Source organism: Candidatus Accumulibacter sp. ACC005, from assembly GCF_907163215.1.
In the GTDB taxonomy this organism is placed as follows: domain Bacteria; phylum Pseudomonadota; class Gammaproteobacteria; order Burkholderiales; family Rhodocyclaceae; genus Accumulibacter; species Accumulibacter regalis.
In genome coordinates, this window is record NZ_CAJQUB010000002.1 from 1 (window position 1) to 57,671 (window position 57,671).

The 57,671-nt window shown below is 61.7% G+C and carries 49 protein-coding genes and 2 pseudogenes; 15 read left to right on the forward strand and 36 right to left on the reverse strand.

The genetic code is table 11. The features are described from left to right. Positions 1-82: 82 nt before the first annotated feature. The 9 genes from QZ613_RS21030 to QZ613_RS02075 all read right to left on the reverse strand — a co-directional run bounded on the left by QZ613_RS21030 (position 83) and on the right by QZ613_RS02075 (position 8,848). Positions 83-454 (reverse strand): hypothetical protein, encoded by a 372-nt coding sequence (locus tag QZ613_RS21030; protein WP_366144411.1) that lies wholly within the window; start codon positions 452-454, stop codon positions 83-85. A gap of 531 nt (positions 455-985) precedes the next feature. Then, the gene (locus QZ613_RS21035; protein WP_366144412.1) at positions 986-1,498 is read right to left on the reverse strand and encodes a hypothetical protein; all 513 of its coding nucleotides are present in this window, start codon (positions 1,496-1,498) and stop codon (positions 986-988) included. Positions 1,499-1,832: 334 nt separating this feature from the next. After that, positions 1,833-2,204, reverse strand: a complete 372-nt coding sequence (locus QZ613_RS21040) for a hypothetical protein (RefSeq protein WP_366144413.1) — start codon at positions 2,202-2,204, stop codon at positions 1,833-1,835. A 43-nt stretch (positions 2,205-2,247) separates the two neighbouring features. After that, a complete protein-coding gene (locus QZ613_RS21045) occupies positions 2,248-2,628 on the reverse strand; it encodes a DUF1156 domain-containing protein (protein WP_366144414.1) in 381 nt (126 codons plus the stop codon). 79 nt (positions 2,629-2,707) lie between these two features. Further along, positions 2,708-3,466: an NYN domain-containing protein gene (locus QZ613_RS02055; protein WP_291981362.1), complete on the reverse strand. Its 759-nt coding sequence runs from the start codon at positions 3,464-3,466 to the stop codon at positions 2,708-2,710. Beyond that, the gene (locus tag QZ613_RS02060) at positions 3,463-4,062 is read right to left on the reverse strand and encodes an anti-phage-associated DUF3780 domain-containing protein (RefSeq protein WP_291981364.1); all 600 of its coding nucleotides are present in this window, start codon (positions 4,060-4,062) and stop codon (positions 3,463-3,465) included. Before QZ613_RS02060 ends, QZ613_RS02055 begins: the two co-directional genes overlap by 4 nt. Positions 4,063-4,094: 32 nt before the next feature. Next, positions 4,095-7,208 (reverse strand): anti-phage-associated DUF499 domain-containing protein, encoded by a 3,114-nt coding sequence (locus QZ613_RS02065; protein WP_291981366.1) that lies wholly within the window; start codon positions 7,206-7,208, stop codon positions 4,095-4,097. An 870-nt stretch (positions 7,209-8,078) separates the two neighbouring features. After that, positions 8,079-8,570, reverse strand: a complete 492-nt coding sequence (locus QZ613_RS02070; protein ID WP_291981368.1) for a FlhC family transcriptional regulator — start codon at positions 8,568-8,570, stop codon at positions 8,079-8,081. 5 nt (positions 8,571-8,575) lie between these two features. After that, positions 8,576-8,848, reverse strand: coding sequence for a hypothetical protein (locus tag QZ613_RS02075; protein WP_043569162.1), 273 nt, complete (start codon positions 8,846-8,848; stop codon positions 8,576-8,578). Between the two features lie 80 nt (positions 8,849-8,928). Here QZ613_RS02075 and QZ613_RS02080 point away from each other — a divergent pair, with 80 nt between their 5' ends. After that, a complete protein-coding gene (locus QZ613_RS02080; protein ID WP_291981370.1) occupies positions 8,929-9,573 on the forward strand; it encodes a LexA family transcriptional regulator in 645 nt (214 codons plus the stop codon). A 107-nt stretch (positions 9,574-9,680) separates the two neighbouring features. On the opposite strand, the gene radC is transcribed toward QZ613_RS02080, so the two are convergent. The 10 genes from radC to QZ613_RS21050 all read right to left on the reverse strand — a co-directional run bounded on the left by radC (position 9,681) and on the right by QZ613_RS21050 (position 22,059). Beyond that, a complete protein-coding gene (gene radC / locus QZ613_RS02085; RefSeq protein WP_291981371.1) occupies positions 9,681-10,280 on the reverse strand; it encodes a DNA repair protein RadC in 600 nt (199 codons plus the stop codon). A gap of 83 nt (positions 10,281-10,363) precedes the next feature. Continuing rightward, on the reverse strand, positions 10,364-11,170 hold the full coding sequence (locus tag QZ613_RS02090; RefSeq protein WP_291981372.1) for a DUF1738 domain-containing protein: 807 nt from the start codon (positions 11,168-11,170) through the stop codon (positions 10,364-10,366). Positions 11,171-11,270: 100 nt separating this feature from the next. Further along, positions 11,271-11,537 carry a hypothetical protein gene (locus QZ613_RS02095; RefSeq protein WP_291981373.1) on the reverse strand — a complete coding sequence of 89 codons (267 nt, stop codon included), beginning with the start codon at positions 11,535-11,537 and terminating at the stop codon, positions 11,271-11,273. A 13-nt stretch (positions 11,538-11,550) separates the two neighbouring features. Beyond that, positions 11,551-12,633, reverse strand: a complete 1,083-nt coding sequence (locus QZ613_RS02100) for a primase-helicase zinc-binding domain-containing protein (RefSeq protein ID WP_291981374.1) — start codon at positions 12,631-12,633, stop codon at positions 11,551-11,553. A gap of 702 nt (positions 12,634-13,335) precedes the next feature. Beyond that, positions 13,336-14,580, reverse strand: coding sequence for a hypothetical protein (locus QZ613_RS02105; protein ID WP_291981376.1), 1,245 nt, complete (start codon positions 14,578-14,580; stop codon positions 13,336-13,338). Positions 14,581-14,644: 64 nt separating this feature from the next. Continuing rightward, a complete protein-coding gene (locus tag QZ613_RS02110) occupies positions 14,645-17,728 on the reverse strand; it encodes a TrlF family AAA-like ATPase (RefSeq protein ID WP_291981378.1) in 3,084 nt (1,027 codons plus the stop codon). 611 nt (positions 17,729-18,339) lie between these two features. Beyond that, positions 18,340-18,558, reverse strand: a complete 219-nt coding sequence (locus QZ613_RS02115; RefSeq protein ID WP_291981380.1) for a hypothetical protein — start codon at positions 18,556-18,558, stop codon at positions 18,340-18,342. A gap of 132 nt (positions 18,559-18,690) precedes the next feature. Continuing rightward, positions 18,691-19,770, reverse strand: coding sequence for a recombinase RecT (locus tag QZ613_RS02120; RefSeq protein WP_291981382.1), 1,080 nt, complete (start codon positions 19,768-19,770; stop codon positions 18,691-18,693). A gap of 76 nt (positions 19,771-19,846) precedes the next feature. After that, positions 19,847-20,680, reverse strand: coding sequence for a PD-(D/E)XK nuclease-like domain-containing protein (locus tag QZ613_RS02125; RefSeq protein ID WP_291981383.1), 834 nt, complete (start codon positions 20,678-20,680; stop codon positions 19,847-19,849). A gap of 554 nt (positions 20,681-21,234) precedes the next feature. After that, positions 21,235-22,059 (reverse strand): single-stranded DNA-binding protein, encoded by an 825-nt coding sequence (locus tag QZ613_RS21050; RefSeq protein WP_366144416.1) that lies wholly within the window; start codon positions 22,057-22,059, stop codon positions 21,235-21,237. Positions 22,060-22,572: 513 nt separating this feature from the next. On the opposite strand from QZ613_RS21050, the gene QZ613_RS02130 reads away from it, so the two are divergent. From QZ613_RS02130 to QZ613_RS02140, 3 genes and pseudogenes are all read left to right on the forward strand, one after another. After that, complete coding sequence (locus QZ613_RS02130) at positions 22,573-22,926, forward strand: hypothetical protein (protein WP_291981385.1); 354 nt, start codon at positions 22,573-22,575, stop codon at positions 22,924-22,926. A 703-nt stretch (positions 22,927-23,629) separates the two neighbouring features. Continuing rightward, positions 23,630-24,278 (forward strand): annotated as a pseudogene (locus QZ613_RS02135) (IS3 family transposase); the annotation flags it as partial. A 56-nt stretch (positions 24,279-24,334) separates the two neighbouring features. Then, positions 24,335-26,023 carry an AMP-binding protein gene (locus QZ613_RS02140; protein ID WP_291865812.1) on the forward strand — a complete coding sequence of 563 codons (1,689 nt, stop codon included), beginning with the start codon at positions 24,335-24,337 and terminating at the stop codon, positions 26,021-26,023. 230 nt (positions 26,024-26,253) lie between these two features. On the opposite strand, the pseudogene QZ613_RS21055 reads toward QZ613_RS02140, so the two are convergent. The 5 genes and pseudogenes from QZ613_RS21055 to petA all read right to left on the reverse strand — a co-directional run. Then, positions 26,254-26,484: pseudogene (locus QZ613_RS21055) on the reverse strand (LysR substrate-binding domain-containing protein); the annotation flags it as partial. A 390-nt stretch (positions 26,485-26,874) separates the two neighbouring features. Further along, the gene (locus QZ613_RS02150) at positions 26,875-27,294 is read right to left on the reverse strand and encodes a DsrE family protein (RefSeq protein ID WP_291865809.1); all 420 of its coding nucleotides are present in this window, start codon (positions 27,292-27,294) and stop codon (positions 26,875-26,877) included. A gap of 257 nt (positions 27,295-27,551) precedes the next feature. Beyond that, positions 27,552-28,508: an MBL fold metallo-hydrolase gene (locus tag QZ613_RS02155; RefSeq protein ID WP_291981387.1), complete on the reverse strand. Its 957-nt coding sequence runs from the start codon at positions 28,506-28,508 to the stop codon at positions 27,552-27,554. Positions 28,509-28,513: 5 nt separating this feature from the next. Further along, positions 28,514-28,894, reverse strand: coding sequence for a NifB/NifX family molybdenum-iron cluster-binding protein (locus tag QZ613_RS02160; RefSeq protein ID WP_291981389.1), 381 nt, complete (start codon positions 28,892-28,894; stop codon positions 28,514-28,516). 83 nt (positions 28,895-28,977) lie between these two features. Beyond that, the gene (gene petA / locus QZ613_RS02165) at positions 28,978-29,598 is read right to left on the reverse strand and encodes a ubiquinol-cytochrome c reductase iron-sulfur subunit (protein ID WP_043564975.1); all 621 of its coding nucleotides are present in this window, start codon (positions 29,596-29,598) and stop codon (positions 28,978-28,980) included. A gap of 243 nt (positions 29,599-29,841) precedes the next feature. Here petA and QZ613_RS02170 point away from each other — a divergent pair, with 243 nt between their 5' ends. Further along, complete coding sequence (locus QZ613_RS02170) at positions 29,842-31,164, forward strand: sigma-54-dependent Fis family transcriptional regulator (RefSeq protein WP_291981391.1); 1,323 nt, start codon at positions 29,842-29,844, stop codon at positions 31,162-31,164. A gap of 308 nt (positions 31,165-31,472) precedes the next feature. On the opposite strand, the gene QZ613_RS02175 is transcribed toward QZ613_RS02170, so the two are convergent. Beyond that, complete coding sequence (locus QZ613_RS02175) at positions 31,473-33,761, reverse strand: nitric-oxide reductase large subunit (protein ID WP_043564976.1); 2,289 nt, start codon at positions 33,759-33,761, stop codon at positions 31,473-31,475. Positions 33,762-33,928: 167 nt separating this feature from the next. Continuing rightward, a complete protein-coding gene (locus QZ613_RS02180) occupies positions 33,929-34,378 on the reverse strand; it encodes an Rrf2 family transcriptional regulator (protein ID WP_043564977.1) in 450 nt (149 codons plus the stop codon). Between the two features lie 643 nt (positions 34,379-35,021). Between QZ613_RS02180 and QZ613_RS02185 the strand changes: the two genes are divergently transcribed. Next, positions 35,022-37,235 carry a SulP family inorganic anion transporter gene (locus QZ613_RS02185; RefSeq protein ID WP_291868688.1) on the forward strand — a complete coding sequence of 738 codons (2,214 nt, stop codon included), beginning with the start codon at positions 35,022-35,024 and terminating at the stop codon, positions 37,233-37,235. Between the two features lie 156 nt (positions 37,236-37,391). Here QZ613_RS02185 and QZ613_RS02190 read toward each other — a convergent pair whose 3' ends face one another. The 3 genes from QZ613_RS02190 to QZ613_RS02200 all read right to left on the reverse strand — a co-directional run bounded on the left by QZ613_RS02190 (position 37,392) and on the right by QZ613_RS02200 (position 41,475). After that, the gene (locus tag QZ613_RS02190; RefSeq protein ID WP_291868685.1) at positions 37,392-37,724 is read right to left on the reverse strand and encodes a cupin domain-containing protein; all 333 of its coding nucleotides are present in this window, start codon (positions 37,722-37,724) and stop codon (positions 37,392-37,394) included. Positions 37,725-38,179: 455 nt separating this feature from the next. Then, entirely contained in the window at positions 38,180-40,288 is a 2,109-nt protein-coding gene (gene ptsP / locus QZ613_RS02195) for a phosphoenolpyruvate--protein phosphotransferase (protein WP_291868682.1), read from the reverse strand. Between the two features lie 35 nt (positions 40,289-40,323). Further along, positions 40,324-41,475, reverse strand: coding sequence for an aminotransferase class I/II-fold pyridoxal phosphate-dependent enzyme (locus tag QZ613_RS02200; RefSeq protein ID WP_291868679.1), 1,152 nt, complete (start codon positions 41,473-41,475; stop codon positions 40,324-40,326). A gap of 172 nt (positions 41,476-41,647) precedes the next feature. Between QZ613_RS02200 and QZ613_RS02205 the strand changes: the two genes are divergently transcribed. Genes QZ613_RS02205 through QZ613_RS02215 form a run of 3 tightly spaced genes read left to right on the forward strand, consistent with a single transcriptional unit; the run spans position 41,648 to position 43,095 of the window. Next, positions 41,648-42,052 carry a MarR family winged helix-turn-helix transcriptional regulator gene (locus QZ613_RS02205; RefSeq protein WP_291868676.1) on the forward strand — a complete coding sequence of 135 codons (405 nt, stop codon included), beginning with the start codon at positions 41,648-41,650 and terminating at the stop codon, positions 42,050-42,052. A 51-nt stretch (positions 42,053-42,103) separates the two neighbouring features. After that, a complete protein-coding gene (locus QZ613_RS02210; protein ID WP_043564984.1) occupies positions 42,104-42,550 on the forward strand; it encodes a PAS domain S-box protein in 447 nt (148 codons plus the stop codon). After that, positions 42,547-43,095: a hemerythrin domain-containing protein gene (locus QZ613_RS02215; RefSeq protein WP_291868671.1), complete on the forward strand. Its 549-nt coding sequence runs from the start codon at positions 42,547-42,549 to the stop codon at positions 43,093-43,095. Before QZ613_RS02210 ends, QZ613_RS02215 begins: the two co-directional genes overlap by 4 nt. An 87-nt stretch (positions 43,096-43,182) precedes the next feature. Here QZ613_RS02215 and QZ613_RS02220 read toward each other — a convergent pair whose 3' ends face one another. The 4 genes from QZ613_RS02220 to QZ613_RS02235 are packed head-to-tail and all read right to left on the reverse strand — an operon-like array spanning position 43,183 to position 46,912. Continuing rightward, positions 43,183-43,887 (reverse strand): ABC transporter ATP-binding protein, encoded by a 705-nt coding sequence (locus QZ613_RS02220; RefSeq protein ID WP_291868669.1) that lies wholly within the window; start codon positions 43,885-43,887, stop codon positions 43,183-43,185. Continuing rightward, on the reverse strand, positions 43,888-45,081 hold the full coding sequence (locus QZ613_RS02225; protein WP_291868666.1) for an ABC transporter permease: 1,194 nt from the start codon (positions 45,079-45,081) through the stop codon (positions 43,888-43,890). Next, a complete protein-coding gene (locus QZ613_RS02230) occupies positions 45,078-46,280 on the reverse strand; it encodes an efflux RND transporter periplasmic adaptor subunit (protein WP_291868663.1) in 1,203 nt (400 codons plus the stop codon). The genes QZ613_RS02225 and QZ613_RS02230 overlap by 4 nt, the downstream gene beginning before the upstream one ends. Then, positions 46,277-46,912: a TetR/AcrR family transcriptional regulator gene (locus tag QZ613_RS02235; protein ID WP_043564986.1), complete on the reverse strand. Its 636-nt coding sequence runs from the start codon at positions 46,910-46,912 to the stop codon at positions 46,277-46,279. The genes QZ613_RS02230 and QZ613_RS02235 overlap by 4 nt, the downstream gene beginning before the upstream one ends. A 97-nt stretch (positions 46,913-47,009) precedes the next feature. Between QZ613_RS02235 and QZ613_RS02240 the strand changes: the two genes are divergently transcribed. From QZ613_RS02240 to QZ613_RS02250, 3 genes are all read left to right on the forward strand, one after another. Continuing rightward, positions 47,010-47,615, forward strand: a complete 606-nt coding sequence (locus QZ613_RS02240; RefSeq protein ID WP_291868660.1) for a hypothetical protein — start codon at positions 47,010-47,012, stop codon at positions 47,613-47,615. A 10-nt stretch (positions 47,616-47,625) separates the two neighbouring features. Beyond that, positions 47,626-48,099, forward strand: coding sequence for a hypothetical protein (locus QZ613_RS02245; protein WP_291868657.1), 474 nt, complete (start codon positions 47,626-47,628; stop codon positions 48,097-48,099). 224 nt (positions 48,100-48,323) lie between these two features. Next, the gene (locus QZ613_RS02250; protein WP_291868697.1) at positions 48,324-49,481 is read left to right on the forward strand and encodes a cytochrome P450; all 1,158 of its coding nucleotides are present in this window, start codon (positions 48,324-48,326) and stop codon (positions 49,479-49,481) included. 175 nt (positions 49,482-49,656) lie between these two features. On the opposite strand, the gene QZ613_RS02255 is transcribed toward QZ613_RS02250, so the two are convergent. Next, positions 49,657-50,262, reverse strand: coding sequence for a TetR/AcrR family transcriptional regulator (locus QZ613_RS02255; protein ID WP_043565016.1), 606 nt, complete (start codon positions 50,260-50,262; stop codon positions 49,657-49,659). Between the two features lie 171 nt (positions 50,263-50,433). On the opposite strand from QZ613_RS02255, the gene QZ613_RS02260 reads away from it, so the two are divergent. Continuing rightward, a complete protein-coding gene (locus QZ613_RS02260; protein WP_291868653.1) occupies positions 50,434-51,717 on the forward strand; it encodes an efflux RND transporter periplasmic adaptor subunit in 1,284 nt (427 codons plus the stop codon). Between the two features lie 11 nt (positions 51,718-51,728). Continuing rightward, on the forward strand, positions 51,729-54,890 hold the full coding sequence (locus tag QZ613_RS02265; protein WP_291981393.1) for an efflux RND transporter permease subunit: 3,162 nt from the start codon (positions 51,729-51,731) through the stop codon (positions 54,888-54,890). Positions 54,891-55,094: 204 nt separating this feature from the next. On the opposite strand, the gene QZ613_RS02270 is transcribed toward QZ613_RS02265, so the two are convergent. Together QZ613_RS02270 and QZ613_RS02275 are read right to left on the reverse strand one after the other, a co-directional pair. Next, a complete protein-coding gene (locus QZ613_RS02270; protein WP_291868694.1) occupies positions 55,095-55,910 on the reverse strand; it encodes a class III extradiol ring-cleavage dioxygenase in 816 nt (271 codons plus the stop codon). A gap of 40 nt (positions 55,911-55,950) precedes the next feature. Continuing rightward, entirely contained in the window at positions 55,951-56,412 is a 462-nt protein-coding gene (locus tag QZ613_RS02275) for a DoxX family protein (protein WP_291868647.1), read from the reverse strand. Positions 56,413-56,518: 106 nt separating this feature from the next. Between QZ613_RS02275 and QZ613_RS02280 the strand changes: the two genes are divergently transcribed. Then, positions 56,519-57,418 carry a LysR family transcriptional regulator gene (locus tag QZ613_RS02280; RefSeq protein WP_291868644.1) on the forward strand — a complete coding sequence of 300 codons (900 nt, stop codon included), beginning with the start codon at positions 56,519-56,521 and terminating at the stop codon, positions 57,416-57,418. Positions 57,419-57,671 lie beyond the last annotated feature (253 nt).

The following is a 57,671-nucleotide window of genomic DNA, read 5'->3' on the forward strand; positions in this document are numbered from 1 at the left end:
ATCGAGTCCGTCCGGAACCAGAAGGCCGTTGGCTGTCTCGGCTGCCTGTTCGACGATCTCATCGACGACGGTCGTTTCGCCCTTACGTCGGGGGGCGTAGGGCGAATGCGGTCACGTCCTCGCCACCAATGCTGGTGTATCCGGTTAGCACCTTGAGCGCTGCCGCATAGCCGGCCATTTGCAGGTCCGAGTCATTAAACACCGGTGAGCCCATCTTGGCCTCGGTCTCGGTATTCAGATGCAGCATTTGCTTGATCTGGGCGGCCCACTTCACGCTTGACCTCGGGGAGGATGCGCTGCTTGAAGCCGGGGCGGTCACCGGTTGAGCGCTTGCGCACATCAGGATCACTGTGCCTTGCACATAGCCTCCCTTCTTGAGTTCGGAAGTCGTTTCGGTGGCGATGTACCAGGCCCCGACTACCTGGAGCCCAGAGGCCCAGAAGATGCTCACCATGTCCGACCAGACCCCAGTGTCCTGATGGGTTGAACATTACACACTGCATGCCGTTGTCAGGCATATGCTCAGTCATGGCCTTATAGGCACCCACCATGGCGCTGCGGAAGTCATCGCCAGAGCCCTTTATGGCGAGGTCGCGGCGCGAGTCCCATGTCCATTCATTGAAGGGAGGCGGCGGGTTCTTTCTAAGCCAAGCGATGAAGAACTCCGTGATCTCGTGGTACATCACGGCATCTGCGTAAGGGGGGTCTGTTATCCAGTTCGTACATACTGTCTCCAGATCCCAGGATGGAATCGACTTTACATTTGAGCTTATACGCGGAACCTCCGATTCCGGATAATCTGGAAACGCGAACCGATGCAATGAATAAGAGCTACGGCACCCGTAATTATAAATCGTATTCAGGGCTTGGTTTGTAAAGACATTTTTCGGTCCCTCACGACCCTTGTCTGAACTATCCCAAGAACAAAGTCGAGAGTTCCAGCTGAGTGCCGAACTGAAGCCGAGTGCAAGAAGGTTTCCTTTAGCTACTCCAATTTTTTTATTAAGGCGAATTGGAGTAGCTGGCGCGGGTTAAAAAGATGGTGCCAGCATGACCAGCCTCGCGCAATTATGAGATCTCGTCCTTGATATCTGGGCGGACCTCCGACCTCAATCTCCATTTCAGGAATGTAACCCTCTTCCTGCCATGTGGCTATGTTCCTAGCCACTATGGATTCGACGATCTCTTCACGTTCGAAATCCTCGTTGATTACAGCCGAAAAGAATGTTTCTTTTCTCGAACTACCCAGAGATTCTTTCGTGATCCACTGAATGCAGTATAACCGTTCATGAAAGATGTCATCCGGATGCGGTATAAAATCTCGCTTGTCCCAGAGGCGCAAATGGTTGGCGGTATTGGCATCTGAGTTTTTATAATCACCGCGCAAGGTTTTTACTGGCGTGCGGTAAGTCTTACCGTCGAGATCGTAGACCAGATTCCCATCTCGCACCGTGCCAACATCAGCAGCCTCGATCTCCGCAGCCGTAACACCGGCCACAACTTCAATTTCGAAGCGCTTACTCCTGTGATCGGGGATCAGCCTTGCTATGACATTCCATGTTCTAGAGATAACCCAAGATCCACGACATTGGTATCATCCAGCCTGTTTCGGGGCAACGAGTTTCAAGACAATAAAGGTACGCCTTCGCCGATTTCCATGGCTATCATGCTCGATCCTGAGGTCCGTGATTTCCCGGTCCAGCGCCTCGGCCACCTCCCGCTGTGCCCGTTCGATTTCGGTACGTTTTTCTGGGGAAGCGCCATGATGTTAAACGCACCCCACGTCAACATGCAGGCAATCGGGTTCAGGTCCGACGCATAGACGTCGCAGCCTAGGCGCGCCGCCTCGAAGGAATGGAGCCGCCACCGCAGAAGGTGTCGCCAACGCGTGGCCGGTGACCGTAGCGCAACATGCCCAACTGCTCAATAAGTTCCTGGTGGGAATATGCAGCAACGCCTAGATGGCCAAGGTGGGTGTTCACGGTCGGCCAGATCGGCGCATAGAGGGTGGTCTGATCCATTTCCTCCGGGCGCTTGCAGAGACCTGCGCGTTCTTCATAGGTCCCGAGCGTTTCAAGCATCCTGCCGTAAAGCCTCAGCTTCATCTCGTCGGTGGCTGTCTTGCGCCACCTGATGGCGATACCATTGTTTTCAGGATCAAGTGGAAAGAGCCAATGATTAACTTCTCCCGGGCTCAGACCCATGGCCTCGATCTTGTAGGTGAAGTACTTCCACGGGTCCTGTAACTCAAGAGTTTTGGCAATCTGGATTGGCTTGAATGCGTTTCTTATCGAGTGCCCGCCGCGCCAGACTGCCCTCGTCGAAGGCCATCAGCTTCTCGAAGACCTCCAGGTCCTTTTCCGGATCATCGGTCTGCGGCAACAGGCTGCCCAGGAGGATAGCGCGCACCAAGATCAACGGCTTCCGGCCCTTCCAGTAGGAGCCGAGCGCCGTCAGCGTCTGGCCCGCGCCCGCCTTTCGCTCCCGCTGGGCCTCGAACGAGATCTTCTGAGCTGGAAAGACTGCCTCGATCAGGGCCGGAGCGTCCTTGAGGGCGAAGGGTTGGAGGGCTGCGCCTGCGGCGGACGTAGCAGGGGGTGGCGTCTGTTCAAGCGGGAGCAGCGGCATCGTGAGCTTCTACCTTCCAAGTACGTGGAAATCTTGTGACGGCACGTGGTTTCGTGCGACTTCGAACGTGTACACCGGCTCAGAAGACAAGGACCGTGTTCGTCCCCGTGCCGCGTTTGACCAGACCAGGCACGGAAGCCAGGAAACGTGCCCGCGCAGCCTTGTCGTAGCCCAGCTTCGACAAGGCTTGGCCCACATCCGTCGCCGCGTACCCACCACCACCGGGCGTTTGCGTGCACATGCCGCGTAGTTGTGCGAGCACCGATGTGACCGTGCCATCGGGCGCCTTAGCTGCCGGGCTTGCCGCTGGACCCGGGAGGTTAGCTGTGAGAGGTTTCGCGATAGCTGGGAGAAGCAGCGTGGTCAGATGTGGGTTGCGCGCCGTCGGAATCTCGCTGTCGACGTAGGCGATCAGGGTCCTGCAGCCATACGCCTTGGCCTGCTCAGCGGCACCGATCACCAGATCGTCCCGGGAAACAATCACCACCAGTTCGCGCTCACGCAGATGTCGCTCTAGCCCCGCGCCCAACGCCATCAGAAGGGCGACGTCCGCCCCCTGCTTGCGGTGCGGCACAGTCAGCGCGTGCACTAGGAGATCGGGGAACACAGAGACCAGGTCGTCGCGCCAGCAGTCAACCTGCTGACCGTGATTGTTCCCTGCAATGGTGGCACTGACGACCCGGGCGTCGAGATCCGACCGAAGTAAGCTCAGCACTGCCTTGGCGCACTGCGGAGACTGGTTGTCGGCGTCGACGTACAGGGCGACCAAGGCCGAACAGACCCCGACGACTTCGGGGGCTCCGAGTTGGGTGCTCTCATCAGGCAGGGCATTGTTCATGCGTCGAACAGTGGCAACGAAGAGGAGTTCTCTCCAACGGCGCGCTTGAGGGTGAGTGATTGGCGCAACTCGTTTTGGGCCACGTCGCCAAGCGCGTAGCGCAGTGCGATTCGCCAGCCCTTGTCCGCGTCGCCGATACCGCCGGTAGCGATGGCCGTCATGCCGAACAGCCACCACCGTTCCTCCGGGCGCAACGCGAGCCAGTTGCGCACGGCAATGCGTATTTTCTCAGGGTCCAGCCGCTCGATGGCCCAAACCAGGACGCAAAGCTCCTTGCCAAGCAGACGGTCGATCATCGTGTCGCCGACTTTCCAGGTGCCAGTGGCCAGGTTGTGCTCCTTGAGCCGCGCGTTGAAGGCACGCTGCACTTCTGCACGGATAGAGGTCCAGCGGTGTCGCTCCAGCACCACGCGGTCAATGCACTGTTCCCGGACGGTCTCGGCGGCGCCCATTCCCAAGTGCTCTCGGATAAGCACGGGCGCTGCGTTGCCGCGCGGAATGTGGACGACGAAATGATGCGGGTCGGAGGTCGCTGGCACACCGAAACCCAGAGTGCGGTGCGCGAAAGGAGCAGGCTTCGCTGTGGTTATGGACATGGTATGAGGTCGTCTGGCATCGCACCCGGCCGTCAAGCGAGATCCTGGATCACGTCACCGGCATTGATTCCGATGCCGGCCACTTCGGCGAATTCCTTGAGCGAAAAACCGTCGCCAAAGGAAACACCCCCCTTGATCAGGATCTGGACCGCGGCCTGTTCGTCCCCCAGGGCTTGGCGGAGTCCTCGGATAGCCGTTTCAATAGCGGCGGCGGTCAACCTGCGCTCGTTGAAGCGAACTTGAACGGCATTTTCGCCCTCGCCGAGAATGATCTGAACCCCACACAGCAAGGTGTCTGTTCGATCCTTGAAGCGCTGAATGAAGCCGAACACTTTGTCGGTTGTATCGATCGAGACGCGTTTGCTGTCGGCAAGGCGCGCGGGTTTCCGGTCGTCGATGACTACGCGGTTGTCGCCGTCGGAGGGTATCTGGATCTTGGCGCTTTTCTCCACCTCTCCTGCCCTAGCCGCGATCAGGATGGTGCAACCCTTGGCAGGCACCAGGAACGGCTGCGCATAGACGGTGCCCTCCTTGGGGTTGGTACCATCGAGCGCGTAGCGAATCTCCGCGGCGGGGGTGGCGCGAAGCTCGACCTTGCGGGCGTCCGCGACCTTGTGGACCTCGTGGCGGACAGTGATGTCCGCGGTCCAGCGGCTCGGTTCGCCGACCTGGTGCCTGCGTGCGCTGTCCACAGCGATGAAGTAAAGCGTCGCCTCGGTAGTGCGGTAGTCCTCCAGATCCTGGATCTGTTGATCCCGTTCGGAAACAGTGGCTGTGTTGGCGACGTAAACGACTGGACTGTCGCCGGCGTTGCGAGGGGTAAGCGACAGACTGGTCTCGCCGGTCTCGCGGTTAGTCCCGAGCGGAGTGATGTTCACAGAGGTCTTCTCTGCGGGAAATGGTCCCTTTTCGATGTGGCCCTCGGGGCTTTGGCGCCAGCGGCCTTGCTTGAGTGCCTCGTCACGAAGCATCTCCAGCCCGCGCGCGCCTGGCATCCACGGCCAAGTGGGGTCCGTCTTTGCACGCATGAGCAGATCGCGCCAGGGGACACGACGGTCCTTGGCGGGCCAAAGGTAGGTCTCGGCCATGGCCCAATAGTTTGGCAAATTCTCGGGCATATCGAGGGCGAGCTTGTTGTCGCAGCGCCCGCTGGCCAACAGCTTTTCGATCTGTGACTCGGCGGAATGTTCGCCCTCACCGAAACTCAGGCCATTGTCGATGGTGGCCATGACCAGTTCACCATCGCCGCCTGGGAAGAATAGCCGGTTGTACGCGCCGGAGACACCCTTGGTGAATCGCTCGGACAATTCTTCAAGCTTGTCGCGGGCTTCATCGTACAAGCTGTCACCCGATTTGAGTTTGTCGTGGATTTTTTCGACAGCGTAGAGTTCGCGCAGCCGTGCCTCGACCTCGTTCGCGAGGTGGCTGTCGTGGCCCGACAGAATCAGGACGTTGTTTTTTTCCTGCTGGAACTCGAAGAAATTGCGGATCGCCTCCGGCGGAGTGCGCCCATCCGGTTGCACCACCAGCAGTACGCGGGAACCGGATAGCCGCACGTCGTCCAAACGCGGCATGATCTGGACTTCCTGATACGCTGCTTTGGACTTTCCTTGCGCCTGAAAAAGCCCGGTGAGGCGATTGATCAGCGCCTGCTCCAATTTTGGTGCGGGGATCTGCTTGGCGTCGCGTTCGATGCGCCGCCCCAGGTTCTCGGTCTCTTTGAAGAAGAAGGCCTCGCCCTCGCGATGCAGATACCAGGCGCGGTCGCGCAGGCGGTCGAGGCCTGCAAGGAACTCGTCGGCTTTGCGGTAGGGAGCAGCCAGGTATTCGATAATCTCGGCTTGCGTCAGCCCGGTGTGGGCGCCGACGGCGCGGGACAGTGACGCGGAGAGCACAATCTTGGCGACCTGAGTCGCGGCATCGCTGCCCAGACCGTCGTCAATCTCTTCAGCACGGGCGTTGCCGTGGTCAGCGATGTCGTTGACCATGGCGTTGAGCAGCGCAGGATTCACGCGCTGGATCTCGTCGCGCACTTCCGCGTCGTTGAGATCAAGGTGCTGGGTGCCAATCAGGAAGACGTCGTTGGCCTCACGGTTCCAGACACTGCGCAGCAGGCGAGCCGTAAATTGCATCAGACCGCGTGTCTGGCGAAAGCCCTCGTTCTCCCTGAACAGCGCCACCAGGTTCTTGAACGACGGGTGGAAGGGGTAGGTCTCGCGGACCTCTTCGGCGACCTCCTCCATCGCTCGGGCGGTGATGTAGCCTCCATCCTCCGCGGCCTTGACCTGTTCGGCGAACGCCTCGGCCACTGACTCGATCAACGCGCTATCTGGCAATTCTGTAAACAAGCGCTTCTTCAGGATCTCGTAAATCTCGTTGCCTGCTAGTTGGACGGGGGTAATGGTCTGGGCCTGGCGTCGTGACTCCTGCTGGAGGTTGGACATGATTCTCGCCACGTCCTTGGTCTGGGCCTCATAGCTGCCCGACAGGTTGGCGATGACGATGCAGCAACGAGGCAGCTTGATCGCTGCGGTCAACAGGTTGCTGATGGTGTAGGTCACCAGATCGGCCAGGGAACCTTTACCTACGGAGCGGGTATCGGCGTTAAGCAGATAGGGCGGCAGCTCGTCGAGCAAGATCAGGGTCGGCTCGTCGCCGATGATCTCCAGCCACTTCTTCTCGTCGATACCTCGGGGGCCATCGATCCAGTACGGGCGCACAAGGTCGGCCCGGCCGAGTTGCTCGCCGATTTCGCCCCATATGTAATGCTCTGGATCATTGCGTCCGTTGAAGGCGGCAACTCGGGCAGGTCCGAAGTCAAGACGCTCCGCCAGCTCGGCGGGCAGTACGGTCGTCCGCAGGTCTGGATGCTTTGCCAGCAAGCCGAGGGCCACCATGAGATGCGTCTTGCCGCCACCCATGGCTTGAGCCAGCTCAAAAGCCGCTTGGTCAGACCGCCCGGCAAGCCGCAACAGGCCTTCACGGAACAGCGTGTCCATGCCTTGGGTGACATAGTTGCGGGCGAAGAACTCCGGCCCGTTACCCTCTTTGTGGATCAAATCCGAGAGATTCTCTATAGCCTCGGTCATCCGGTAGTCGTTGACCATCGGATGGATTTTGCAGGCGTCACGAACGGTTCCGAGCACTTCACTCCCCTAGCTTACCGTTGCACACGTCCCCTGAACGTGCGGTTGCCTTTCGTTAAGGCGGGTCTCTTCCTCGATCAAAACCGAGAGATGTTACCCATCTAGGATGCCTATGGCTGCGGGCCTTCGGTACTGCGGGAGAGAATGACGCAGACCATCACTCATCCGCAAAAGACAACGAATCAATCTTGCCTTAAATTCACGCCCACGTCATTAGCGGCGCATCGGAGGGTGTCTCAGTAATGACCGCGATCCGCCCGGTCTCGACCCGTCACCAACCAGAAATTTCGCGTTGGCGTACCTGTCTGAACCAAGACGAACGTCGGAAAATTCCCCGTTGGCCCGTGGCAGTTTATCAAGCAAAAACAACGGCTTAAAAGTTCTGCACTAAAATCGCGAAGTCACGAGGTTTCGAGAGAAATGGCCCGCAAGACGCCGAAATCGGCCAGAAATGACGTTTGTAGGGTAGGCGAGGTCAACAGGTATAAACGAAAAACCCCGCGGAACATGGCGTTCAGCGGGGTGTTCGTTTTTTGTCGCAGAGCTATGCTGCGACGTTCCTGGCGGGACGCCGGGGATTCGAACTCTTGGTACCGTTTTCCGACGAGATGCCCCGATGCACGCTTCGCCTTCGGTTCAATTGCTGACCCCAAGCAGTGCCAACACCGTTGGAGGACCAGCCCTCGTCCGAGGGTGTCGGCCCATTTTGTGGTGACGCCCGAAAACGAGTCCTGCGCTTCCCGACCTGATCGCCGCCTGCCGCCGCGAGGCTGTTGACTGCGCTATGTCTTGCCGAGAGCAGCCCCGGATGCGGAAACCTGCCGCGACATCACCCTCACCCACCCGATGCTTTACCTTGAAGAGAAAGCCTCAGCAGCGTGCCCTCGCCAACCGACAAAACGGGCACGATCGCGCATGCGACACGTTCGGCTCGTAGATGTACATGGCCTGGCACCTTGCACACCGCTCCCAGCCGACGATCCTCGATCGCACATCCCTGATCGCGTACCACGCGGCATTGATGTCCAGGCCAGCGCTGCCGACACGACCATGCACTTCCCACGCCGACAACAGCATCGCTGCGGTGACCGACCGGCCATCCCCCTCGTCAAGACGGTTGTAGAGAGCGACGAAACTGGAGAGCTTGGCCAGCATCATTGGGTTGGTGATGAAGGGTCTGACAGAGTCCGGCAGCTTCCCGTTGTGCGGACTTTCACCGTGGACCTGCCGCCAGCGCATGCGCAGCGGCTTCGGATGGATGCTCGTCAGGTAATGAACGATCGGCACGCGGAGCCGCAAACGGATCAGCTCGTGGGCCACCCGGCTGTTTTCCAACTCATCAAGGGCAAGCAGCGCCGACATGACCGTTAGAGCAGGGTCGCTTCGGCGTAAGTGCTTTTTGCGTCCCTGGGCATCTGCAACAGCCGCTCAAGCGCCGAGTCCGTCAATCGGAAGGTGTAGAGCGACACGGGGACCGTCTCCGCCAGCTCGTCGATTTCGTCCATGTCGAGCGAGGCCACCTTCTCGATCACGGCACGGGGTAAGCCGGTCATGATCTCTGCCGCCCTTCCCTCCCGCGCCAGCTGGCGCGTGAGCAACAGGAACTGCCTGTTGATTTTGAGTACGTCGCGCTTTTCCATGATAGACAATCAAGAAGTTGCCACATGCACGCATTATATATTACACTTAAAGCATAGCACAACCACAAATCGGATGATCTATGATGAATATCGACTCCACAGCAGCCGCCAGCGGAAACCCGGTGGCAGAAATCCTTGAAGCGCTGATGAGCAAACATCGCCTGACTCAGACCGAGTTGGCCCATCGTTCCGGTGTCTCTCAGCCGGCCATCAACCGGATTCTCAGGGAGCGCTCGAAGGCCAAGAATCCGCGGCAGGACACGCTCGAAAAGCTCGCCGCCGAGCTCGGCGTCACGCCGGATCAGTTGGCTGGCCGGGAGCCGATCTCAGCCCACATGCTCGCCAGTGGCGTGGTGCCGGTGCTGAGGTGGGAACAGCTCTTGCCCACCGACTCATCGGGAGACGGCGGTCAGAGTGCGTGGCTGGCCTGCCCCGTTGAGCACAGCGACGAGACTTTCGCCCTCCCGGTGCTCGGCGAGGCGATGAATGGAAATGATGGCTACCGCGAAGGCGAGATTCTCTTCGTCGACCCGCGCGTTCCCGCGGCGCACGGTAAGGATGTCGTGGTGCTCCATGGCGAAACCCCCCTCTTCCGACGGCTGGTGCTCACGCCGGAAGGCCGTTTTCTTCAGACGCTCAATCCCAACTGGCCGACACCGATCATGCGTCTGCCAGACGACGCCGTTGTTCGCGGCACGGTGGTCTTCTCCGGTCGGCTTCGCTGATCATTACGTTCATCAAACAGCCTTGTAATTAGCAATTACATTCGGCCGTTCATCGCCGGCCTGCTGCCGACAAAAAAATACCCGCCGAGGTGGCGGGTATTTTTTTGTCAGATCAGCCCCCGCTCTGCGAAGGACATAACCGCGCTATCGGCCACGATGAAGTGGTCGAGCACCCGGATGTCGACGAGCGCCAAGGCGTTCTTGAGCTCGCTGGTCAGCAGCTCGTCGGCGCGTGACGGCTCGGGATGCCCCGAGGGATGGTTGTGCGCCAGGATGACGGCACTGGCGTTCAGCCTCAGGCCGGCCTTGACGACTTCCCTGGGATAGACCGACGTCTGGGTCACCGTCCCGCGAAAGAGCTCGATCCCGGCGATCAGCCGGTTCTGCCCATCGAGCCACAGCGCGACGAAACTCTCGTACTCCTGCCCGCCGAGAAACAGACGCAGGTAATCGCCAACCGCCGCCGGTGAAGACACGCTGATAGCGGATTCCGCAAGCTCTTCCGCCAGGGCGCGCCGAAGGAGTTCCCGGGCCGCCATCAGTCGATCGGGCACGGCATAGGGAAGAAGCTCTTGTGCCGTGCCAAGGGCCGTGGTCTGCCGAGGCGCGCGCAGCCCGAAAAGCTCGGCCAGCGAGCGGGTGGCGAGCAATGCTGCCTCGTCGCCGAGCACGATCGAAAGGAGTTCGCGGTTGCTTGAATGGATCATCTGGGGTGCCTCCAATAGAAAAACGGGGCGGCACCCTCCCCTTGCGGGACGATGCGCGCCCCGCGGGGTTCAAAGATTGCGGCTTAATGCGTTACGGTTGGCTGGCTAACGGGTCTGCCGGCTTCGAGAATTTTCTGGCTGGCGCTGAAGATCCGCTGTGCCGACCTTTCCGGGAGCTGACCGTTTTTGAGCCACGACTGGATATAACCTCGCGACTCATCCCGGCCTGGCAACTCGAGGATCGAGCACAGGAGAAAGGCCACGCCTTCGGCCTCGGCTTCGCGAACACTTCTTGGCGTCGACGGGGCGTCATGGCAGTCGCCTTCCAGGGTGTGCCCGAGAACGACGTGAGCCATCTCGTGAAAACGCGTCGAGTGGGGATGCTCGGCCAACTGACTGACCGCGATGCGGCGCTGAACCGCATAGCCCTCGACGTTGCCGTCCAGGTAATCGAAGTGCTCCTGGGTGATGTCCAGCGCGGCCAAAGCCGCTTCGGCATCCCAATGGGGCGATTCGACAGGCTCGGCGTAGGCTTCACCTTCGGTCTGCTCCAGGCTGAACCAGCGCGGCGCCAGTTTGAAGCGCGTAAATACCTCTTCGCTGCCGCCGGGATCGCCGGAGTCGTCAGAAACCGCGTTCGTGCCGCGACGTTTGACGGTGATCGGCATCCACAGCGAGAGTGCTTTCTGTCCCTTGCAGACGGATCGACCCAGGGCTTTCCAGCGACTGAAGCTCGCGATGGGCGACAGGGGCAGGCACTTTTGACGGAGCTGGACGGCCGCCAGGATCTGGTTGCCGACGCTGAAGCGGTGAAACCGGCGGAAAGCCTGACTGACAATCCCGGGCTCGGTGAGAGCCTGTTCGAGAAGGGGTGCGAATTTGTCGTACATGGTGCCTCCAGTGAAAAACGGGAAGGCACCGTCCCCGTCGGGGAGCGATACACTCCCCGTGGGATGGAAAAACCGGCCAAGGCCGGGAAAGTCTGCTGCGTTACTTGCCCCTGATCGAGAAGCGCGCGGAAAGGGCGAATTTCCGTGCCTCGGCGGCATGCGGGCCGAGAAAGCTGGCGCGTGTACCGTCCGGTTGACGAACGAGGATTCGGCCGACGACGAGGATCTGTTGTCGCACACCGATGTCCCCATCGAAGCGGGTTTGCAGGTATTGCCGGTAGTCGCCCTGCCATCCGACTGGCGGTGCGAAAGGCCCGAAACCGCCTGGCCGGGTAGTGATCCGGCCGAAGTCGATGACGCCGTACATGGTCACCTCCTCGTCAGGCGGCCCGGGTCAGCGCCTTATCGACGCTGCCGAGCGTGGGAAAACCTGCTTTCCCTGCGAGATTGAACACGTCGAGCCAATCGACCCCTTTTTGGCCGTCGGGAATCGCAAGTGCTGGCGCAATCGCACCGGCTTGAATCCCCATGGCCCAGAGCCGAGTCACCAATGCCCTCGCCGCTTCCTGTCCGTGTCCGGACGGGTGCTGTCGCGACGGCCGGTCCTTGTCGGCGAAGACCAGGACCTGGCGCACTCCTGGAGGAGGAACAAAGGTTTCCAGAAGATGGGCATTTCCGGTCGCCCAGGCGGGCAGACCGGTGGCTTCGATGACGGCAAGCGCGGTTTCGATGCCCTCGGACACCGCCAGGCGACTCCCGGGAGCAATCAACCGAATGGCGCCGCCGGTCAGCTGTCGCGCCGAGGGATGGCGCATCAGCTTCTTGGGCGCGTCGACCGACGCCTTGTGGCCATCAACCGTCAGGTAGGTGCGATGGAGAGTCACTGCATCGCCCCCCTGCCCGGTGACCTGGGCGAGGATGGCTGGATGGCGCCCCACGAGACACCGATCGGCGTAGTAACCCAGCGCGGGATGAAAGCGCAGGGTTTGGGGTGCCGTTGCCGACAGACCGCGCCGCGCCAGGTAAAGACGTGCCGGCTCGGCTTGCGGGTGCGTCAGCGGGACGGATTCCCGCCACGTGCGATTAAGGTGTTCGCTGCGGGTGGCATCGTCGGACGTACCACTTGCGACCGACGGCCATTGCCTGTGCGTGCTGCTGACGGACTTGCCGCCGACATGCTCGGCCACTTCGCGGATCGTGCGACTGAAATCCCAGTCGTTGACCCACATCAGCAAAGACAAGCCGTCGGCAAAAAACCCGCAGGTGTTGCAGACGCCGCCGCCGGTTTGATCGACGTCAGGAAAAACCCGAAAGCCATCCCGACCACCATGGACCGGACAAGGGACATGCTTCCCTCGCCGCTCCACAGCCTCTTTCAACGCCGGCGCCAGATCGGGTAGAACCCGCTCCCAGCGCCCGCGTGCGTCCTCCTTGACGCTCTGCGTTTGATAAGCCTGTTTCATTGCAGGTGCCTCCATGGAATGTCCCGGACGGGACCTTCCGAAGCACCCCATGCCGGGATCCTGGGGAAGGCCACGGCAAGGCCGGTTGGAACGTTCCGCGCGGCATGAAGGTAGCCCTGCCGGGATACGCTTCCCCGGCGGGGTCATGATGCTGTTTGTTTTCTCGTGGCCAGCTACCACACATCCATCCTGCGCCTTACGGTGCGGGATCGAAACTCAATGGGCTGTTCGCAGGAGGCTCACCGAACCCCCTCCGAAAAGCCCCGGCACGGCGGCCGGGGGAAGTGCTGCAGGGGAGGAAACAGCTACGATGTTACGCAGGCACTTCGGTCTACGGCGGGCGAAATGCGTCCTGACAGGATCGAATTCGACAGGGCGTCTCGGTGCGTGAGGACGAACTGCGTGGTTGAAAGCGATTTCCAACGGCCTCGCTTTGCCAGCACCACGGAGCGGCGCTAGCGGCGGCGTAAAACCGCACGAATTTGGCGGCAAAAATTGGCGGCGGAATTTGGCGGCGCGAGCGACCACAATCAGCGTCGGGTGTTTGCTTTGAAGCGGGCATTCGGAACGCGGCGCTCTACGTCTGGTCGTCGGCCAAAGCTGCCATTCGATTGGCTAACTGATTAGGTCATCAATGCAATACTTACCTGCCGTTGGGCCTTGAACTGCAGACCCCCAGACCCAGACCAGCTGAGGGGAACGTCACTGGGGGACATGAAACGCGAGCACTGTAACGATCAGCTCCCGGTTCTTGTCGCTGTTGACGTGCAGCACATATCGGAAGCCGCTCTCGTGCGGCCAGTTCACGGCGCGCTTGAAGTTGGCGTGCGCCTTGACTGTGGCATCGATACCGGCGAGTACCGTTGATGTCTCCGTGCCGCGGTTAAACACCAGGATCGCCGTCTTGCTGTCGCGCCAAGTGGCGTAGCCAAGAAGCTGCTCGATCGCCTCGCCGAATGCTTTCGGTCCCTTCCAGAATTTGCACTCGGCGATGAACACGTTACGCCCACGTTCGCGCAACAGGATATCGGTCTTGCCGGCCATGTTGAAAGTCTCGCCCGTTGCTTTGCCTTCGAACTGGCCATTCAGCTGCACGAGGAAGTGCTGTCGCAGCGCTTCTTCGTCCATCGTCTTGAAAGCATTGGGGCTGCGCTCCATAACGAGCGCCATGTCCTGCACGATCTTGAGCGCCTGCTCGTACTGCTCCATCGCCCAAGCAGGCTCCGGCACGAACCGCGCCGAGCTTACTGGTGGCAGCGACGGAGCCGCCTTCTTACGGACGGTTGGCACCGCGTAGGTCTTCGGTGCGTCGTCGCGTCGTCTGATTGGTATGCCGAGGGCCGCAGCGCGTCGTGACTGTGCCAGCAGCCGCTCGCGCCGCTGCTGGATCGCTTGTTCCGCCACACCCGGCAGACTGCTGTTGTGGGCGTCGATCATTCCCCGTTGCCATCCTAGGTGCTGCTCGATGTCGGCAAGTGCCTGATCCACCAGAGGCCGGATGTCCTGGGGTTGATCCGCAGGTGAGTCGTAGCGCAGCACTAGTTCGTTTCGTTCAATGACTGCGCGTGGAGGGTTCATCGTGAAGGTGTTGGCCTTCGTGTAGAACAGTTCCGACTCACCCTTGAACGGGATGCGTACCTCGACGCGCTCACCCGCGACCATCGCCGGACGGCTCCTGTCGTCAATCCAGCGCATCCGGTCATGCCGCACATCGACCGGCGCATCCAGGTAGTCGGCGTACCACTGATCGCGCAGCAGCGTTATCGGCGTGACGCTGTACTTCTCGATGAGGTACCGCTTGAGGTCGTCAGGAGCGGTGTTGAGCAGTCGGTTTTCGTCCAGCATCTCGACCTCTTGGTGGATCTTCTGGATCGTGCTTCGCAGCGAGTGGTCTAGATCATGGGTTACGAACAGCAGTCCCTTACTTTTGTCGATGCTGCCAAACATGTGTCTCCCTTCGATTCTTTAGCGCGAGCTATCCATAATCATGACCCACTGATTTTGAGAACTTTCACAAGCCGTACTTCCGCTTGCGATTCTTGAAAGCTGGCTCAGTACCTTCAAGAATTTCAACGACCCTAGCTTTGATGACTGGCGACTCGATAGCGCCAGCGACGTAGCTGAAGGTGTTTGTCGCCTTATCGTGTGTGGCGCAGATGATTTGCTCTGCGTCACACACGACGGCGAGGTTTGGGTTGTGGGTCACCATGATGACTTGACGCCTCTGCTTGGCCGCCTTGATGCACTTAACCAGAACCTTGAAGATAGTCTGGTTGTCAAGGTTCTCCTCTGGCTGGTCAATGATGATCGGGATATCGTCTTTGTCCACTAGGAGGTAAAAGACCAGCAGTAGCAGACCTCGCTCGCCTGGCGAGAGCTGGCTGATTTCTTGTTGATCGAACGTGAGCGAATACCGCGGCGAGAGATAGCTCATACCGTAGACGTGGTCGAAGATTTCCTGAGGATCGCCACCACGCCGGAGTTGGTCGGCGATTTTTGTTTCGCGGCCGCCACCTGCTTCGCGGCAGTCGAAGTGAAGCATGTTGTCGATGGTGGCGAGGAATTTCAGAGTGGAGTCTACGTCCCCGAAGTTGGCCTCCTTCAACAAACCGCGCATAACCTGGTTGCTTTCGTCCACGCCAGAAAAGCTGCCGCGTGCTTGGCGGTTGATGCGTGGCAAGAACTGCTCTTGGAAGTTGGACTCTTCGATGCGGACGTCGAAGTCCAACGGCAGGTGCATATCCATTTTGGCCGCAGATTTAACGAACTCCTGCACGGGCTCATACAGTCGGCGGTATTCATCCACCGTCTTTACGATCTGTTCGTGGACTATCTTGGCGACCTCCACGCGTCTGGCCCGAAGCCCAGCGAGCTTGGCCGGAAGGGCGCCCAGTGATTCGATTTCCGCCTTGAACCATTCAATCGACTGTGCCTTGTCCTTGCTGCCTACAAGCGCTTCCTTGGCCTGCTCCCACTTCGCGATCTGCTCTTTGAAGATGATGAACAGGCGCTGCTTCTCGTCAAGTTTGCTCTTGATGTCTGCCACGGCAGCTTCGATAGCTTCGCGCCTTTTGTTGAGGCCTGCGGGTTCTTGGTTGACGAGTGCTGCGTCGATGTTCGTGACCGAATCTTTCACTTTTTTGCTGACTGCGTCGATCTTTGTCATGTCGATCCTTAGGTCGACCAGCTCGGAAGCTGTCAGATCCGCACCAACTTCAGCCAGCATCGGGGCCAAGTCGGACATAAACTGGTCGTGGGCCTTCTTGTGGTTGGCGATAGCCTGCGCAACCCTGACCAAGACTGCCTGTCGCTTTGCCTCCGTGGCCTTTTTCTCGCGTAGTTGCCTTTCTTCATCGCGCAGTTTCTTGAGCTCTTCTTCCAGAGCTTGAATCTTCTCCGTCGTGGCTTTGGAATCTTCCTTTGCTACGTCCGACGCAGTCGGGTCCTCGACCTGAGCGGGCTTTGAGCCTTCGAGGGCAGTTAACTCGGCTGCCTTGGCGTCGAGCTGCTCTTGGAGGGTCTGTTTGTACTCTTGAGTAAGGCACCGTTCTGTTTCCAAAATCTCGGCGTTGGCCTTAGAGATTTCTTTGAGCAACTGATCGCGTGCGCTGTCGATCTCAGCGACCTTGAAATTGAGAAGATCATCCATCGAGTTGTAGCCCAGGCGCGCCTCTTCCGGGACGTGTGTGTAGATGATCTTGCGCAGTTCGGCGTCGAACGTTGCAGAGCCGCCATCGCCGAGCTCGTTGCACAGCGTTTCAAGATAGCTTTGCGGCAGATACTTCACTCGCTCCACGCTGGTCTCTGATGGGTCTTGATCGAGCTGCCGCTCCGACTCAGTGCAATCGTGCCAGCCCAGCGCACCGACAAAGTGCTGAGCGAGCTTGTTCCGCGGGTTGCGGAAGCGCTTGTCGTTCAGAAACGAAAAGCTCTTGAAATTTTTGGTGTCGCCAGCCAAGCCCGCAATGTCGGCCATCGCGCTCTTCCCGCTGCCCTTGTTGCCGATTATGGCGACCAAGTCGTGGCTCAGCGGCATGTCAACATTGAACCAAGGATCTGTCAGAGTGTTTCCGGGTTTGCTGCTGACACGGATTCTGGAGGCGTATTTGGTGCGGTTGGTTTCAACCAAAAGCCGCTTGGGCGGCGTGTCGCCAATGAATACCCGGTCGTCGAATTCGGTGATGGCCTGCACTAGGCCGTCAAAGGTCGGATCGGCTTTGATCCAAGTGAAGCAGTTGCCGATGCGGTCTTTGTCGTCGGAACTGCTCAAGGCGTGGGCGTCGGAGCAATCCAGAAGGGTGGCCTTGACACTCGATCCCAAAAGTTTCTTTCTCGCGGCATCGTAAGCGGCAGGGTTGGCTGCGGCGGTGAATACCAAGGCGGCCTGGTTGATGATGTTGCGCTTTTCGGCGATGGATTGGTCATCCCATTTCAAGTTGTCCCATTCTGTCTTGCCGACTGCAATTAAGTATTTGTCGGCTAGGTAGTGCCGGTCGAGTGCTTCGATGACCTTTTCTAAGCTAACGCAGAGGTTGTTAAATCCCTCACGCAGTGGTGGAGCGTAGTCGGCTTTCTTATCTGCCGGCGCCGAGTCGATGATCATTTGCCCGAGTTCGGACAAGCTGTCTCGGGTAATGACACCCTTCCATTTGCCGTTCCAATTATTGGAGTCGGGGATCAGTTGGTAGCTGGGAGTCAAAGAGCCGATGAATTGCTGCCGGATGACCTCGGGCTCCAGTGAGTCGAAAACGACATGCAGATTGATGCGGTTCCAGCCCGATTGGGAGTAGCTACCATCCTTGTCCTTCTTGACCACGCCAGCAAACTTGTCCAGGCGTAGCTCGATCACCGGCAAAACGAGATCAATATTTCTCAGCCGGCCTTGCTCGAGCTTTGCTTTGCGCACACGTTCGTAGCCGTCGATGAAGATGTAGTCATTGATGCCAATGACCTTGAAGTCAGGCGGTAGGGCTTCAAGATCGAGCAAGAACGCCTCCCAGGCCTCTTCTTCCGTCCCCGGATAATTGTGTACAATTGACGCTGGCGTGTGGACGTGCAAGTCCCACTTCCGCCAGGTAGAACCGCGCGTATTCATTTTCAGTTCATCTCCATGACCTTCTCAGAATTAAGCATCATATTATCCTCGCATCTCGCCCTTCAATGGGGAAGGCCGGATTTAATAGCCCGAGCGTAGCACCACTGAGACCGAGGCCGTGGCAGCTCGTACCTTCTTTGGGCTGGTTTCACTGCGCATTAATTGGAACTCCGCCGACACCACAGCCGCCTGAGTGACAGCTGACCGGCTGTTTCCGGTCATTGGCGCAGGCAAGCCTAATGACCGCTCTGGCCGAAGAGGAGTCATTGGAGCCGACCGCACACCCGTCTTCTTTACGCGGCATAGCGGACGTTCGCGTCACAATTGACGTCGCAGCACTTCGAACAGCTCTTGCCGACCCGCGGCAACCATAGGCTGCAGAGTCCTGGCTACTTGTGTCCACCGCCCGCCCGCAGCTCGGTCTGTCGTCAGATCGTGTCAGGCAAGGGCTCTCGCCTGAGCCATGTCCGTCCCGAAATGCAACCCTGGGGCGCACCACCTCGCGGCAGCACGTAGAATTCCACCGGCCCGCCGGCGCCAACGCCAAGATGCGCTTTCCGCAAAGGGCTGCGTCAACCCTCTGGGGAAAGCCCGGCGTTGCCGCCGGAGGTTTATAGGGAATCGCGTCGCCGATAACGCTCCAGCACTCGATCCCGAATCACTTCGGGATCGAGGCCAGAAAGCGCGCAGCACGCGTGGTACGAGAAGGCGTTCGAGCAATCCTTCGGGGACAGCAGCCAGTCGAGGATCTCCACCCGTGTGGTGGCGCAGACCCTCGAATCGAACAGAGCGCGCAGCGACTTGTGCAGCAGGCGCCTGTGGAGTATCACGAGGTCATCGTCAGACCACGGGTAGCCTTCGCCAGGGGCTTCTGCTCGCTCGGTGCGGACCGCAGCCGTTTGTCGTGGCCTCGGGCCATCGGCCATGGATAGAGACACCGCGATCACTTCCTCGCGGGGCGCTCATTTCGCTACGCCGACAATCGCACTGACCGGTGAAGCCGTGTCGGTCAACGCCGCCTTACGACTGCGATAGGCGCGAAGCAACTGCTCAAGATCGCCGTCGTCGGCGGCGTCTTCAGCTTTGGCGTAGCGTTCGTCGAGGTCATCAACGGATGCTGCCTGGCTGATGCTGGTGAGGAGCACATCGAGCGGCGGTTTGCCACTTTCACGACCGGACTTCTGGTCGCCCGCCCTCGTCTCTTGGGCCTTCGCGTCGCTCGACTCGTCGTCGATGATCGGGGCCCAGGAGCCATCGATCGCCTCGGCCATCCCGATATTCTGGGTTTTACCGCGTTCGTTGAGTTCGTCCATGGCCAGTGCCATGGCCAGCTCCGGCGATTTCGGCAGCAGATTGCACAGGCGGCGAATGGCCGTCTTGAGGCCCATCGGGACGAAATGCGTGTCCCACGGAGTCTCCTTTCGGTTCTTCTTCGCCATCTGGTAACCGCGGGAGTGGTCACGTACCCACTCGACCTGCTCCTTCGACAAGGCGTGGAAGGTGCGTGAACCATCGTTAAACACCGCCACCGCATAGAAACCGGCGATCGCTCCGCGCTCGTCGTCGGACGCCGGGAAGCCGTTCTTCTTCAACGGCTCGTGTATCAAGGAACGGTTGAGGCCCAAGACGATGTCGAACTTGTCGTTGATCCGCACTTCGTGCGCATAGATGTCCTGCACGCTGCCACTGTTGCGCGCAAGTTTTACGAGCCCCTGATAGCCGAGAATCAATTGGCACTGGCTACCCATTGGCACGAGGTACGCTTCACCCATCAGACCGATTTCCAGACCGAGCTGGCTGGACTGGATGACCGCCGCGAAGACACTGCGCGGATCCGCTTCAGACAGCGTCGGATTCATCCGAAACGCAGTCAGTGCGATCCGCGCCATGCGGTCCGGACTCAGATGCTTGGGCAGCGCACGGGCGATTTCGCCCTTGAATCGCTCCAACATCGCTGGAAACGACACCACGCTGGTCGGTTTTCCCTGACGGGCGCTCTGGATGTTATGCAAGGTTTGAGACATGGTTTCCTCCAAATACAAATGGCGGAGACACCATGCCTCCCGGAGCGGGGACTGGTCTCCCCGCCGGGGTTGATAAACTAAGAATGGCCGCCGATCAGGCGGCGTCGAACTCGAAAGCGTCGGTGTTGGCTGCCCAACGCGGTAGCGAGATCAATTCGATCTCACCCCCGGGCTGGTAAGCCGGCCAGCTTCCTGCATCCTGGCACCACTTCAGAAGCTGGAGTGCTGCCCGGTACTTCTTGCGACCGACCTCGATGATTTCGGGGTCAGCCCGGTAAAGCGCCACGGCATGGGGAGCCTCTTTCTCGACGGCGACGAAGAGAAAGGGCAGCTCCGTGCCGGTCACGGCTTTCATTCCATCAACGTAGAACGCCGCTTGAATGTCGTAGCCGAGGTTGGCGATGGCGCGAGAAAAGCCGCGGCTGCTGGCATCGACACAGCTCTTGAGATCCACCACGGCCGTCCCGTTGAACCAGTCCGGACGACAGCGACAGGAGATCCCAGTGAGCGGGTCTGTCCAGAACGCCGACAGCTCGGCTTCTCCCTGCGTGAACAGGCGAGCCGCCCCCTCGTGCGCGTGAACGGCGGCGCGCACTCGGGTCAATGTCGCCAGGTCGTCAGAAGTGATCAGGGTTTTGCCCTGATTCTCCTGTTCGAAGCGGGCGGCGGCTTCCTTGCCTTCCTTGGTGCGGCGATCAAACTTCTCGACCACCGCGAACTCTTCGGAAAAACGATCCGGTTCGAGGACGTGGGTGTGAACCGCGGACCCAAACGCCATCGCCGGCGTGGGTGGCGACGGATGATCGAGGGCTTCGCGCAGATGCGCGGGGCTCTTGAGCAGCTTGATGATTCCCGAATGGCCGATCGATTGATCCGCGTGGTATTGCTTGGCCGGCATGCGCAGCAGGCCAGGATGTCTGACGTCCATGGTGCCTCCAGAAGAAAAAAGCCGGAGTCACCAGCCCCTTCCGGAGAGGGCCTCCCCGGCTGGGTGGATGAAAATGCTGTTTGTTTCGTGCGGCCAGCTACCGCGACTTGCTCGGGCGAAGAATCGCTCGATCAAAGGCTGCTTTCCGGAGGGCGCTTTGGAAACGCACTCGGGAAAGCCCCGGCAAGCCGGGGCGTGGTTCAGTTCGCTGCTTGTTCTTGCTTCGAAAGGGCCAGAGCCCGTCGGAGCAACTCGCGGGTTTCCGGGTCGGTGCGTCCTGCCTGAAGTCTCTGGTGGAGATCGCAGGCACGATTCATCGAGAGCACCGAGAAAAGCCGAACGAGAAGCGCAGTTGGATTGCACGACTTGATCGTGTGCGGGGTCGAAAGCCATGTTCAGAGCCCCAGCGCGCGAACAATCGGACGGCTGATGATCCAGCCGGTGATGCAGCAAGAAAGAAGAACGAGTGCCATGAGATGCCTCCATAAGAAATAAAGGGCATCCCTCCCCTGATGCGGAGGCGATGCCCCGCAGGGGGATGAGCGTTCAGGCGATCACTTCAAACGAAGCCTCACCGCTCTTGGCGGGATCAGATGTCGATCCCGGTCCGGCGCTGGTAAGCCGGTCGGTCGTATTGCTGCCAATGGGTGCTCGGTGACCTTCACCGGTTCTGACGCTGCCGTCGCTTCGGGTCTACGGTTCACGAAGCCTTTGAGGCCTTGTGCTGCGAGCAACGGAGAAACGACAGAAGCAAGTGAAGCCCTGCCAGCATGGCGAGGACGAGAATGACACGTTCCATGAGCAAACCTCCTGAGGTGGAGGACGGTCGGCTCCCGACCCGGGAGAATGACCGCCCGGTGGGGGAAAGAAGTCACGACCTGCTCAGAACTGCTCCATGGCCGGCACTTCGTCGACGGCTGAACTGCTTGCCTGATCAGACGAAGACCGTGTCGGCACGACGAGGGACGGAACCCGATGCTTTGGCGTCCTTCGCCGATGGACGAGCGCCGAGCATCTGCATTTCGCTGGCGATGATCTCGACGACAGTAGCGATCCTGACCTGCGCTGTCCTGCCACTTGCGGGTATGGATGCGGACCTTCGACGTAGATCGGGGAGCCCTTCTGAGGTACTCGCCGACGACTTCGGCGGTACGGTTGAAGAAGATCACGCGGTGCCATTCGGTGGTTTCCTTGCGTTCACCGGACGACTTGTCCTTACTGATCTCCGTCGGTCGCGATCCGGATCGGTGGCGATCGCTTCTCGGCTCTGGGTGTAGCGAACCTCGGGGTCGGCGCCGAGATGGCCGATGAGGGTGAACTTTGTTCAACGAGGGCATATGGCCTCCTGACAAGGAAGGCAGGGACGCCGCCATATCCATGACGGGGCTACCCCGCCGGGGGTTGGAGAGAATGCTGTTTATGAAGAAGGCCAGCTACCTTCACTTCGATCGTCATAGACGGAACGAGAGATAGCTGAATTCTCTGCCGCTACGGTCGTCGCAGGAGTTTGAAATGCGTCGCTTCCGGGCGCTTTTCGAAGGTCGCGCTCGCAGTGCAAGCGATACGCTGGCGTTGATCGACTACTCCGGGAGACGGCAGATGGCACAGCGACAGAGGAACGATTCGACGCACATTCCATCGGTCCGGCAGGACAACAGCCGGCCCTTCCTGACGCAGAAGGCCTTGCTCAATTCACTGCCACGCGCAGCAGATCTTCGACCGTGGCTACGAGATGTGCGCCAACGCGCTGTTCTCGTTGAGCGTGGTCTTGCGATTCATCGGAAGCGAAGAGCAGGCGCAGGAAGTCGATGCCTTGGTCGATACTCAGATCGACCAGACCCTGGAGGAGATTCGCAAGGAGTCGCTGCGGCTGAAGGAAGTTGCCGAGGGCAATGGCATCGAGACCTGCGATCGGCTACACCAGTGCCAAGACCATCGATGTGCAGATCACCTCGCCGCGTTCGATCAAGTACCTGGCGATCATCCGCGAGTTCGACGCGATGATGACCCACCTGGATGCGCTCTGGCTGTCATGCGTCATCACCGACAGCCAATACGCGCGCGGGGTCTATGAATGGAAGCGGCGGATTCTTCGTCTGGCCGGACAGATCCGGCAGATCGCTACGCGTGCGGTGCTGGCGGCACGGCGGAAGGAAACGGCGAGCGAGACGGTGCCTGAAAGTGGGCGATACGCCGCTGGTGAAGGTAGAAGACTTGACGACAGAAGGTGCTACTGCTGTCGCTAATAGCGACCCCGCCGAGGGATTGTGAAGAAAGGGAACTCACTCCAACAGTCACCTGTTTGCCGGGAGCCAAGGATCGTGCGAAGTGAGCCGGTCGGATCCGCCCGCGAAATGCTTAAGACAGTCCTCGCAACGCATGTTGGCTCTCACGCGCCGCGCACGGATGAAGACCACCGCTTTGCCAGCGGCAATCGTCCTCGTTGCGTTCGTCAATCGACGCCGCGGTTACTCAGCCGGCGCGCCCTTCTCCGAAACCGGTCACAAATAGGCAAGAATTACCGGCCGACAAGGGCCATGGCAACATAAAGCGGCCATAGGAGCGCGAAGAATAATCTCGCATGTACGCCCACCTGGTTGCCCCCATCTGGCTCCGCATGGCACTGCTTTCGGGTCCGTTCCGGTCGAACGTGCTGCCCAATACTCGAACGTAACGATGTCGAATCCTCTTGCGCTCGCGCCAGCATCGTTTGAATGGGGTACTTTCTGGGGTATCTCAGCACCTAAAAAATCCAACTTTCCCTTAAATAGGCGCTTTCAAGCGTGCGTTCGATTCCTGTCGAGGGGACCAATCAAGCCTCTGGCGCCCTCTAAACAAGTTCAATAACCTTGGTAAATTCCAGACGTCCGGCAGCTTTCGAGGCTCAAACCTCTAAGCGCGTCTATTGCAGCAGGCGTTGATTGGAGGTCAATGACCCATCCGGCGGCACGGTCCAAAAAGCTGATGCGAATCCACGGCCCACGACCTGCCTGGAAACGAAAGTTCATCCACACCACCGATAGTCGCTATACCCTGCCGATCGCCAACAACCTGCTCAACAGGCAGTTCGACCCGGCCAAGGGCGAATACCGCTTGGGTCTCCGACATCACCTACATCCGCACGGGGAGCGGCTGGTTGCAACTGGCCGCCGTGATGGACCTGTTCTCGCGCAAGATCGTGGGCTGGGCGACGGCCCCAAACATGCCTGCCGAACTGGTCTGCGCGGCATTGCAGATGGCCATCACCCAGCCGCAACCTCCGGGGGGTTTGCTGGTGCATTCGGATCGCGGCAGCCAGTACGCCAGCGACGCCCACCGCGCCTTGGCGACCCGGCACCATTTGCAAGCCAGCATGAGCCGCAAGGCCAATTGCTGGGACAACGCCGTCATGGAGCGCTTCTTCCTGGATCTCAAGATGGAGCGCGTCTGGCCGAACAACTATGCCAACCATGCCGAGGCTACTCGCGAGGTGACCGACTACATCGTCGGCTTCTACAACAGCGCCCGCCTGCACTCAAAACTCGGTTACCTGCCGCCGAATGTCTATGAACAGCAAATGGCAGAAAGACGACCCATCCCGGTGTCCGAAATAACTTGACCCCTACAGGTATCGACACCGAATCGATGATCTCTATACCCACAGGCGACCCGACCATGAGCGAAAAAGTCTGGCTTGACAGCTATCCGGCAAATATTCCCGCAGAAATTGCCAGCTCACCTTTTTCATCGTTACCTGAACTGATCGATCACACGGTTCGCAAATTCGCCGAAAAGCCGGCTTTCAGCAACCTCGGCCAGACACTGAGCTTCTGCGAGCTGGATCGCCTGTCGCGCGATTTTGCTGTGTTTCTGCAAGGACTCCCCGGCGTCTCGCAAGGCGATCGCGTGGCCATCATGTTGCCCAACCTTCTGCAATATCCGGTGGCGCTTTTCGGCATCCTTCGCGCCGGCATGACCGTGGTCAATGTCAATCCGCTGTACACCGCACGCGAACTGCGAGTCCAGTTGAAGGATTCAGGCGCCAAAGCGATTGTCGTCGTCGAAAACTTTGCACGGACGCTGCAGGAAGCTTTGCCCGGCCTGGGGGTCGAGCACGTGATCACGACGCAGATCGGCGACCTGTTGCCGGCGCCAAAACGCTGGCTCGTAAACTTCGCCATCAAATATGTGAAGAAAATGGTGCCCGGCTGGCGGATCGACAAGGCCTGCTCCTTCAACCGGGCGCTCGCCGATGGGGCCAAGTCGGAACTTTCGCCCGTGAAGATCGGCCCGGAGGACCTCGCCTTCCTGCAATACACCGGCGGCACCACCGGCATCGCGAAGGGGGCAATGCTCACCCACGGCAACCTGCTGGCCAATCTGGAGCAGGTCAGCCTGTGGATCTCGGCGAGCTTCAAGGAAGGCCGCGAGATTGCCATTGCCCCCTTGCCGATGTACCACATCTTCTGTCTCACCTCGACGCTGGGTTTCATGAAGTGGGGAAGCCTGATCGTCTTGATCGCCAATCCGCGTGATCTCCCGGGCCTGGTCAAGGAACTCGGGCGATGGAAGTTCAGCGTCCTGACCGGCGTCAACACGCTGTTCAATGCGCTGCTGAATACATCCGGTTTCGACAAGCTCGATTTTTCCGCGCTGAAAGTGGTGGTCGGCGGCGGCGCCGCGGTGCAGGAAAGCGTCGCCAAACGTTGGCAGGAGGTGACCGGCACCCACCTTACCGAAGCCTATGGCCTGACGGAAACCTCACCGGGTGTTTGCTGCACACCGCTTGGCGACCCCTGGAACGGCACCATTGGTCTTCCGGTCACTTCGACCGAAGTCAGCATCCGCGACGAAGACTTCAAGAAGTTGCCGCTGTGGAATGGCGAAGGCGATATCGCTCGACACACCGGCGAAATCTGCGTTCGTGGCCCGCAAGTGATGCGCGGCTACTGGAACAAGCCGGAGGAAACCGCAAAGGTCATCCACGACGGCTGGCTCAAGACGGGTGATGTTGGCCACATGAACGTCCGCGGCTACATCACCCTCACGGACCGCAAGAAAGACATGATTCTGGTGTCCGGCTTCAACGTTTATCCCAACGAGATCGAGAACATCGTGATGATGCATCCGGGGGTCGAGGAATGCGCCGTCATCGGCGTGCCCGATGAAAAATCCGGCGAGGCGGTCAAACTGGTCATCGTCAGGAAAGACTCCAAGCTGAGCAAAGGCGACGTCGTCAAGTATTGCCACACGCAATTGACCGGTTACAAGCGCCCGCGCCATATCGAGTTCCGCGACAGCTTGCCGAAGACACCCATCGGCAAGATCCTGCGTCGTGAATTGAGGGACGAACCGGCTGGCTAGTCAGAGAACTTCCACTCGCAAGCGACTACCGCGAAGTACCTCGGTCGGGGTTTTCTAACGGCAGGACTAACCGAGATCAGTGCACCGGGGGATGAGCGCATGGACTGATGCTCGGCGAGGCTCAGCAGCAATGCCTTTTTGTCCTATTGTGCGGTCTTTTTCGTTTCGTGGGGTGATTCACTCTTCAGCGTGGCAAGCGCCTCTTGCGCTTTGAGCGCTCCTCCTCCCGCCCGATCCCAGTAAGCGTCGACACCGATGTGTTCGACGAGAAAGTCGATGAACACCGGAACCTTGCTCGGCAGGTGTCGCGTCGGCAGGTACACGGCGTATGCGTAGCGGTCGACCGGAATGTAGTCGGAGAGTACGGCCAGCAGCCTCCCTTCCTGCAAATCCTTGCCGATGACGAAGGTCGGCAGCAGTCCGAGGCCGAGGCCGCCGAGCACGGCCTGCGACAGCGCCTCGACGAACGGAGTCGCCGCCTGGCAATGCGGGCAGTTCCGGGTCCAGAAGAAGTACAAATGCACCTGCCGTTCGCCAGCGGTGTCGTGGTCGATCCACAGCGACGCATCGGCAGCGACTGGCGAGGAATAGACAGCGGCGACAGTGAGCAGGCAGATCAGGCGCAAGACCCGAAGCAAGCCGGTGAGTCGTGTTCTCATCGCGTACCTTGCCGATAGTGAGCCGGCCGTGCTGTCTGAATGCCGCCTCGTCGCGGCCGCGAGCTTCGACAGCCACGGTGGAAGCTTTCAGACTGCGCCTGTCATTCGTATCCCGCCCAGTCCCTTTCTTCTCTCCTTCTTCACCGGCGCCGGTCCATGCTGTGCCAGAACCGATGGCTCGTGGTCAGGCGCTCACCACGACAAGGTCTTGGTGCCGTCCTTGAACAAGGCGTTACCAATCAGCTCCGGGCTGCCGATCTTGAAGCCCGGCAACAAGTCCGACGCTTCGACGTCGAATTGCTGCATGCAGTAGTGGCATATCAATACCGTCGCACCCTTGCTCATCAGTTCGGCGAGCGCCGCTTGATGATTGGCATGCTTCTCCGTGTATTTCCTCGACGCGAGAAGGATGCCGCTCTCGTTCAGCCAAATCGTCAACGAGTGTCCTCTGGCGCGTTGAAGCTCGGCAAAATGCAGACCGTGGCCAACCCGCCGTGTCGCATCGCTCGATAAAGCGATGAACAAGGGATCCTTATCTCCGGCGAAAACCGGGTTCGACAAACCGGAAACGATCAGCGCCAGGGCCATCAAGACAGTCTTGAAGAACTGCATACCTACCTCCGTGGAAAGCGGGTGAAACATTCGATTGTCGGTAATCATGACAAACGGCTATCCCGAGTATGCCCGGCCAGCGACCAATCGTCGTGTGGCATCTTGTCGCATCTCAGACCAGCAAGAGCGGCGCCCAACGTTCAGGCGGTCCTGCGCTTGACGACGAGATCCGTACCCCGGCGTTGTTATCATCGACGTAACCGTGCGCAGTCACGCGTGCCAGGAGTCTCGCAAGCTCCTCCCGGTTGACGGCAAGCTCAGGGGTTCGATGCACGTTCCTGTCCCAGATCCAGCACGTCGCCGTTACCCAGGAACAAATCGGTCTGTGAACCGTTTCGGGCTGTTCCCCGCTGTACCGGCAGGCCGCTGGCCAGCATCTTCTCGACGGCCGTACGCCCGGTGCAATGGTTGCAACCGATCCTGGCGATGCCATAGCCGGCCAGGGCCTTGACGATCTCGTCGCGCTGGTTGTCCCAATCTTCCAGGGGCGACAGATGCAAGCCGCCATAGATCGCGTGGATGTGCTCGCCACCGGCGAAGGTGCGGCGCGCGTAATCCAGAAGATTGAGGACGCCGCCGTGACCGCAGCCGGTAATCATCGTCAAACCCTGATCCTGCAGGTTGGCATAGAGGACGTTTTCCCCGTGCACCTGTAACAGCGTGCTCATCGGGAAACTGGCCAGAGCCAGACCCGGAAGCAGCACCAGCGGTTGCTCGCTGGGCACGGTGATCACGCTGCCGGTATGCCCCTGTTGCTGGATGAACGCCAGACCGGCGGGATGGAAGCCTTCCGGCAGGTAGATCGGAATATCCGGACAGTGCTTGAGCGTCGAGCCAATCCCCCAGAAATGATCGAAATGCTCGTGGCTGACGATCAAGGCCTCGATCTTGCCCTCCTGCAGCAGGCGGTCGATGCCCTCTTCGGCGAAGCGGCGGTCCATCCAGTCCGGGTTCCAGCCGGTATCGAAGAGCAGGCGGCGCAAAGTGCCATCGAGTGCCTCGGTTTCCAGCAGCGCCGAGAAGCCGGCGGCGTTCTCGGCGTGCAGTGATCCAAACGGCGGCCAGGGGATGGCGTATTGATCGGTCTGGGCACCACCGGCGGCGCGGATGTCGTCGAAGACAGTGGCCGTATCAAACCAGCCGGTTTCCGAGACACAGAGGATTCGTAGGCGCTTCAGGGCGCCAATATCAAGCTTCGGAGAAGTCGTGGCCATTGTCGTTACCTCGCGCCGTGGGAGAAATTGCCGCGCTCATGACAGTGACCGCCTCGTGGAACAGGCAAGCGTTCGAGGCGATTGCCGAGCATCGCCGATACCGCGGCATCGGGATCCTCCTCCATCGTGACCACGGGAAGGATTCCGCTCTGCATCAGGCGTTCGAAAAGCCCCGGGCCCATGCCGCCCGTAATCAGCGTATTGATTCCGGCCAGCGGTTCGGCAAGCTGGTGGTGGCTGGCGTGCAAGCTCTGTTCGATGGAAAGCTCGACCAGGCGCTTTCCGCTCACCACGCCCTTTTCAACATCGTAGATCCAGAATTTGCGGCACTTGCCGGCGTGCTCGGTGATGGTCTTGAGGTTCTGGCTGGTGACTGCGATTTTCATGATTTGTCCTTTCATAGGCGTTTTGTAGCGTCATGACGAAGTGGCCGCGTGCTGTTGCGAATGCGGTGTCATTGGCGGGGAACTCAGACTTGCCCGCGCGTGTCGCCACCGATCAGGAGGCGGCTGTCGCTGAGATAACTGTGGGGAGGAATCTCCAGGTTGGTCGGCGCCGGTTTGTCCTTGAAGACGCGGCCGGCAAAATCGAAGGTCGATCCGTGGCAGGGGCAGAGGAAGCCGCCGGGCCAGTCCGAGCCCAGAGCCGGGTCGCCAGCCTCGAAAGCCTTGCTCGGCGAGCAGCCGAGATGCGTGCAGATGCCCACTGCGACGAGATACTCCGGCTTGAGCGAGCGCTGGTGGTTGTGCGCGTAGTCCGGTTGTTGTGGTGCCTTCGAGCCTGGATCGGCGAGCCTCGCTTCGGCCTTCTCGAGAGAGGCGAGCATTTCCGGCGTACGGTGCAGAATCCATACCGGTTTGCCGCGCCATTCGACGACCATCATTTCACCGGGCGCAAGCGTGCCGATGTCGACTTCCACCGGCGCGCCGGCGGCCTTTGCCCGTTCGGAAGGCAGCAGGCTGGCGACGAAAGGAACGACTGCTGTCAAGGTCAGCGCGCCGCCGAGTCCGGCGGTAGCCAGCAACCATCGCCGACGAGACGGACCGTCGGTGACGACGAATGAAGCGCCTTGGCAGGCAGTTTGGTTCATGTTGATTTCCCTGGTAGGTGGTCTATTCGCGATCGCCGGTCTCGCTGATTTTTTCAACCGACTCAAAAGAGCCAATATCAGCAAATACTAATCAAGATTCGTGCCAACCTTCAAGAAAGATAACGAATGCAAAAAAACAACGCCTTGCGAGTCCGTCGCCCAAACGCTGACGATTTTTTTGCCACGCTCCTCTGCCGGTATGGCAGTATTTGGCAGTCGAATTGGCAGAATTGGCGGCATCGCATGGCAGTCGATCAGGCGTCCCTGGCAGAACTGGTTTCGTTCCTGGAGACCTTTCCCGAACCGCACATCCTGTGTGACCGCGACTATCGGATCCTGGCCGCAAACGCGGCTTATCGAGCCAACTGGGTCGATCAAATAGAGGTCGTGGGCCGCAAGTGCTTCGAGGTGTCGCATCGATACACGGTGCCCTGCGATCAGGCGGGCGAGTCGTGTCCGCTACAGCGCAGCCTGCAATCGGGGCGGCGCGAGCGTGTGCTGCATCTTCATTACACGTCGCGCGGCGAGAGCTTCGAGAACATTGAGCTGTCGCCGATCCGCGACGCCAGTGGCGCCATCGTGTATTACGTCGAGAAGCTGGAGCTCTTGCCGGGAGCATCCAGTCTTGGTGACGTCCAGGGTCTGATCGGTCGCTCGCCAGCCTTCGTGAAGATGATGGAACTGGTCGCGCGGGTGGCGCCTTCGGACGCCTCCGTGTTGCTGCAGGGGGAGTCGGGTACCGGCAAGGAACTGGTCGCCAATGCCATCCATCAGCTCAGCCGGCGCGCCAAACACCCTTTCGTTGCCGTTGATTGCTCGGGATTGCCGGAAACGCTGTTCGAGAGCGCCTTGTTTGGCCATGAGCGAGGGGCCTTCACCGGTGCGACGACACGAACGACCGGGCTGGTCGAGGCGGCGTCGGGCGGCACGCTGTTTCTCGACGAACTGGGCGATATCCCGCTCTCGATCCAGGTCAAGCTGTTGCGGCTACTGGAAACCGGCACCTATCGTCGGGTGGGTTCCCCGGAGCTGCGCAAGGCCGAAGTCCGGGTCGTCTCCGCCACCCATCGTCCGCTGACCGACATGGTGAGCGAAGGTCTTTTCCGGCAGGACTTGTTCTACCGGCTGAACATCTTCCCGATCCACCTGCCGCCGTTGCGCCAGCGCGGTGATGACCTCCTGCTGCTAGCTGAGACCTTGCTCGATCGCGTCTCTGGTGGCCGCCTCCGCAGCCGCCTGTCAGCGGAGGCGGCCGCCTGGCTGCGCGGCTACCACTATCCGGGCAATGTGCGCGAACTGCGCAACATTCTCGAACGCGCCTGCCTGCTCTGCGATGGCGATGAAATACATCTGCAGCACTTGCCAGTGGAGTTGGCGGCGGCCAGGTCGTTGCCGACATCATCCGACGGTCCACCGCCAGCGACGCGCGACTTTCCGGATAGCCATTCGCTGTCCTTCGAGGAAGTGGTACGCGACTTCAAAGGCAGCCGGAAAGCGCTCGCCAGTCACCTTGGCCTGTCAGAGCGGACCCTCTACCGTCGCCTGAAAACGGTGGATGGGCAGTAGCGCTGAGGGCCTGGCGTTCCACGCCGGGCTTCATCGTGTGACGGCGATCGCGCTCCTCTGATCGCTCAGCGGTATCTCCTCAGGTACAGACCTGCGAAGAAGCGCTTCGCCCAATGGAACAGCCGCGACGAGGGCAGGATGATCTGGCGCCGGGGATTGCGAAACACCAGCCTGCCGCGGCGGCAGCCTGCAGGTCGGTCTTGGGGTTTGGCAGGCTCTCGTCAGGTGCGCAAAGAACAGTTGTACGGCAGAACGAGGCGCTGCGAAGGTCACGGACCCTCGCAGCGGAGCCCTCCTCTGATCTGGAGCTAGATTGTCTTGCCGGCCAGCGCGTCGGCGCTGCCGATCGCCGCCGGATCAGGGTCACGCCGAACGATCAACAGACGGACGGCAAAAAGCGCCAGGAGCAGCGTGCCGACGGCAAAGACAATGTCGCCGGGAACGCGCAGCCAGACAAAGGTCTCCATCCACGCCGAGTGAACGAACCCCGGTGAACGAGCAAACCACACCCCCTCGCTGAGGCTCGCCCAGGCCTGGTAGATGCCGGCCGGGACGAGCGACATGAAGACCATCATCGCCAGTCCGACATTCAGCGACCAGAACGTCAGGCCGACCAGTTTGTCCGACCACGCCGTCCGGTTCGAGAGACCGCGCAGGCAGAACAGCAACAGGCCGATGCCGAGCATGCCATAGACACCGAACAGTGCGGCATGACCGTGCGCCGCAGTCATGTTCATGCCTTGCATATAGTAGAGAGCGATCGGTGTGTTGAGCGTGAAGCCCAGAAGGCCGGCGCCGACGATGTTCCAGAAACCGACGGCGATAAAGCACAGGATCGGCCACTTGTACGCCTGCACCCAGGGAGCAGCCTTGGAACGCTGATAATTGCGCCAGGCTTCGACGCCGATCATCGCCAGCGGCACCACTTCCAGTGCCGAGAACATCGCCCCAATGGCGATCACCGAAGTCGGCGTACCGGTGAAGTAGAGGTGATGCAGTGTGCCGAGAATGCCACCGAACAGGAAGACGATGGTTTCCAGGATGATCGCGCTGTTGGCGGTCGCCGCGCGAATAAGTCCGAGACGGGTGAACAGCAGGGCGATGACGGCGGTGGCGAAGACCTCGAAGAAGCCCTCGACCCACAGGTGCACCAGCCACCAGCGCCAGTATTCGACCATCGCGTAGTGTGTTTTCTGACCCCAGGCCAGCGAAGTGGCGTAGAAGCCGCCGATGCACAGCGCAGCAAGGAAGACCATGGCGATCAGCCCGCGGCTTTCGGAGGGTTTGCGCAGCGCCGGCATCAGAGCGCGACCGAGCAGCGTCACCCAGATCAGCAGGCCAGCGAACAACAGGATCTGCCAGACACGGCCCATGCTGGTGTACTCGAGACCCTGGTTGCCGATCCAGAAACTGTAGTCGTTGCCCATATTCTGCAAGCTGCCCAGCCAGCCGGTGACCGTCGACCCGGCGACGATGATCAGTAGGGCATAGAACAGCAAATCGACGCCCAGGCGCTGGTATTTCGGTTCGCTGCCGGAAATCGCCGGCGCGATATAGAGGCCGGTGGCCAGCCAGGCGGTGGCGATCCACAGCACGGCAAACTGCGTATGGATGGTACGACTGACGGTAAAGGGCAGGATGTCGCCGAGCGCGATACCGAAGAAGCTCGTCCCCTCGACCGCATAGTGCGCGGTGATGACGCCCATGCCAACTTGCGCCAGGATCAGCGCGATGACCACATAGAAATACTTACGGGTGGCCAGCATCGATGGCGTTGCCTTGAGCTTGAAGAGCGGGTCAGCCTTTGGCGGGCTTGGGTCACCTGCTTCATGGCTGGTCGAGTGGAAGAAGATCATCGCGGCGATCGCGCCGAGCATGAGAATAACGCTGGCAATCGACCAGATGCCGGTACCGGTAGTCGGCGTATTGCCGACCAGCGGCTCGTGCGGCCAATTACTGGTGTAGCTCAAGTTGCTTTCACCTGGGCGGTCGGTCACTGCCGACCAAGCGCTCCAGAAGAAGAAGGCCGTCAGGTCCTGCCGATCGGCCGCGTCGCGCAGAATGTTGGCTGGCATCGCGTACTGCTCGCGCAAGGCGTCGAGCGCAGGCTCGCCACCAAAGAGATCGGCGTAGTGCTTCGCCACCTGCGCCACGGCGGCAGCCCGATCAGCACTCAGGCTGATCGAGCCGCTGGCAGCGTCGTAGGTATTGCGCCGGAGCTCGGTCTTCAACTGCGCATCGAGTTGCGCTTGCTGGCTGGGCTGAAGGTGCTCGTAGGCGGCGCCGAAATAACGCTGTGCCCAGATCGCCCGCAGCGCAAGCGCTTCGCGGTGCAGCCAGTCGGCCGACCAGTCCGGCGCGAGATAGCTGCCGTGCCCCCAGACCGAGCCCAGTTGCTGGCCGCCGGCCGAGAGCCAGGATTGCTGGCCACGCTGCACCTGCCCCGTGGAGAAGAGAACCTGGCCGTCACTGCTGACCACCTGCGTCGGAATGGGCGGCGCGTGCACGAAAATCTCGCGGCCAACCCAGCCCAGCGCGGCGAAGGAAAGCACGCAGATCAGTGCTAGCCAGATCCACAGCTTGCGTGTGTTATGCATGATGAAGCTCCTTTACGGTAGCGGTAGAACCAATGGAAGAGAACGCGACGACAACCTTCTTTAAGCGGCATTTTAAATGCCTCTTCTCAAAGATGCAAACACAATGCTTCTTCTGTGGCGACAGAAGCGAAGCAAATTGGCGACGATTGTCGCCAAGTGCGGAGGAGCTACTTGGGAATGGCTCGCACAGGTCGCAGGACGTGAAGGATCACACGTTCGCTCTTGCCGAGCAGATCGGCAAGCGTGACGCCATCCAGCACCTTGAGGAACGCAGCGAGGGCCTCTGAAAGCGCAAGCTTCAGCTGGCAATCGGGATCCAGAATGCAGGTAGAGTTCTTGCCGAAGCACTCGACCAGGTCCATGCCCGACTCCATATGGCGCATAACATCGCCGACAACGATGGTCGTGGCCGGACACGCAAGGCGCAAGCCACCGCCCTTGCCGCGCAAGCCATCGACATAGCCGCCACGGATCAAACGACTGACGACTTTCATCAAGTGGTTGCGCGACACGGCGAAGCGGTCAGCAATCTCCTGGATGGTCACCAAGCGGTCCTCGTTGGTCCCGAGGTAGATCAGTACGCGTAGTGCATAGTCAGTGTGCTGGGTGATGTGCATGGCAGGTTCTCGGTTCGCCCCGTGTGGCATCGCCATCACTGGCGGCCCAGCCTTCGGCGACAGCAACGGACAAATTGCGAACTCTACCGGACGGCGCCTTCTGGGGTAAGCCTATCTTCATCGTCTTGCCGCGCGCGAGGGGAATCGCCGCGACCTTGCTTGGACTATCACGCCCGGCGCTCAACAGGCGCCTTGCACGGCGTGCGCTGCAAACGAAACTCCCAGCTGGAACTGCTCGCGGGTGTTACGTTTCGCACTTCCGGAGAAAGGTCTTGATCGCCTCGTAAGTCCCTGTATAACGGAGCTATTGTTTGTACTCGACAGAACGACAAAATGAAATGCCATCTCTTTGTTGCACCCCATGTGGGCTTCGCCTGGCTCGGCGGTTCACGGCCAGGTGTCTGATTCACCGAGAGAACTGCACGCAGTTTGTCTGTGGCACGATGTGTGCTTTAATGTCATGCCAAAAAGCCGTCAGCTACTCTTTCCCCTTCGCGTACCCAGGATGTTGAGCGGCTGTACCTCCAAGAGCACCCGACGCAGCCTGAGCAACGTGGCCCTGGCTGCTTTTTCTTTTCGCCCTGCAACACACCAATGGTCCGCAGCAGGGCAAGTTCTGCGTGTATGGCGGGAGGCCTAGGACATGGAAATCGCATTAAATCTCAAGAACGACAAGCTCGTCGGTGATTTCTGGGGCGGTCTTGCGTCGATGCTCGTCGCCCTGCCGTCGGCGATCGCTTTTGGCGTCACCATCTACGCTGCTATCGGCCCCGAGTACGCCGGCCTGGGCGCATTGGCCGGCATTCTCGGAACGACCGCTCTTGGCCTGGTCGCACCGACGCTCGGTGGCACCAATCGCCTGATCACCGCGCCCTGTGCGCCGGCGGCGGCGGTATGCTCGGCCTTTGCCATCGAACTGGTGCAGAACGGCGTTCCGGCCACCTTCATCGTGCTCATGTTGACGGCTCTCGGCCTGGTCTGCGGGATCGTGCAACTACTGCTCGGCTTTCTCGGCGTCGGCGGCCTGATCAAGTACATCCCGTTTCCGGTTGTGAGTGGCTACCTCAGTGGCGTCGGCCTGATCATCATCGGCAGCCAGATCCCCAAATTCATGGGGGTAATGGATGGCACGTCCTGGTGGCGGGTGTTGATCGCACCCGATCTGTGGCACTGGCAAACCGCGCTCATTGGCGCCGTCACCATGGCCGTGATGCTCGGCGCGCCGCGCGTCACGCGCCTGGTGCCGGCAGCCATCCTCGGCTTGCTGGGCGGGCTGATCACCTACTTTGCGATCGCCTACGCGGTCGACGATTCCCTGCTGGTCATGGACGGCAACCCTCTGATCATCGGCCCGCTCGGGGGCACGGCGTCGAGCATGCTGGAGGCGATCACCGGCCGCTGGCACGAAATCGGCGAACTGAAGCTCAGCCAGATCGGCGCGCTGCTGGGAACGGCGCTGACGCTGGGCGTCTTGCTCTCGATTGATACCTTGAAGACCTGCGTCGTACTCGACACCATGACCCGCAGCCGCCACGATTCGAACCGCGAGTTGATCGCGCAGGGTTCCGGCAACATTGCTTCCGCCTGCGTCGGCGGCATGCCGGGTGCCGGACAGATGGGGGCAACGCTGGTCAATCTCACCAGCGGTGGACAGACGCGCGTTTCCGGCGTCATCGAAGGGGTGCTGTCGCTGATCACCTTTCTCGCCCTGGGCAGCTTCATCGCCTGGATTCCGGTCGCTTCCCTGGCGGCCATCCTGATCATCGTCGGCGTGCGCATGATCGACCGCCACAGCCTGCGCCTGCTGGACTCGCCATGGACGCGCTTTGACTTTTTCGTCGTCCTGACGGTGGTCGGCGTGGCCCTTGGCTACAGCCTGATCGCGGCGTCGGGTGTGGGCATCGTTCTGGCCATGCTGCTGTTTATCCGCGAGCAACTGAGCAGTACGGTGATCCGCAGCAAGGTCGACGGCGGTAGTCGCTTCTCGAAGCGGGTGCGCCTGCCCGAGGAGATGGAATTGCTCGAAAAGGAGGGGCAGCAGACGGCCATTCTGGAACTGCAAGGTAGCCTATTCTTCGGCACCAAGGATCAGTTGTACCTGGCGCTCGAGCAGGAAGTCGGCACGCGAAAGTACCTCGTTCTGGATATGCGGCGCGTGCAGTCGGTCGACGTCACTGCCGTGCACCTGCTCGAGCAGATCAGGGACTCGCTGATCGAACGCGACGCCTTCCTGATTTTCAGCAACCTGTCGCAGGCCCTGCCCAACGGCCGCAAGATCGGCGAGCTCTTCGATCAGATGGCACTTACGACGCAGAGCGAGCATGTCAAGATCTTCCCCGAACTCGATGACGCGGTCGAGTGGATTGAAGACCAGATCCTGGGCCACGATCTGGAACAGGAAGCCCGGATCGCGCCGCTGGAACTCGCCGATATCGAGCTGCTCAGGGATCACAAGGAGGAAACACTCATCGACCTCGAGGCCTGCTTCGAGCGGCGCTCGGTCGCCAAAGGCGACAAAGTGTACTCGTTCAACGATCCCGGTAACGAGCTGTTCCTGATTCGCAAGGGCGCCGTGCGCATCACCCTGCCGACCGGCGACGGAACTCCGGGTCATCACGCATTGACCTATGGACGCGGTGACTTCTTCGGCGGCATGGCCTTCCTTTCGCAAATGACGCGTTTCAACGATGCCAGGGCGGTTGAAGACACCGAGCTGTTCGTCCTGCAACGCGAGCAGTTCGACAGAATCAGAGAGGAACACAAGCGACTCGCGTGTCACCTGGTCGAAGCGGTTGCCAAGGTTCTGGCCCTGCGCCTGCGCTACTCGGACAAGGAACTGATGGCCATGCAGGATTAGGGGCCTCCGCCCGCGGGAGAACCTGTCTGACGGCGGTTCGGGAGCTCGACGGACCAACCATCATCGATGGCCGTCGTCACATCACTGCGGACCTCTGCGGGTTTTCGGTTGGTCGATCTCGGCGTCTGTGGGAGCCGAGGATCCGCGCAAGAAGACCTACTTCCTATGCAGGATCAGCGTAACGAGCAGGATGGATTCCTGTTTGCTGTGCAAGGCGTGCGGCGCCGCATCGTTCAGATAAATGAGGCTTCCCGGCCGCAGCGTCCGGGTTCTGCCGTGACAGGTAAAGTCCACTTCGCCGCTCAGACACTGGACGGTCATCGCGCCGGCGGCGCTGTGCTCCTGCATGGTGGCGCCGGCGTTCAGGACGAGGCGGAAGATTTCAATGTGATCATCGCGCACCAGTGTCGCCGAACCGTTGCTGGCCAGCGCGTCGGCGACGTCGTTGATGCTCACCAGATCGCCCGACTTGGCGTGTGATAGCGCCATGACAAAGCTCCTCAGAAGACGCGACCGTCACCCGGCTGAAGCGGGGGCTTTCAGGGCGCGTGAGCCGCTCACAGCGGCGATACAGGGGCGCGAACGCGGCCCCCACCACGTTCCTGGTGCCACCGCCGAGCTTCCCGGTCGCACCTCCGGGCGAACGGGCCAATTCCGGCTTCTGCGCCGCGAGCGTGCCCGCCCTCGCCTCCCCGCTCCGGGATTCTCGAAACAGTCACAACCGGCTTCTGCGGCAATATGATTCGTATCAACAGGAAGACGATCGAGTCGTTCGACCAGTTTTCCCAGCTTTCGATGCTCGCTGAGCAGCTGCGAAACGATCTCGTTCACGCAATCCTCCGTTACTTGTGGAGCGGCGTTGTCCGGGAAACACCGCTTTCGCAAATGCTGCCGCAACGACTCCATGGACGCGGCTTCGTAGCACCCTCGCCGCAGCAGTGACTTTAGTTCAGATCGCCTTCCTGCCGGTCGACCAGGTCGGCGAATTCGGGGTGGCGTTCGATGAAACCGGCGACATACGTACAGCGGGGGTCAATCCTCCAGTGCCGTTGGCGCGCCTCCTTCAACGCGACTCCGACCAGTTCGGCGGCTATTCCGTGTCCGCGAAGTTCGTCGGGCACGAAAGTGCGGTCAAGAATCACACGATCCTCTTCGATGAGGTAGCTCAAATAGGCCGTACCGCTCTCGCCTACCTGCGACTCAAAGCGCTGGCGAGCAGCGTTGTGCGCCACCGAAGGCAGTGGCGCGCTGGTGGTCGATGTCGGCGGGTCGAACTCAAGGGAGGACACCGGCCGGCGACGGTTCCAGTCGTCCTGCACCAGCGCCCGGATGTCGCGCGTCGAGTGCACCGACAGAACCTGCCCGGCCAGCTTTTCTGCCTGTTGCACATCGGTCGAGCGAATGGCGTGCTTGATGTCCAGAAGCCGGCCGGGACTGACGCTGAAGCTTCGGAAGCCGAGGCCGATCAAGAGGTTTGTATAGCTGGGGTCACTGGCAATTTCGCCACACAGAGAGATCGGTGTTCCCTTGCGCCTGGCCACGCTTGCCAGCGTCGCGAGCACGCGCAGAACGGCTGGGTGCAAGGGATCGTAGGTGGATTTCATTTCGCCACGAATGCGATCGGCAGCGAGCAGAAACTGGACGAGGTCGTTGCTGCCGACGCTGAAGAAGTCGACCTCGTCGGCAAGTTGTTCGATGAGGATCGCCGCCGACGGCGTTTCGATCATCGCGCCGACCGGGATCAGCGGATCGAACGATTGGCCCGCTGCGACGACTTGCGCCTTGGCATGGTCAATCGCTGCTTTCGCCGCGCGCAAGTCGTCGATGCCGTCGATCATCGGCAGAAGAATGGCGACCGAATGCGTTGCGCTCAGCCGGAGGATGGCCCGCAGTTGCGTGTGCAGCAGGCCGGGATGCGCGAGCAGCAGCCTGATGCCCCGAAAGCCCATGGCCGGGTTGGCTTCGGGTGGTAGCGGGAAATAGCTGAGCGGTTTGTCACTGCCGACATCGAGAACGCGAATCACCGTTTGCGCCGGTTGCAGGTGCTCCGCCGTGGCGCGGTAGAACTGGTACTGCTCGTCTTCCGAGGGGAAATGGTCCTGGACGAGAAAGACGAACTCCGTGCGATAGAGTCCGACGCCATCGGCCTTGACGTTCGCCGCCGCCAGCGCGTCGGCAGTCTGGCCGATGTTGGCGCAGAGCTTGATTTCGACGCCATCGTGAGTGACCGTCGGCAGGCCGACCAAGCCCTTCAGGACGCCCTGGTGAACTTTCAGGTTGGCGTCCAGTTGATCGTACTTGCGCAGAATTTCGGCCTGGGGATTGATGAAGGCGCGTCCAGCCAGAGCATCGACGATCACCAGATCGCCCGCACGAATCTTCCCGGTCGCTTCCGGCACCTGTACGAGCGTGGGGATGCCGAGCGAGCGGGCCAGGATGGTGGCGTGCGCCGTGAGGCCACCTTTTTCGACAATCAAGCCCCGCACGCCCTGGCCTTCCAGGCGAGCAACGACGGAGGCGAGAATTTCGCTGGTGACGATCACGCATCCCTCGTGAACAACCGGAACCTCCGGCAGCCCGCTTTCCGCCAGGTGATCGAGGAGGCGTCTGCCGACGTCGTACACGTCGGCGGCACGCTCGCGGAAGTACGGATCTTCGAGGCGGCCGAACAACGCCATCAATTGCTTGATCGCTTCTTCGACCGCAGCCTCCACGTTCATCCGATTTTCGAGGCAAAGCGCATGCACCGCATCGCGTAGTTGCGCGTCGCGCAGGAGGAGGATCTGCGCTTCGAAAATTTCCGCCTCGTCCTTCCCCAAGGTCCGCCTGACGCTCTCCTGGACTTCCCGCAGCTTGCCCTCGGCGGCGACGACGGCGGCATCGAAGCGCTCGCTCTCCCCCTGCGCCTCCGCCTCGCTCACCTGCCGGAGCGGAACGGCCGTCTGTTTTCTGGCGCAATCGCAGAGCAGCGCGCGCCCACGGGCAAGGCCCGAAGACGCCACCTCGCCGACGATCATCAAAGGGGCGCGCGGCGTGTGGTCGGTGTTGTTCATGAGCGAGGTTCCCTCGTCGAGGCCAGGAACGGCAGTCAGTCCATTGCCAGTGCGTCGGTGAAGTCGGCGAGCAGGTCTTGCGCATCCTCGATGCCGACAGAAACGCGCAACAAACCGTCGCTGATGCCGGCACGCTGTCGCTCGGCGGCCGTCATCGTGCGGTGCGTACTGCGGCTGGGAACGCAAATCAGACTTTCCACGCCGCCGAGACTCAAGGCCGGCATGACCATACGCAACCGGCTCAGCAAGCGCTCCACCTGCCCGGCTTGACACAGTTCGAACGAGACCATGCCGCCAAAGCCACGCATCTGGCGTGCGGCGATGGCGTGGTCGGGATGTTCGGGCAGGCCGGGATAATTGACTTTCGACACGGCCGGATGCGCGGCCAGAAAGCGCGCCAGGGTCGCGGCATTCTCATTGTGCCGTTGCACGCGCAGCGCCAGCGTCTTCAGGCCACGTTCGAGTTGCGCACAGGCGTGCGCATCGAGCATGCCGCCGAAGCTGACGGCGCTGGCCGTGACACGGTTGACGATTTCGGTGGAGGCAACGACCACGCCCGCGTTCACGTCGCTGTGGCCGTTAAGGTATTTCGTAGCGCTGTGGATGACCGCATCGATGCCCAACGGAATCGGGTTCTGGTTGATCGGCGTGGCGAAAGTGTTGTCGATGACGGTCAAGATGCCGTGTCGTTTGCCAAGCGCAGCCAGCTCGGCCAGATCCACACAATGGAGCAGCGGATTCGACGGGGATTCGACGTAGATCAGCCGCGTCTCGGGGCGCAAGGCAGCGGCGAACTCCGCCACGTTCGCCCCCCAGGAAAGCTCCACGCCGAGCCGCGGCAGTTCGCTGCTGATCAGCCGCATGCTGCCGCCGTAGAGATCGTTCTGGAAAATCGCGTGCTCGCCAGGTTTGAGATGAGCAAGGAGGAAAGTGGAAATGGCGGCCATGCCCGACCCGAAGACCACCGCCGCCTCGCCTTTTTCGAGCGCCGCCAGCTTGCGGTTGATGACCTGCTGGTTGGGCGTGTTGAAGTAGCGCGGGTAGATGTTCGCGTTGGCCGGATTCGGGAACGCGTAGGCCGTGGAAGTGAAGATGGGGCTGCACGCGCCACCGGTAGCCTCGTCCAGGTGCGTGCCGGCGTGAATACAGAGCGTCGACAGGCCGTGTGTATTTGGGTCGGTGATCATGGTGTCAGTTGAGTCGCCTGTGCCTGTGGGTACCGCGTAATGAGGCCTTTGTTGCCAGGAGCAGCGCACGGTTTACCGCGCCCGGGCAGCTTGCCCTTGAGTCCAGCTAACTCTATCATACCGTGATACAAATACGCCGAGAGGCCACGCGCAAAAAATGTCCGAGCAGCGAATGTCCAAGGCCGATTTCGAAACGCTTGCCCACTTCCGCTACCAGCTGCGCCGCTACCTGCGCTTCAGCGAAGATCTGACGCAGCGCAACGGGATCACGCCCTTGCAGTACCTGCTGATGCTTCAGATCAAGGGCTTTCCCGGGCGCGAATCGGCAAACGTGGGCGAACTCGCCGAACGCCTGCAGGCGAAGCATCATGGGGTTGTGTCGTTGATTTCACGGTGCGAGGTCGCGGGACTGGTAAAGCGTAGCGTCAGCAGCAGCGACCGGCGACAGGTGGACGTGCAGCTGACAAGAAAAGGCGACGAATGTGTAGAGCAACTGGCAGGCCTTCATCGGCGTGAGCTCCTGTCGTTGCAGGGGACATTCACCGTGCCCGACGTAACGACGCTCGGCCGCGAATAGCAACAACGGCCAGCGCTTGTTTTTTTCGACCAATTGCAGGGGAGTTCCAGAATGCAGCCAACTGCCGAGTGCACGGATACGGATTCCGATCTCTATCGGGCGATAGTCGATCAAGCCCCGGATGTGATCATTTTCGCCGATCGCAAGGGAGCGATCCGCGTTTGGAATGGTGGCGCGGAAACCGTGTTTGGCCATTCCGCTGCCGAGGTCCTCGGCGAAAGCCTCGACGTGATCATTCCCGAGCGACTCCGCAAAGCACACTGGGACGGCTTTCACAAAGCGATCGACAGCGGCCAGACAAAGTACCGGAACCAGGTACTCACGACCCGCTCTGTGCACAAGGATGGGAGCAGGCTATACGTGGAGCTGAGCTTCGGACTGGTCAGGGATGGCAGCGGCACGATCGTCGGTTCGCTGGCCATCGGCCGCGACTGTACCGCCCGCCACCTCAAGGCGGTGGCTCAGTCGTCAGCAAGCTGCGCGGAGCAAGCCGAGTGACTAGCAGCATTCCGGGAATTTCCGCACCGACCGGCGGAACCGAGGCGCCTCTGGAAATGCTTGCCGCCTGCCACGGCAGGATTGAAACGCAATGCGCGACCTTGCGGCGCCTGGTTCCACACCTGCTGGCGCATGGCGTCGACGACGAGGCGCGCAGGGCTGCGACGAGGGTGATGCGCTACTTTGACACGGCCGCCATAGACCATCATGCCGATGAGGAAGACGACCTGTTCCCCGCGTTGATCGAGTCGATGGCCGGATCGGACGCCGTCTGCCTGCGCGAAATGATCGACGGACTGAAAGCGGAGCACCGCGGCCTGGAAGCGTGCTGGCGCCACCTGCGCGGTAACCTCGAAAGTATCGCTGCCGGCGAGTACGTGCAGTTGCTCGCGGACGATGTCGAGGCACTGGCGGTTCGCTATGAGCGCCACATCGAGCGCGAGGAGAAGGAACTCCTGCCGATGGCCGTGCGCTTGTTGAGCAACGACGAGCTGGCTCGCGTCGGACGCGCGATGCGCGCGCGCCGGGGAATCGACGCGCAATAGGGACACGCCGGCATCCGCGCCAGCCGCGCGTGCCGGCCAATCCGCGCCTGCCGATGATCGCCGTTTGGCTTGCTCACCGGCTGCGGATCAGGCCGCCCGCCCCTCGCCTGCTTCCTCATAGGTGCGCCCGTCACGGATGTGATAGATCCGCCGGAAGGTCGGGATGATCTTCTCGTCGTGGGTGACGACGATGATCGCCGTTGCGAAGCGCTGCGCCATCTCGTTGAGGATACGGACCACGGCCAATGCGCGTTCGCTGTCGAGGGGGGCTGTCGGCTCGTCGGCGAGAATGATCGGCGGCTGATTGACCAGGGCACGGGCGATCGCCACCCGCTGCTGCTCACCGCCGGAGAGCTGCGCCACCTGCGCCTGGGCACGATGCCCGACGTCGAGCGCCGTCAACATCGCCCGCGCCCGCTCGCGCGCATCGGCGTTCGCCACACCGGCCAGCATCGGCAGCAATGCCACGTTGTCGGTGACGTCGAGGAAGGGGATGAGATACGGCGCCTGGAAGACGAAACCGATACGATCACGACGCAAGGCGCGCAGATCGGCCACCTGCCAGCCGTTGTCGTAAATGGCCTCGCCAGCAAGCGCCATTCGTCCGGCGCTGGGCTCGATCACCGCGCCCAGGCATTTGAGCAGCGTGCTCTTGCCCGAACCACTGGGGCCAATCAAGCCGACGACCTCGCCCGGCTGGACGATAATGTCTACGCCCTTCAAGGCGTCAACCGCCGCGTCGCCCTCGCCGTAGCGCTTGGTCAGGCCGCTGATTTCGATCGCCGCTGGCATCTATCCCCCGATCGCCGTCGCCGGATCGATGCGCAGCGCGGCGCGGATGGCGACGACGCTCGCCAGCGCGCAAATCGCCAGCACCAGCAGCGCACCCAGGACTGCATCCCCGGGCAGCAGCAGGACGTACTTGGGGAAGATCGGCGCCCACAGCGTGGCTGCCGTCTTGCCGACGAGGAAGCCGATCGCACCCAGACCAAGCGCCTGCTGCAGGATCATCGCGGCGATGGTCCGGTTGCGCGCGCCGATCAGCTTGAGCACGGCGATCTCGCGCACCTTGTTCAGGGTCATCGTGTAAATGATGAAGGCGACGATGGCCGCGCTGACAATCGCCAGGATGACCAGAAACATGAAGATCTGCTTCGCCGACGTGGCGATCAGCTTGGCGACGAGGATCTCGTCCATATCGGCGCGCGTATAAGCTTCCAGATGCTTCCAGCGCCGGATTTCGCTGGCGACGAGCGCTTCATCGGCGTGCGGTGCGAGCCGCAGCATGACCACATTCACCGTCCGGCTGCTGGCCTGGCTGGCCTGTACGGCCTCGAGCAGTCCCGGCACACCGGGGCGATTGAACGCCGGATTGGCGGCCGTGCGCGCACGTTCATTGACCAGCGCGTCGTTGTCCTTGAGGAACTGCACTTCCTGCGCGTCGCGCAGCGGCACGAAGACCATCGGGTCGCCGCCCGACGACACCATGCGGCGGGTCAAGCCGACCACCGTGTACTCGTGCCGTCGGATACGGATGCGCTGCCCGAGGCGGAAGCCGGTCTTGATATCGGCAATCGCCTCGTAGTGCGAGCGCGTGATCGGACGCCCGGCGACGAGGTAGCCGGGTTCGCCGGGGTGCCCGGGCTGGAAGCCGACGAGCATCACCCGTACATCCTTGCCCTGATCTTCGATCTGCATCGTCAGATAGGTGACGTTGCCGGCCTCGGCCACGCCCTTGACGCCGAGCAGCGCGCGATAGGCATCGTCGCGTACGTTCGAGGGTTCGGCGTAGGGGCCGAGCGTATCGCGTTGCACGACCCACAGGTCGGCTCCGCCGTTGCTCAGCAACACGCGGCCATCGTCGACCAGGCCGCGATAGATTCCCGCCATCGACAAGGTGACTCCGATCAGCAAGCCGAGCCCGATGCCGGTGAACAGGAACTTGCCCCAGCCATTGAGGATGTCGCGGCCCGCCAGATTGATCATCGCCCGCCACCGACGCTCGCTGCGCTGGCGACGATGGCGGCGACGACCTTGACCTTCGCGTCGGGCCGCAATGCCTGCTCGCTGTGCACGACCACTTCGTCACCGCTGGCCAGGCCATCCAGGATCTGGCTGCGACCATCCAGGGTGGTGATGCCGACAGCTAGCGGGTGGAAAGCTACGTGCCCGTCCCGAATCTGCCAGACGCCGTCCTGCCGATCGACGCGTTTTACCGCCGCTGCCGGCAGCCAACGCGCGTCGGCCAGTTCGGCAGTGGCAATCGTCACCTCGACCAGATCACCGATCGCGAGCGCGTCGGGGCGTGCCGTGAAGCCGACATTGACGATCCGCTCCTCGGTCACCGCGTCACTCTGCCAATCGACGCGCTGGACTTCGCCCCGGTAGACACGCCCGGCAGCCGAGCGCAGGACGATCTCGGCGCTCTGCCCGACGCGCACGCCACCCGCCTGCCCCTGGTCGATGCGCGCCTTGATCCACAAACTGCTTGGGTCGATGACTTGCAGCACCGCCTGTCCAGCAACGACCGTCGATCCCGCTTCGACCAGCCGGGCGCTGACCACGCCATCGACGGGACTCGCCAGGCGCGCCTGTGCACGCAGCTTGCCGACGCCGGCAACGTCGGCCAGGGCACGTTCGTGATCGCGCCGCGCCGCAGCCAGCTGGGAGGCACTGGCCTCGACCGCCGCCGTCGCGGCATTGGCTTCCTGCCGCTTGGCGTCGGTCGCCTCCTGGCTGACGAAACCGCGCGCGCGCAGTTCGGCGGAACGACGCGCACTGGCCACGGCCACCTGCGCGCGGCTCTGCGCTTCGGAGAGCTGGGCTTGCGCGGTGTGTACGACGCTGGCGGCACGTTGCGCGGCGAGTCGGCCGCTGGCGACACGATCGTCGAGGTCGACCGGATCGAGCTCTGCGAGCAACTGGCCAGCCTTGACCACATCGCCCTGGTCGACCAGCACGCGCGCCACCCGACTGGCCATCGTCGGGCCGAGCGTGTAACTGCGGCGCGCCTCGACCGTTCCGATACCAAAGGTACTGGCGACCAGCGGCCCCTGCTCTACCCTGGCCAGCGTCACTTTGGTCGGCGCCAGCGGTCCCTGGCTGGTCGCCAGCCAGGCAAGCAGCAGAACGACCGCCACGGCGACCGCGCCGAGTACCCCCTTGCGGGGCACGCGTACGTTCATCGTTGGTCCCGCCCGCGATAGCCGTCGACCAGCAAAGGGAACATTTGCCGCGCACGCGCCACCATTCCGGCCTCGCTGCCGGCAATGGCCGATTCGATCACCAGGCCCTGGATGGCGCCAATGAACAGCACCGGCGCCAGCCCCGGATCGAGATCGGCCGGAAGCTCGCCGGCGCTCCTGGCCCCGGCAAACAACGAGGCCAGGCGCTCTCGGTAAGCGGAAATCATCGTCCGGACTTCGGCACGGACTGGCGAATCCCCCGGGTATTGCAGTTCATGGAAGAGTATGCGGGGAACGCCGGGGTTGGCCGCGATGAAGGCCACGTGTGCGAAGAATGCGGCCTCTATTTTTGCCAGCGGCGACCCTGGCTTCGCTATCGCCGTCGCCAGCACCGTACCAAGCGATTCACGTACCCAGGCAAAGACCGCCATCCAGATCGCTGCCTTGTCCGGAAAGTGGCGGAAAATCGCGCCCTGGGTGACGCCGATACGATCGGCGATGGCCTGCGTCGTGATCGCCTCCGGACCGCGCTCGCAGGCCAGTGCCAGTACCGCCGCGACGATCTCGCGCTGCCGTTCGTCGCTGTTCAGGCGCTGGCGGGGTGTCGTCTGGAGTGTGGTTGGAGTATCCATGGCGGGCGTGCACTTGAATTGTTGTTAGTAAGTGCTTACTATCGTAGTCGCGCCACGCCGGTTTGGCAAGCGCTTCACTCCCGAGGAGAACCCGACCGTGAAGTTTCCCGAATTCTTTGCATCTGCCCCGCAAATCACCGTGCGCGACCCGCTGGCCCGATTCCTCGGCGCCGCCGAGGAAGGTGTCATCGAGTACGGCTACGGCGACGCAGTCAAGCTCGCGGGGCATTCGTGCCCGACCGTCGCTGCCGCTTATCTGATGACCCGTGCCGCGCTGCGCGCGCTCTACGCGGATACGCTACCGGAGCGCGGCGGCATTCGGGTCGAACTGCGGGACAGCATGCTCGCAGGCGTCACCGGCGTCATCGCCAACGTCGTCAGCCTGTTCACCGGCGCCACCCAGGACACCGGCTTCAAGGGAATCGCCGGGCGCTTTGACCGGCGAGGACTGTTGTTCTTCGGCGTAGACATCCCCGGCCAGATCCGCTTCACACGGGTCGACAGCGGGGCCGCGGCCACTGTCGTTGCCCACCTGGAGCGTGTGCCGGGCGATCCGCGCATCGCTGCGCTAATGCCGTTTTGCGTCGCTGGGACCGCCACCGACGCCCAGGCAGCCTTGTTCCAGGCACTTTGGCAAGACCGGGTCCGGACGATTCTCATCGATCACGCCGACGACCCGAAAATCATCGCTGTTCAACACTGAGGAGAACCCCATGACTATCCAACGCAGCCTGCTCACCACCGCCCTCATCGCTGCCTTTGGCGTCGGCGTCCCCACGTTTGCGGCCGACTCACACCAGCACGCCGCCGGCGAGCCAACCAAGCTGGTGCTCGATCACGGCAAGAAATGGCCAACCGACGAACCACTGCGCAAGAACATGAGCGAAATCCGGGCGGCGCTTGCCGCGAAAGCGGTGGCTATCCACAAAGGGACGCTGACGCCAGACGACTACAAGGCACTCGGCACCCTGGTTCAAGCGCACGTCGCCAACATCGTCACCGAGTGCAAGCTCGAGCCCGCTGCGGACGAAAACCTGCACCTGATCGTCGCCGAGCTCAGCGCCGGCGCCGACGCCATGCAGGGCAAGGCAAAAGTTGCGCCCGCGGCCGGCGCGGTGCAGACGGTCGGCGCCGTGAATCAGTATGGCCGCTATTTCAAGCACCCGGGCTGGAAGCCAATGGATTGAGTTGAGCCTTGGGTAGAGGCAGAACGCTGCGCTACGAAGCTTGTCCCGCCCGGTACGAACGGGGCGCAACGCCGCCTGTTTAGCCGAGCCACGAGCAGCATGTGCTGTGCCTTGGCCAGTACAAAAAGGGTATTCTGTGCGTCGACTGGCGAAGCACTTGCGCAGTAGAAGCCAGGAACTGCCTAGCTTCGGCCCCAGTTCCGTGAAATGAGGAGGAGCACGTGATGGTGAACGCCATGCAGCAACAGGATTGGGACCCAAGATCGGAAGCGGTCCAGCGCGACCAGCGTGCCGCCTACGACGAGATGCGCCAGCGCTGCCCGGTCGCGTACAGCAACTTCCTCGGGTGGTCCTTGTTTCGGCACGAGGATATCCTGCGCGTGCTGAACGACCCCGCCACCTTCAGTAATGCCGTATCCAGGCATCTCTCCGTTCCGGACGGGATGGATCCCCCCGAACACACCGCGTTCCGTCGGATGATCATGCCGTATTTCCGGCCGGAACGAGTGGCGGCGTTCGAGCCGCCATGTCGCGAGATCGCCGCGACGCTCGTTCAAGCGCTGTTGGGGCGCGACGAGTTGGAGTTCATCGGCGATTTCGCCAATGAGTTCGCCGTCCGGAGTCAGAGCGCCTCTCTCGGTTGGCCGCCCGATCTATGCACACCGCTGCGCTTGTGGACAGAGAAGAACCGCCGGGCAACTTTTGCCGAGGACCGGGCGGCCATGGCAGAGATCGCCCGCGAATTCGAGGGCTACGCCCACGAGCTGCTGCAGATTCGCCGCACGGCCGCTGATCAAGCCAGCGACGACATCACCAGCTCGCTGCTACGGCAACAGGTACAGGGCCGCCCCCTGCGCGACGAAGAAATCGTCAGCGTGCTGCGCAACTGGACCGTCGGCGAGATCGGCACGATTTCGGCTTCGCTGGGGATTCTCGTGCACCACCTTTCGGAACACCCGGATCTGCAGGAACAGCTGCGCACGCAGCCCTCCTTACTGCCCGCCGCTATCGAGGAGATTCTGCGGATTCACGGGCCGTTGGTGGCCAATCGGCGCATCACCACCCGTGCGGTTGAAATCGGTGGCCGGAAGATCGCTGCCGGCGAACGCATCTCGCTGATCTGGATCTCCGCCAACCGTGACGGTCGGGTTTTCGAGGATCCCGAGACCTATCGGCCGGACCGCGACCAGAGCGCAAACCTGCTGTATGGCGCGGGAATCCACGTCTGTCCTGGCGCTCCCCTGGCCCGGATGGAGATGCGCGTGGCTGTAGAAGAGCTGCTCGCGCACACGGCCTGTATGGAGCCCGTCCCGGAGAGGCCGCCGACCACCGCGGTGTACCCCGGCAGTGGCTTCGCCGCCCTTCCCCTGCGGATCCGATAAACGCCGGCGGTCAATGGTTTGGCGTGCGCACGAACGGTGCGCTGCCACTTCCCATGCCCGTCCTTTTGGAAACACAAGTCACCTTCGGCTTTATGACTGGAAAGCGCAGCCCGGCAAACAACAGAGGCCTAAGCTGGTTTCCCTCCTCTACGCCTCGACCTTCCGGTCCGCGAAATCACCCTAGCACTATCGCGCGGATCAACGCTTGGAATCTTCGGGCGATCAATTGACGGTTTGCCGCCGGATTGCGTATGGCGCGCACCATCAGGCCTTCAAACATCGCCGCGATCACCTCGGCAATAGTGGAAATCGTTGCCGCGTCGTCCGCAAGGCCGTGTGCCTGCCGCAAGGCCTTGAGCGTTTCTTCGAGACCGGCGCTACGCCGGCCGTCCGCGGCACGCACGATCGCCGCGATTGCCGGGTTGCGCGACGCCTCGGCAACGATTTCCAGCTTGAGCCCCGCTGCCTGGGGATCAAGGTTGAGCAGCACCCCGCTTTCGGTCCGCAGTGCCAGTGCCTCCAGCATGTTCTCTGCCGCCTGCACCTCGGCGGTGAGCGTCAGCAAGCGTTCGACTTCGCGCGCGACGATGGCGGCGATGATCGCCTCCTTGTTCGCAAAGTAGTGGTAAATGTGGCCTGCACCCATGCCTGAGGCTTTCGATATTTTCGAAATGCTGGCTCGATGGAAGCCGTATTCGCGAACGCAGTTCTCGGCGGCATCAAGGATCTGGGTGCGACGCGCTTCAGCACGCGAGCAATCCGCGGCCGTGTGAGTGGGCATTTCTTCGGTCATCGACGGTCTATGGAGTGGCTGAGAAGGGTTCGCAGTAAGCGTTCACTGCTCTGCGAAGGATAAACTAGATTGAACGTTCATTCTAGTTTATCCTTCGCCCCCTATCCGAACGCTCCTGCCCAGGAGTCTCCGACGCTACCAACGCCACCGAGGCACCACATGAATCTCGCATCACGGCTGCAATCCTGGAACCGGGGAGTCACTTCCCCGAAGCAGGGAATCACACTCCCGAATCTGGGAACCACACTCCCGACCCGGGGGATCACCTACCCCATCCTGGTCGTCTCGCTCGCCAGCGCCCTGGCGCTGGCCGCCTGCAGTGACGGCGGCCCGCAGGGGCAGGCAGCCGGTGGAGCTCCCGCAGCGACTCCGGTCAGCGTGATCGTGGCCAGCACCGAGGCGGTCAGGCTGACGACCGAACTCCCCGGACGCACGGCGGCCTACATGGTCGCCGAGGTGCGACCGCAGGTGAACGGGATCGTGCAGCGGCGGATGTTCACCGAGGGCAGCGAGGTCACGGAAGGGCAAACGCTCTACCAGATCGACCCGGCAAGCTATCGCGCCACCCTGGAAAGCGCCAGGGCAGGTCTCAGCCGCGCCGAAGCAAACCGCTATGCTGTCCGGCTGAAAGCCCAGCGCTACGCCGAACTGGGGAAGAAAGGGATGATCAGCAAGCAGGCCGACGACGACACCACGGCGGCACTCAAGCAGGCCGAGGCGGACGTCGCCTCGGCACGCGCAGCACTCGAGAAGGCCCGCATCGACCTCGCCTATACCCGCGTGCCCTCCCCCATCGCCGGCCGCAGCGGACGCTCGAGCGTCACCGCCGGGGCCCTGGTGACTGCCAACCAGCCTGCCGCGCTGACGACCGTCCAGCAACTCGACCCGATCTATGTCGACCTTACCCAGTCGAGCGTCGAACTCTTGCGCCTCAAGCGCGATCTCGCCGATGGCACACTGCAGCACCTTGCAGACCAGGTGGTTCCGGTACGCCTGCTGCTCGAGGATGGTAGCGAATACGCGGCCAGCGGCCGGCTTGCCTTCTCCGGCATTTCGGTCGACACGGATACCGGCAGCGTGACCCTGCGCGCAGTCTTTCCGAATCCGCAGGGTGAACTGCTGCCGGGCATGTACGTCCGCGCGCGACTCGCACAGGGCGAGATCGAAAACGCCATCCTGGTGCCGCATGCCGCGGTGACTCACGATCGCCGTGGCAATGCCGTGGTGATGGTGGTGGGTGCCGAGGACAAGGTCGAAGCGCGCCCGGTGACCACGACCCGTTCGATCGGCGACAAGTGGCTGGTAAGCGCGGGACTGGCCGCGGGCGACCGGATCATCGTCGACGGATTACAGAAAATCAGGCCGGGCGCGCCGGTGACGGTGCTGGCGGCAGGCGGCGAGGCAACGGCACCTGCGGCGGCGCCCGCAGCGGCCGCGAAGTGAGGGCCTGAAGCGTGGTCAATTTCTTCATCGACCGGCCGATCTTCGCCTGGGTCATCGCCATCGTCATCATGCTCGCGGGCGCACTGTCCATCCTGCAATTGCCGGTTTCGCAGTATCCGTCGATAGCCCCACCCGCCGTCGTGATCAACACCAGCTATCCGGGCGCCTCGGCGAAGGCGGTTGAGGAATCCGTCACCCAGATCATCGAGCAGAAGCTGACCGGTCTCGACGGCCTGCTCTACATCAACTCGTCGAGCGACTCCTTCGGTCGCGCCGCGATCACCCTGACCTTCGATGCCGCCACCGATCCGGATATTGCCCAGGTGCAGGTGCAGAACAAGCTGCAACTTGCGCTGCCACTATTGCCGCAGGCGGTACAGCAACAGGGCGTGCAGGTCGCCAAGTCGGCGCGCAACTTCCTGATGGTGATCGGTTTCGTGTCGAAACAGGGCACGCTCGACAACGTCGACCTGGCGGACTTCATTGTCTCGTCGGTGCAGGATCCGCTGTCGCGCGTCACCGGTGTCGGCGAGGTGCAGATTTTCGGATCGCAGTACGCCATGCGGGTCTGGATCGATCCCGCCAGGTTGAACAACTACCGGCTGACGCCGGCCGACATCCGGACGGCGATCGAGGCGCAGAACACGCAGGTCTCGGCCGGCCAGCTCGGCGGAACGCCGTCGCTGCCCGGGCAGGGTTTCACTGCCTCGATCACCGCCCAGAGTCGCCTGCAGACCGTCGGGGAGTTCGAGAACATCCTGCTGCGCAGTTCCAGCCAGGGCGGCGAAGTACGACTCGGGGATGTGGCGCGGATCGAAATCGGCGCCCAGGACTACAGCACCGTCGCGCGCTATAACGGCCAGCCAGCGGCGGGTATCGGCGTCAAGTTGGCCGCCGGCGCCAATGCCCTGAAGACCGCCACCGCGGTGCGTGCCGCGCTCGCCGAGATGAAGCGCTATTTCCCGGCCGGCGTCGACGTGGTCATCCCTTACGACACCACGCCCTTCGTGAAGATCTCCATCGAGGAAGTGGTCAAGACCCTGCTCGAGGCCATCGTCCTGGTGTTCCTGGTGATGTTCCTGTTCCTGCAGAACTTTCGCGCCACCCTGATCCCAACCATCGCCGTGCCGGTGGTGCTGCTCGGCACCTTCGGGGTGATGGCGGCCTTCGGTTTTTCGATCAACACCCTGACCATGTTCGGCACCGTGCTGGCCATCGGCCTGCTGGTGGACGACGCCATCGTGGTGGTCGAGAACGTCGAGCGAGTGATGAGCGAGGAAGGCCTCTCGGCGCGCGATGCAACCCGCAAGTCGATGGGCCAGATCACCGGCGCGCTGGTCGGCATCGGTCTGGTGCTGTCGGCGGTATTCGTTCCGATGGCCTTCTTCGGCGGCTCGACCGGCGTCATCTACCGCCAGTTCTCGATCACCATCGTCGCCGCGATGGCCCTGTCGGTGCTCATCGCCCTGGTGTTCACCCCGGCGCTTTGCGTCACCATGCTGAAACCGGTGGCCAAGGGCCAGGGTCACGGCGAGGGTGGCTGGTTCAGCGGCTTCTTCGGCTGGTTCAACGGCATGTTCGAACGTAACACCGGGCGTTACGAAGCAGCGGTCGGACGCATCCTTCGGGGCAGCGGGCGCTACCTGGTCGTCTACGCGCTGATCGTGGTGGCGCTCGGCTTTCTCTTCGTGCGCATGCCGACTTCCTTCCTGCCGGAAGAGGATCAGGGCGTGATGTTCACCCAGGTGATGCTTCCTGCAGGCGCCACCCAGGAGCGCACCATCGAGGTCCTCAAGAAAGTCGAGCGTCACTTCCTCGACGACGAAAAGGACACGGCGGCGTCGATCTTCACCGTCGCCGGCTTCAGCTTCGGCGGCCGCGGCCAGAACATGGGCATCGGCTTCATCAACATGCGCGACTGGAGCGAGCGGCAGGGACCGGGCATGAGCGTCAAGGCGATCGCCGGACGCGCGATGGCCGCATTCTCGAAGATTCGCGAAGCGATGGTCTTCGCTTTCGTTCCACCGGCGGTGATCGAGTTGGGTACCTCGAACGGTTTCAGCGTCCAGCTACAGGACCGCAGCGGCCTCGGCCACGATGCCCTGGTGGCCGCACGCAACCAGTTCCTGGGCATGGCAAGAGAGGACAAGCGGCTGGTCGGCGTGCGCCCGAATGGTCAGGAGGACATGCCCGAGTACCAGCTCGAAATCGATCATGCCAAGGCCGGCGCCCTCGGGGTGAGCGTGGCGAACATCAACGACACGCTGTCCACGGCCTGGGGTGGCAGTTACGTCAACGACTTCATGGACCGTGGGCGAATCAAGAAGGTCTATCTTCAGGCCGAGGCCGCTGCCCGCATGACGCCCGATGACCTCCAGAAATGGTACGTGCGCAACGCAAGAGGCGAAATGGTGCCCTTCTCGGCCTTCACCACAGCCAAATGGGGCTTTGGCTCGCCGCTTCTCGAGCGCTTCAACGGTCAGCCGTCGATCGAACTGCTCGGCCAGGCAGCGCCCGGCCTCTCGTCGGGTGACGCGATGAATGCGGTTCAGGAGCTCATCGCCAAGCTGCCGCCCGGCATTGGCTATGAATGGTCGGGCACCTCCTACGAGGAGCGCCGCTCGGGGGCACAGGCGCCGGCGCTGTATGCCTTGTCGCTGCTGGTCGTGTTCCTCTGCCTGGCAGCCCTTTACGAGAGCTGGTCGGTACCGTTTGCGGTGATGCTGGTGGTGCCGCTGGGCGTGATCGGTGCGCTGCTGGCCGCAAGCGGTCGCGGCCTGTCCAACGACGTCTACTTCCAGGTCGGCCTGCTGGCGACCATCGGCCTGTCGTCGAAGAACGCGATTCTGATTGTCGAATTCGCCAAGGCCCAGGTCGACGCCGGTCACGATGTGGTCAGCGCCACGCTGAGCGCGGTACGCATGCGACTGCGCCCGATCCTGATGACCTCGCTGGCCTTCGGACTCGGCGTGCTGCCACTGGCCATCAGCACCGGCGCCGGCTCCGGCAGTCAGAATGCGATCGGCACCGGCGTACTCGGCGGAACGATCTCGGCCACCGCCCTCGGCCTCTTCTTCGTCCCGATGTTCTATGTGCTCATCAAACGACTGTTCAAGGACAAGACGGCAGCCCCGGAGGTTGTGGTCGCGGCGTCCACGGAGGTCAAGAAATAAGGGGTCGCTTCAGAAAACGGAGCGCAGAGCACGCCAAGCCTTTGGCTCTCTGTTGGCGAAAACGGCCAGCGCGCCAACATGGCTGCCGATGCAACGCAGCAGCGACTGGCGGTCGCTTGGCGACCTAAAGGCGACGCAGGGCTTCCGCGAAGTGGACGGTCGTTCACCTGGCTGGAATTCATGAGCTGCACACGGCGTGCAACGCTACACGATCGACTTGTCACCATGGCCTTCACGGCCGGCACTTCCGAAGACAAAGCTGTCCATCGCCAGCACGCCGTGCGTGATTCCGCCTTCGATCACCGTCGCCGGTAACGACGCGGCAGCCGCGCCGGCTGCCACCAGCAGTGGCCAGAAATGTTCGGCGGTCGGGTGCGCGCGTTGGGCATGCGGGGCCAAGGCAAGGGTCTGGCGCAGCCGCGTGCTGTCGCCGCTGACGACCGCGTCGCGAACCCAGGCGGCGAACTCGGTTGCGTAGGCCTCGTTGTGGCTGTGATGACCGCGGAACTCGTAGAGGTTGTGCGTCAGGCTGCCCGAACCGACGATCAACACGCCGTCGTCGGCAAGCGGCGCGAGCGCCTGCCCGAAGGCCCAGGCAGATTCCGCGTCCAGCCGTGACGGCAGCGAGACCTGGAAGACCGGCACGTTGGCCTCGGGGTAGAGGTACAACATCGGCACCCAGGCGCCGTGGTCCAGCCCGCGGATCCCGTCCGGCCGCGGCGACCAGCCAGCTTCCTGCAGTACGTCGAGCGCGCGACGCGCCAGCTGCGGGTGGCCGTCCACCGGGTAGTCGATCTCGTACAGCGCCGGGTCGAAGCCACCGAAGTCGTGGATCGTCCTGGGCCGTTCGACCATCCCAACCTGCGGACGGGGCGTCATCCAGTGCGGCGACACGATCAGCACCGCGCGGGGCGTGGGCAGTTCGCGGCCCAGGGCCGCCAATCGCGGCCCGGCCAAGCCGGGCTCGATGGCGAAGCTGGGTGCGCCGTGCGAGACGAACACGCTGGGTAGGCGGTTCATGGCGTCGGTTCTGGTCGGGCCAATGTTCGGGCGGCGCTGTTCAGCGCGCGCCGCGCGCGGCCAGCACGGCATCGACCGACAGTCGCCCCGCGCCGCTGATCAACAGCGATACCGATGCGGCCAGCAGTGCCAGGGCGAATTCGTAGCCGTTGTTGGCCATGAACAGTCCCTTGTCGATATGCACGCTGAAGATCGCCACCAGCATGGCGAACGCCAGTGCCGCTGCGGCAGGACGGACGAGCAGTCCGACGATCAGCGCCAGACCGCCGAAGAACTCGGCACCGCCCGCCAGCAAGGCCATCAGGTATCCCGGCGTCAGGCCGAGCGAGGCCATGAACTGGCCGGTGCCTTCGAGGCCGTAGCCGCCAAAGGCGCCGAACAGCTTTTGAGCGCCGTGGGCGGCGAAGATGATACCCACGGGAATGCGCAGGGCCAGCGCGCCCCAGCCGGCGTGGGTGCCGAGGACGCGTTGCAGGGGGGAAGTGGTGTTGGCTGTGGTCATGGTGTACTCCGGACATGGGTTGTGAATCGATGAGCGCATTGTAGAAGTTGCGCCTGGATGGATAAACATGCTTGAATGCGATTAACTGTTCCGTATATTGAGACAAATGGACCGATTCGAAGCCATGCGGGTTTTCGTTGCGGTAATCGACGCCGGCAGCTTTGTCGGCGCGGCCGACGCGCTGGCGATGTCCAAGGCGGCGGTGTCGCGCCATGTGGCGGATCTGGAGTCGCGACTGGGAGTGCGCTTGATGCACCGCACGACCCGCAAGTTGTCGCTGACCGCGGAGGGCGAGGTCTTCCACGCGCGTTGCGCGGAACTGCTCGCCGGCGTCGAAGAGGCAGAAGCCGAGATCACCTCGGTCAGCGGCGAGGCCACGGGAATCCTGCGCATCAACGTCCCCTTCACCTTCGGCCGCTTGCACCTCGCGCCGCTGTGGGTCGAGTTCATGGCCCTGCACCCGAAAGTGACGCTGGACGTGACGCTGGCCGACCGCGTGGTGGACCTGGTCGAGGAAGGTTTCGACATGGCGGTGCGCATCGCGCGCCTGCCCAACTCGACGCTGATCAGCCGCCAGCTCACCTCGACGCGCCTGGTGTTATGCGCATCACCCACCTACCTGCACCATCACGGCACGCCAGGACATCCGTCAGAACTGGTGCAGCACGAGGTGTTGGCGTACAGCCTCTTCTCGATGGGCGACAACTGGCCGTTCACCGGGCCAGAAGGAACGCTGTCGGTGAAGGTGTCGCCGCGCCTGCGCACCAACAATGGCGACACCTGCCGGGTGGCGGCGCTGCGCCACCAGGGCATCGTGCTGCAGCCGTCTTTCCTCGTCGGCCAGGATCTGATCGCCGGAACCCTGGTCGAACTCTTGCCGGCCTACCGTTCGCTCGAACTCGGCGTGTACGCGGTGTTCCCCTCGCGCAAGTTCGTCGCACCCAAGGTCCGCCTGCTGATCGACTTTCTTGCCGACGCTTTCCGGATGCAGGCCTGGCCGGCATAGTGCCGGTGAGAATTCGTGTGCGTGGGACGGCTATGGCGCAGATCCAGGGGAGCTAACCGCCCGGATTTCTCTCGGTCGACCGGGTCCTGATCGGCAACGGTGAGCTTCGGCGAATGTGCAGCACCCGACGGAGGATAACGAAGCCGACGTGACGAAGTCCGCGGCTACGATCATTCGGAAGCTCACTCAGGGGCTGTAACGCCTACGAGCACGAGGCGTTGCGGTGCGACGAGCAGCCCCGAAAAAGCCCGAT

Bases quoted from the DNA above. Each gene is read 5' to 3' on its own strand.
- QZ613_RS21030 (WP_366144411.1), bottom strand. From the start codon at position 454: ATGGTGAGCATCTTCTGGGCCTCTGGGCTCCAGGTAGTCGGGGCCTGG.
- QZ613_RS21040 (WP_366144413.1), bottom strand. From the start codon at position 2,204: ATGGGTCTGAGCCCGGGAGAAGTTAATCATTGGCTCTTTCCACTTGAT.
- QZ613_RS21045 (WP_366144414.1), bottom strand. From the start codon at position 2,628: ATGCCGCTGCTCCCGCTTGAACAGACGCCACCCCCTGCTACGTCCGCC.
- QZ613_RS02055 (WP_291981362.1), bottom strand. From the start codon at position 3,466: ATGAACAATGCCCTGCCTGATGAGAGCACCCAACTCGGAGCCCCCGAA.
- QZ613_RS02060 (WP_291981364.1), bottom strand. From the start codon at position 4,062: ATGTCCATAACCACAGCGAAGCCTGCTCCTTTCGCGCACCGCACTCTG.
- QZ613_RS02070 (WP_291981368.1), bottom strand. From the start codon at position 8,570: ATGTCGGCGCTGCTTGCCCTTGATGAGTTGGAAAACAGCCGGGTGGCC.
- QZ613_RS02075 (WP_043569162.1), bottom strand. From the start codon at position 8,848: ATGGAAAAGCGCGACGTACTCAAAATCAACAGGCAGTTCCTGTTGCTC.
- QZ613_RS02080 (WP_291981370.1), top strand. From the start codon at position 8,929: ATGATGAATATCGACTCCACAGCAGCCGCCAGCGGAAACCCGGTGGCA.
- radC (WP_291981371.1), bottom strand. From the start codon at position 10,280: ATGATCCATTCAAGCAACCGCGAACTCCTTTCGATCGTGCTCGGCGAC.
- QZ613_RS02090 (WP_291981372.1), bottom strand. From the start codon at position 11,170: ATGTACGACAAATTCGCACCCCTTCTCGAACAGGCTCTCACCGAGCCC.
- QZ613_RS02095 (WP_291981373.1), bottom strand. From the start codon at position 11,537: ATGTACGGCGTCATCGACTTCGGCCGGATCACTACCCGGCCAGGCGGT.
- QZ613_RS02100 (WP_291981374.1), bottom strand. From the start codon at position 12,633: ATGAAACAGGCTTATCAAACGCAGAGCGTCAAGGAGGACGCACGCGGG.
- QZ613_RS02105 (WP_291981376.1), bottom strand. From the start codon at position 14,580: ATGTTTGGCAGCATCGACAAAAGTAAGGGACTGCTGTTCGTAACCCAT.
- QZ613_RS02110 (WP_291981378.1), bottom strand. From the start codon at position 17,728: ATGAATACGCGCGGTTCTACCTGGCGGAAGTGGGACTTGCACGTCCAC.
- QZ613_RS02125 (WP_291981383.1), bottom strand. From the start codon at position 20,680: ATGGACGTCAGACATCCTGGCCTGCTGCGCATGCCGGCCAAGCAATAC.
- QZ613_RS21050 (WP_366144416.1), bottom strand. From the start codon at position 22,059: ATGGATATGGCGGCGTCCCTGCCTTCCTTGTCAGGAGGCCATATGCCC.
- QZ613_RS02130 (WP_291981385.1), top strand. From the start codon at position 22,573: ATGGCATCGAGACCTGCGATCGGCTACACCAGTGCCAAGACCATCGAT.
- QZ613_RS02140 (WP_291865812.1), top strand. From the start codon at position 24,335: ATGAGCGAAAAAGTCTGGCTTGACAGCTATCCGGCAAATATTCCCGCA.
- QZ613_RS02150 (WP_291865809.1), bottom strand. From the start codon at position 27,294: ATGCAGTTCTTCAAGACTGTCTTGATGGCCCTGGCGCTGATCGTTTCC.
- QZ613_RS02155 (WP_291981387.1), bottom strand. From the start codon at position 28,508: ATGGCCACGACTTCTCCGAAGCTTGATATTGGCGCCCTGAAGCGCCTA.
- QZ613_RS02160 (WP_291981389.1), bottom strand. From the start codon at position 28,894: ATGAAAATCGCAGTCACCAGCCAGAACCTCAAGACCATCACCGAGCAC.
- petA (WP_043564975.1), bottom strand. From the start codon at position 29,598: ATGAACCAAACTGCCTGCCAAGGCGCTTCATTCGTCGTCACCGACGGT.
- QZ613_RS02170 (WP_291981391.1), top strand. From the start codon at position 29,842: ATGGCAGTCGATCAGGCGTCCCTGGCAGAACTGGTTTCGTTCCTGGAG.
- QZ613_RS02175 (WP_043564976.1), bottom strand. From the start codon at position 33,761: ATGCATAACACACGCAAGCTGTGGATCTGGCTAGCACTGATCTGCGTG.
- QZ613_RS02180 (WP_043564977.1), bottom strand. From the start codon at position 34,378: ATGCACATCACCCAGCACACTGACTATGCACTACGCGTACTGATCTAC.
- QZ613_RS02185 (WP_291868688.1), top strand. From the start codon at position 35,022: ATGGAAATCGCATTAAATCTCAAGAACGACAAGCTCGTCGGTGATTTC.
- QZ613_RS02190 (WP_291868685.1), bottom strand. From the start codon at position 37,724: ATGGCGCTATCACACGCCAAGTCGGGCGATCTGGTGAGCATCAACGAC.
- ptsP (WP_291868682.1), bottom strand. From the start codon at position 40,288: ATGAACAACACCGACCACACGCCGCGCGCCCCTTTGATGATCGTCGGC.
- QZ613_RS02200 (WP_291868679.1), bottom strand. From the start codon at position 41,475: ATGATCACCGACCCAAATACACACGGCCTGTCGACGCTCTGTATTCAC.
- QZ613_RS02205 (WP_291868676.1), top strand. From the start codon at position 41,648: ATGTCCAAGGCCGATTTCGAAACGCTTGCCCACTTCCGCTACCAGCTG.
- QZ613_RS02210 (WP_043564984.1), top strand. From the start codon at position 42,104: ATGCAGCCAACTGCCGAGTGCACGGATACGGATTCCGATCTCTATCGG.
- QZ613_RS02220 (WP_291868669.1), bottom strand. From the start codon at position 43,887: ATGCCAGCGGCGATCGAAATCAGCGGCCTGACCAAGCGCTACGGCGAG.
- QZ613_RS02225 (WP_291868666.1), bottom strand. From the start codon at position 45,081: ATGATCAATCTGGCGGGCCGCGACATCCTCAATGGCTGGGGCAAGTTC.
- QZ613_RS02230 (WP_291868663.1), bottom strand. From the start codon at position 46,280: ATGAACGTACGCGTGCCCCGCAAGGGGGTACTCGGCGCGGTCGCCGTG.
- QZ613_RS02235 (WP_043564986.1), bottom strand. From the start codon at position 46,912: ATGGATACTCCAACCACACTCCAGACGACACCCCGCCAGCGCCTGAAC.
- QZ613_RS02245 (WP_291868657.1), top strand. From the start codon at position 47,626: ATGACTATCCAACGCAGCCTGCTCACCACCGCCCTCATCGCTGCCTTT.
- QZ613_RS02250 (WP_291868697.1), top strand. From the start codon at position 48,324: ATGGTGAACGCCATGCAGCAACAGGATTGGGACCCAAGATCGGAAGCG.
- QZ613_RS02255 (WP_043565016.1), bottom strand. From the start codon at position 50,262: ATGCCCACTCACACGGCCGCGGATTGCTCGCGTGCTGAAGCGCGTCGC.
- QZ613_RS02260 (WP_291868653.1), top strand. From the start codon at position 50,434: ATGAATCTCGCATCACGGCTGCAATCCTGGAACCGGGGAGTCACTTCC.
- QZ613_RS02270 (WP_291868694.1), bottom strand. From the start codon at position 55,910: ATGAACCGCCTACCCAGCGTGTTCGTCTCGCACGGCGCACCCAGCTTC.
- QZ613_RS02275 (WP_291868647.1), bottom strand. From the start codon at position 56,412: ATGACCACAGCCAACACCACTTCCCCCCTGCAACGCGTCCTCGGCACC.
- QZ613_RS02280 (WP_291868644.1), top strand. From the start codon at position 56,519: ATGGACCGATTCGAAGCCATGCGGGTTTTCGTTGCGGTAATCGACGCC.